General features: G+C 67.3%; 45 protein-coding genes (1 of these 45 cut by a window edge). 31 read left to right on the forward strand and 14 right to left on the reverse strand.

The window, feature by feature from the left end; translation table 11 throughout:
• From JZ791_RS04870 to JZ791_RS04880, 3 genes are all read right to left on the reverse strand, one after another.
• Positions 1 to 803: the 5' portion of an FAD-dependent oxidoreductase gene (locus JZ791_RS04870; protein WP_216892932.1), read on the reverse strand. It extends 571 nt beyond the left edge of the window; only the first 803 of its 1374 coding nucleotides appear in the window; its start codon is at positions 801 to 803; the stop codon falls past the left edge of the window.
• 33 nt (positions 804 to 836) lie between these two features.
• The gene (locus tag JZ791_RS04875) at positions 837 to 1724 is read right to left on the reverse strand and encodes an AurF N-oxygenase family protein (RefSeq protein WP_216892933.1); all 888 of its coding nucleotides are present in this window, start codon (positions 1722 to 1724) and stop codon (positions 837 to 839) included.
• 335 nt (positions 1725 to 2059) lie between these two features.
• A complete protein-coding gene (locus JZ791_RS04880) occupies positions 2060 to 2512 on the reverse strand; it encodes a hypothetical protein (protein ID WP_216892934.1) in 453 nt (150 codons plus the stop codon).
• 231 nt (positions 2513 to 2743) lie between these two features.
• On the opposite strand from JZ791_RS04880, the gene JZ791_RS04885 reads away from it, so the two are divergent.
• From JZ791_RS04885 to JZ791_RS04905, 5 genes are all read left to right on the forward strand, one after another.
• A complete protein-coding gene (locus tag JZ791_RS04885; RefSeq protein WP_216892935.1) occupies positions 2744 to 3211 on the forward strand; it encodes a (2Fe-2S)-binding protein in 468 nt (155 codons plus the stop codon).
• Complete coding sequence (locus tag JZ791_RS04890) at positions 3208 to 5286, forward strand: molybdopterin cofactor-binding domain-containing protein (RefSeq protein ID WP_216892936.1); 2079 nt, start codon at positions 3208 to 3210, stop codon at positions 5284 to 5286. Before JZ791_RS04885 ends, JZ791_RS04890 begins: the two co-directional genes overlap by 4 nt.
• Positions 5287 to 5499: 213 nt before the next feature.
• A complete protein-coding gene (locus tag JZ791_RS04895) occupies positions 5500 to 6750 on the forward strand; it encodes a fatty acid desaturase family protein (RefSeq protein ID WP_216892937.1) in 1251 nt (416 codons plus the stop codon).
• Between the two features lie 125 nt (positions 6751 to 6875).
• Positions 6876 to 7193 (forward strand): hypothetical protein, encoded by a 318-nt coding sequence (locus JZ791_RS04900; protein WP_216892938.1) that lies wholly within the window; start codon positions 6876 to 6878, stop codon positions 7191 to 7193.
• Positions 7194 to 7299: 106 nt separating this feature from the next.
• The gene (locus JZ791_RS04905; protein WP_254205226.1) at positions 7300 to 7926 is read left to right on the forward strand and encodes a class I SAM-dependent methyltransferase; all 627 of its coding nucleotides are present in this window, start codon (positions 7300 to 7302) and stop codon (positions 7924 to 7926) included.
• Positions 7927 to 8245: 319 nt separating this feature from the next.
• Here the strand turns inward: JZ791_RS04905 and JZ791_RS04910 are convergent, their stop codons facing one another.
• Positions 8246 to 8719, reverse strand: a complete 474-nt coding sequence (locus tag JZ791_RS04910) for a nitroreductase family deazaflavin-dependent oxidoreductase (RefSeq protein WP_216892939.1) — start codon at positions 8717 to 8719, stop codon at positions 8246 to 8248.
• Between the two features lie 302 nt (positions 8720 to 9021).
• Here JZ791_RS04910 and JZ791_RS04915 point away from each other — a divergent pair, with 302 nt between their 5' ends.
• From JZ791_RS04915 to JZ791_RS04935, 5 genes are all read left to right on the forward strand, one after another.
• Positions 9022 to 9510 (forward strand): MarR family winged helix-turn-helix transcriptional regulator, encoded by a 489-nt coding sequence (locus JZ791_RS04915; RefSeq protein WP_216892940.1) that lies wholly within the window; start codon positions 9022 to 9024, stop codon positions 9508 to 9510.
• Between the two features lie 327 nt (positions 9511 to 9837).
• A complete protein-coding gene (locus JZ791_RS04920; RefSeq protein ID WP_254205227.1) occupies positions 9838 to 10839 on the forward strand; it encodes a cytochrome c oxidase assembly protein in 1002 nt (333 codons plus the stop codon).
• Positions 10839 to 11501, forward strand: a complete 663-nt coding sequence (locus tag JZ791_RS04925) for a DUF8175 domain-containg protein (RefSeq protein ID WP_216892941.1) — start codon at positions 10839 to 10841, stop codon at positions 11499 to 11501. Before JZ791_RS04920 ends, JZ791_RS04925 begins: the two co-directional genes overlap by 1 nt.
• Before the next feature lie 151 nt (positions 11502 to 11652).
• Positions 11653 to 12213 (forward strand): DUF5134 domain-containing protein, encoded by a 561-nt coding sequence (locus tag JZ791_RS04930; protein ID WP_216892942.1) that lies wholly within the window; start codon positions 11653 to 11655, stop codon positions 12211 to 12213.
• Positions 12214 to 12216: 3 nt separating this feature from the next.
• Positions 12217 to 14241: a cytochrome c oxidase assembly protein gene (locus tag JZ791_RS04935; protein WP_216892943.1), complete on the forward strand. Its 2025-nt coding sequence runs from the start codon at positions 12217 to 12219 to the stop codon at positions 14239 to 14241.
• Positions 14242 to 14245: 4 nt separating this feature from the next.
• On the opposite strand, the gene JZ791_RS04940 is transcribed toward JZ791_RS04935, so the two are convergent.
• Positions 14246 to 16495 carry a heavy metal translocating P-type ATPase gene (locus JZ791_RS04940; protein ID WP_254205228.1) on the reverse strand — a complete coding sequence of 750 codons (2250 nt, stop codon included), beginning with the start codon at positions 16493 to 16495 and terminating at the stop codon, positions 14246 to 14248.
• A gap of 70 nt (positions 16496 to 16565) precedes the next feature.
• Entirely contained in the window at positions 16566 to 17153 is a 588-nt protein-coding gene (locus JZ791_RS04945; RefSeq protein ID WP_308162777.1) for a sigma-70 family RNA polymerase sigma factor, read from the reverse strand.
• A 63-nt stretch (positions 17154 to 17216) separates the two neighbouring features.
• Between JZ791_RS04945 and JZ791_RS04950 the strand changes: the two genes are divergently transcribed.
• Entirely contained in the window at positions 17217 to 17930 is a 714-nt protein-coding gene (locus tag JZ791_RS04950) for a zf-HC2 domain-containing protein (protein ID WP_216892945.1), read from the forward strand.
• 6 nt (positions 17931 to 17936) lie between these two features.
• Here the strand turns inward: JZ791_RS04950 and JZ791_RS04955 are convergent, their stop codons facing one another.
• Positions 17937 to 19751: a chloride channel protein gene (locus JZ791_RS04955; protein ID WP_254205229.1), complete on the reverse strand. Its 1815-nt coding sequence runs from the start codon at positions 19749 to 19751 to the stop codon at positions 17937 to 17939.
• Between the two features lie 393 nt (positions 19752 to 20144).
• On the opposite strand from JZ791_RS04955, the gene JZ791_RS04960 reads away from it, so the two are divergent.
• Positions 20145 to 20675, forward strand: coding sequence for an MTB12 C-terminal domain-containing protein (locus JZ791_RS04960; RefSeq protein WP_216892946.1), 531 nt, complete (start codon positions 20145 to 20147; stop codon positions 20673 to 20675).
• Between the two features lie 80 nt (positions 20676 to 20755).
• Here the strand turns inward: JZ791_RS04960 and JZ791_RS04965 are convergent, their stop codons facing one another.
• Complete coding sequence (locus JZ791_RS04965) at positions 20756 to 21604, reverse strand: SDR family oxidoreductase (protein WP_216892947.1); 849 nt, start codon at positions 21602 to 21604, stop codon at positions 20756 to 20758.
• Positions 21605 to 21748: 144 nt separating this feature from the next.
• Here JZ791_RS04965 and JZ791_RS04970 point away from each other — a divergent pair, with 144 nt between their 5' ends.
• Entirely contained in the window at positions 21749 to 21907 is a 159-nt protein-coding gene (locus JZ791_RS04970; protein ID WP_216892948.1) for a hypothetical protein, read from the forward strand.
• 20 nt (positions 21908 to 21927) lie between these two features.
• Here the strand turns inward: JZ791_RS04970 and JZ791_RS04975 are convergent, their stop codons facing one another.
• Positions 21928 to 25248, reverse strand: coding sequence for a tetratricopeptide repeat protein (locus JZ791_RS04975; protein ID WP_216892949.1), 3321 nt, complete (start codon positions 25246 to 25248; stop codon positions 21928 to 21930).
• 368 nt (positions 25249 to 25616) lie between these two features.
• Here JZ791_RS04975 and JZ791_RS04980 point away from each other — a divergent pair, with 368 nt between their 5' ends.
• From JZ791_RS04980 to JZ791_RS04995, 4 genes are all read left to right on the forward strand, one after another.
• The gene (locus JZ791_RS04980) at positions 25617 to 27851 is read left to right on the forward strand and encodes an XRE family transcriptional regulator (RefSeq protein WP_216892950.1); all 2235 of its coding nucleotides are present in this window, start codon (positions 25617 to 25619) and stop codon (positions 27849 to 27851) included.
• Positions 27852 to 28133: 282 nt separating this feature from the next.
• Positions 28134 to 28352, forward strand: a complete 219-nt coding sequence (locus tag JZ791_RS04985; protein WP_216892951.1) for a DUF397 domain-containing protein — start codon at positions 28134 to 28136, stop codon at positions 28350 to 28352.
• Between the two features lie 368 nt (positions 28353 to 28720).
• Complete coding sequence (locus JZ791_RS04990) at positions 28721 to 30952, forward strand: ATP-binding protein (RefSeq protein WP_216892952.1); 2232 nt, start codon at positions 28721 to 28723, stop codon at positions 30950 to 30952.
• 448 nt (positions 30953 to 31400) lie between these two features.
• The gene (locus JZ791_RS04995) at positions 31401 to 32978 is read left to right on the forward strand and encodes an AMP-binding protein (protein ID WP_216892953.1); all 1578 of its coding nucleotides are present in this window, start codon (positions 31401 to 31403) and stop codon (positions 32976 to 32978) included.
• Here JZ791_RS04995 and JZ791_RS05000 read toward each other — a convergent pair.
• The 3 genes from JZ791_RS05000 to JZ791_RS05010 form a co-directional block, all read right to left on the reverse strand.
• Positions 32971 to 33444 (reverse strand): DUF3237 family protein, encoded by a 474-nt coding sequence (locus JZ791_RS05000; protein ID WP_216892954.1) that lies wholly within the window; start codon positions 33442 to 33444, stop codon positions 32971 to 32973. The genes JZ791_RS04995 and JZ791_RS05000 overlap by 8 nt on opposite strands.
• Positions 33445 to 33634: 190 nt before the next feature.
• Positions 33635 to 34462: a mycofactocin-coupled SDR family oxidoreductase gene (locus tag JZ791_RS05005; protein WP_216892955.1), complete on the reverse strand. Its 828-nt coding sequence runs from the start codon at positions 34460 to 34462 to the stop codon at positions 33635 to 33637.
• A gap of 107 nt (positions 34463 to 34569) precedes the next feature.
• On the reverse strand, positions 34570 to 35256 hold the full coding sequence (locus JZ791_RS05010; RefSeq protein ID WP_308162778.1) for a TetR/AcrR family transcriptional regulator: 687 nt from the start codon (positions 35254 to 35256) through the stop codon (positions 34570 to 34572).
• A gap of 149 nt (positions 35257 to 35405) precedes the next feature.
• Between JZ791_RS05010 and JZ791_RS05015 the strand changes: the two genes are divergently transcribed.
• The 9 genes from JZ791_RS05015 to JZ791_RS05055 all read left to right on the forward strand — a co-directional run bounded on the left by JZ791_RS05015 (position 35406) and on the right by JZ791_RS05055 (position 46339).
• Positions 35406 to 37232 (forward strand): multicopper oxidase family protein, encoded by a 1827-nt coding sequence (locus JZ791_RS05015; RefSeq protein WP_216892957.1) that lies wholly within the window; start codon positions 35406 to 35408, stop codon positions 37230 to 37232.
• A 148-nt stretch (positions 37233 to 37380) separates the two neighbouring features.
• Positions 37381 to 38127, forward strand: coding sequence for an MlaE family ABC transporter permease (locus JZ791_RS05020; protein ID WP_254205248.1), 747 nt, complete (start codon positions 37381 to 37383; stop codon positions 38125 to 38127).
• Complete coding sequence (locus JZ791_RS05025; RefSeq protein WP_216892959.1) at positions 38124 to 38939, forward strand: ABC transporter permease; 816 nt, start codon at positions 38124 to 38126, stop codon at positions 38937 to 38939. Before JZ791_RS05020 ends, JZ791_RS05025 begins: the two co-directional genes overlap by 4 nt.
• Positions 38940 to 38945: 6 nt before the next feature.
• Positions 38946 to 40121, forward strand: a complete 1176-nt coding sequence (locus JZ791_RS05030) for an MCE family protein (protein WP_216892960.1) — start codon at positions 38946 to 38948, stop codon at positions 40119 to 40121.
• The gene (locus JZ791_RS05035; RefSeq protein WP_216892961.1) at positions 40118 to 41140 is read left to right on the forward strand and encodes an MCE family protein; all 1023 of its coding nucleotides are present in this window, start codon (positions 40118 to 40120) and stop codon (positions 41138 to 41140) included. Before JZ791_RS05030 ends, JZ791_RS05035 begins: the two co-directional genes overlap by 4 nt.
• Complete coding sequence (locus JZ791_RS05040) at positions 41137 to 42174, forward strand: MCE family protein (protein WP_254205230.1); 1038 nt, start codon at positions 41137 to 41139, stop codon at positions 42172 to 42174. The genes JZ791_RS05035 and JZ791_RS05040 overlap by 4 nt, the downstream gene beginning before the upstream one ends.
• Positions 42171 to 43388: an MCE family protein gene (locus JZ791_RS05045; protein WP_216892963.1), complete on the forward strand. Its 1218-nt coding sequence runs from the start codon at positions 42171 to 42173 to the stop codon at positions 43386 to 43388. The genes JZ791_RS05040 and JZ791_RS05045 overlap by 4 nt, the downstream gene beginning before the upstream one ends.
• Before the next feature lie 134 nt (positions 43389 to 43522).
• Positions 43523 to 44623, forward strand: coding sequence for an MCE family protein (locus tag JZ791_RS05050; RefSeq protein ID WP_216892964.1), 1101 nt, complete (start codon positions 43523 to 43525; stop codon positions 44621 to 44623).
• Between the two features lie 351 nt (positions 44624 to 44974).
• Complete coding sequence (locus tag JZ791_RS05055; RefSeq protein WP_216892965.1) at positions 44975 to 46339, forward strand: MCE family protein; 1365 nt, start codon at positions 44975 to 44977, stop codon at positions 46337 to 46339.
• 284 nt (positions 46340 to 46623) lie between these two features.
• On the opposite strand, the gene JZ791_RS05060 is transcribed toward JZ791_RS05055, so the two are convergent.
• Both JZ791_RS05060 and JZ791_RS05065 read right to left on the reverse strand, forming a co-directional pair.
• Positions 46624 to 47289, reverse strand: a complete 666-nt coding sequence (locus JZ791_RS05060) for a hypothetical protein (protein ID WP_216892966.1) — start codon at positions 47287 to 47289, stop codon at positions 46624 to 46626.
• Entirely contained in the window at positions 47286 to 47876 is a 591-nt protein-coding gene (locus JZ791_RS05065; protein ID WP_216892967.1) for an Rv1363c family protein, read from the reverse strand. Before JZ791_RS05065 ends, JZ791_RS05060 begins: the two co-directional genes overlap by 4 nt.
• A 115-nt stretch (positions 47877 to 47991) precedes the next feature.
• Between JZ791_RS05065 and JZ791_RS05070 the strand changes: the two genes are divergently transcribed.
• The 5 genes from JZ791_RS05070 to JZ791_RS05090 form a co-directional block, all read left to right on the forward strand.
• On the forward strand, positions 47992 to 49149 hold the full coding sequence (locus JZ791_RS05070; RefSeq protein ID WP_216892968.1) for an alpha/beta hydrolase family protein: 1158 nt from the start codon (positions 47992 to 47994) through the stop codon (positions 49147 to 49149).
• Positions 49146 to 50423: an oxygenase MpaB family protein gene (locus JZ791_RS05075; protein WP_216892969.1), complete on the forward strand. Its 1278-nt coding sequence runs from the start codon at positions 49146 to 49148 to the stop codon at positions 50421 to 50423. Before JZ791_RS05070 ends, JZ791_RS05075 begins: the two co-directional genes overlap by 4 nt.
• A 28-nt stretch (positions 50424 to 50451) precedes the next feature.
• Complete coding sequence (locus JZ791_RS05080) at positions 50452 to 51510, forward strand: lipocalin-like domain-containing protein (protein ID WP_216892970.1); 1059 nt, start codon at positions 50452 to 50454, stop codon at positions 51508 to 51510.
• Positions 51507 to 52811, forward strand: a complete 1305-nt coding sequence (gene hmgA, locus JZ791_RS05085) for a homogentisate 1,2-dioxygenase (protein WP_216892971.1) — start codon at positions 51507 to 51509, stop codon at positions 52809 to 52811. The genes JZ791_RS05080 and hmgA overlap by 4 nt, the downstream gene beginning before the upstream one ends.
• A gap of 43 nt (positions 52812 to 52854) precedes the next feature.
• Positions 52855 to 54195, forward strand: a 1341-nt coding sequence (locus JZ791_RS05090; protein ID WP_308162780.1) for an aldehyde dehydrogenase family protein, incomplete at its 3' end; no start/stop codon positions are given.

Raw genomic sequence — 54195 nt, forward strand, 5'->3', positions numbered from 1 at the left:
AGACTCCGCTGGGCTAGGCGGCGCACGACGTCGAGGGCGACGTTGCCGGCGCCGACGATGACGCACCGTGGACCGGATACCGTCGGTGCATTCGCGTCGGCAGGGCTGCCGGTGAGGATGTCGAGGGCTTGGTGGACTCCGCCGGTCCGCATCATGTCGCCGGTGAGGCCGATGGCGCGGGGCTGGGAGGCGCCGCACGCCAGGACGACGGCGTCGTATCGCATACGGAGTTCGGCGATCGATACGTCGACGCCGATCTCCGTTCCGCAGACGATCTCGACCCGATCGTCGCCGAACGGCAACTCGAACAGCCGGATCATTTCCCGGACACCCTGCTGGTCGGCGGCCACGCCGCGCCGCAGCAGACCGCCGATCCGATCGTCCTTCTCGAAGACCGTGACACGGACCGAGCTCGAGCGTTGCAGCAGTTCCCTGACCGTGTAGAGGGCCGCGGGGCCGGAGCCGACGACCGCGATCCGGAATCGGCTGTGCGAGGTGCCCAGGGGGTTGCCGAAGCGGGCCGGGTGGGTCACCGGGGGCGCGACCGCGGTGCGCTGGTAGTAATCCCGGTTGCGTTGCCGGGACGGGGTTTCGGTGAGGGTGAGCAGGTGTTCGGGTTTGATCGCCGACGCCGGGCACGCATCCACGCACGCGGTGCAGTCGATACACGAGCGGGGGTCGATGTGCAGGGTCTCGGCGGCCTCGAAGCCTGGTTCGCCGGGGGTGGGATGGATACAGTTCTGCGGGCACACGCGGACGCAGGACGCGTCTTTACAGCAGTGCCCCAGGATTACGTGGGTCACGATCGCTCACATCATCGGGTGCGGTACACGGCGTCACAGCAGGTTGGATTGGCGGTATATCCAGCGTGCGCCGCGGTTGAGCAGGCCCTCGCGGTTGAGGAATTCGATGAAGTTCGCGGCGGCGGTGCGGAACATCATGCGGTGGTGTTCATTGCCGTCGATCTCGATTCTCACTATCTCCCAGTCCAAGCCGAGTCCGGTGTAGACGTCGCGGTTGATCAGGCTTTTGGCGATGATGTGGGTGCCCAGCGCGATGACCATCGTGCTGATGTATCGGCGAACCCGCGAGACTCGGGTGAGGCGATCGCGGATTTTGCTGCGTGCGAACACCATATGCCGCGACTCCTCCACGACGTGGATGTAGGCGGTGCGGCGGATGGGTGCGGCGACCGAATCGGTGGCCATCCAGTCGCGTTGCATGACGTCGAAGATCTCCTCGCCGGCGAGGATGATTCCGTGCGCGACCTCGTCCCAGGCAAAGGACCGAAACAACCAGCCGAGCAGGATCTGCAGCCGGCCGCGGCGGTGGAAATTCGAGCCGATGCTGTCGATGGCGTTGACGAACATCAGTGAGTGCAGGTTCTCGTCCGCGCACTCGTTGAGCAGGAATCGGACGTCCGGCCGTGCCGGGTCGGCGCTGTGGTTGCGGCGTAGCAGTGCCACCTGCAGCCCCAGTTCCAGCCAGATGCCGACACCCAGGAATTGGGCCACCTCGGTGCGGGTCAGCCGCACTCGTTCGGATTCCGTCATCCTGTTCCAGGTGGGTGTGCCGTACAGCGGCGACCATTCCGGCGTCATTCCGTGAAATCTGTCCTCGTCCGATCCGGTCTCGTAAACCAGGCTATTTCTCGGATCGAAGGAAAGCCGGTTGGCCGAATCGAGCAGCGACGTGAATAAATCACTGTCTCCGGAAGCCGTCATGCCCACTCCTCCTCATCTCGGGCCCGTACCCAAATCCGCAGAGATAGCGATCTAATAACTGCGGGGGCTTCGTCGGGAGGCCCGCCGGGCGCTCCAGCCCTGCATTTCATATGATAACAGTACGGCACTCCCGTGCACTCTCACAGACGTTTGTGACTTCGTCCATGTACATTGCGAATACACCCCGCCGCACTCACAATCGCCGTCACCGAAATTTGTGATCACAGCCTGGACACGAGATCTTCTCGTGATCCGCGCGAACTTTTTCTTCCCTGCGGGCTGTCGGAGCACATGGATCACCGCCATCACCTCGAAGGTTTCGACGCCCCCGGGCTTCAGCCGTACAGCTCGCCCAGCCCGATCAGGGCGACATCGCTTCTGTCGTCGGCGCCGAGTTCCTCGGTGAATCCCGTGCCCGAATAGCAGGCCAACGTGGTGTCGCGTGTATCGAACCCCTTGGCCGTGAGCAACTCCCGGGCTCGTCCCAGCCGGTGGACGTGACCGTGCCCAGCCACAGGATCTTGCGGGGAGCCCCCGGATACCTGCGCGGTCATCACCACGATCGTGGATGTCGGATTCCTCCGCAGCAAATATCGCGCCTCGCGGAACAGCGGCGACTGTCTGTTCAGGACGGTCCGCACCACCCAGTCGTCGAAATCCCCGAAATCGGCGGAGGTGTCGCCGCGAATGAACTCTTCCCGGTACGCCGGAGTGCCGCCGAGGATCATGTGCACCCACAAAGCCAGCCGCGGATCCGCGATGCCGGGCAATGCGGAAGTATATTTCACTGAAGTGTACTTCCGCATTGCCCGGGGCGGCGAACGGCACGTTGGATTCGGCGAGGATCACCACCGCGACGGTCGAGCGCGCCCTCGACGGCGGGCACCGCCGGGGCGAACCCACCGAACAGGCCGAACGCCTGGGCCGACCTTCCGGCCGCCGCGGGTGCTCGGAGGTCGCGCTAGCGTGGGAACAGTCGATGCAGCGATTGTTGATGCACTCATGGTGAGGAGTTCGCGGTGACCGTCTTCCGGCTTCGGGTGAACGGCGAACCGGCCGAAGTGGACACCGAACCGGACGCGCCGTTGCTGACGGTGTTGCGTAACCATCTCGGGTTGAAGGCGGCGAAGTTCGGCTGCGGAATGTCGTTGTGCGGGGCGTGCACGGTGTGGGTCGAGGGGCGGCCGACATACTCGTGCGACGTGCCGGTGGAAACCCTGGGCGATCACGAGATCCGCACTCTGGAATCCCTGGGCACAGCCACGGAACCGCATCCGTTGCAGCAGGCATTCCTGGACGAGCAAGCGGGGCAGTGCGGCTACTGCCTGCCCGGGATCATCATGCGCGCGGCCGCGTTCCTGCGCGACCACCCGGCCCCGAGCCGCGCCGAGGTCGCGCGGGCCTTGGAGCCGAACCTGTGCCGGTGCGGTAGTCATCAGCGCATCATCGACGCGGTACTGCGGGCGGGGCAGGAGGCGCGGCGATGATCAGATCTCCGAGCCTCGTCGCGAACCCGCTGATCTCCACCTGGCTGAGGTTCGCCGAGGACGGCACGGTCGTCCTGCGGGTCGGGAAAGTCGAACTGGGCCAGGGCATCCACACCGCACTCACGCAGATCGCGGTCGAGGAACTGGGCGTGGCGCCGGGCAGGCTCGTGCTGGCAGCACCGTCGACCGAGTCCTCGCCGGACGAGGGTTTCACCGCGGGCAGCCAATCGACCCAGATCTCCGGCGCCGCCGTCCAGTCGGTCTGCGCGGCCGCTCGTGGTCTGTTCACCGCGGCCGCGGCACGGCGGTCCGGCGTTCCGGCCGCCTCGCTGACCGTCGTCGACGGGGAGTTCCGCACGCCCGGCGGTGAGATCGTGGGTTCCTACGGCTCGCTCGCCGGCGAGGTGGAGTTGGGTGTCGAGGCCCCGGAGCTGCCGCCACGGGATGGACCCGCGCAACCCGACCTGCGGCGGATTGATCTGCCCGACAAGGTCTTCGGGCGGCCCCGGTTCATCCAGGACCTCGACCTGCCGGGCATGCTGCACGCCCGCGTGATCCGCCCGCCGCTGCTGCGCGCGTCCCTGCACAGCCTCCCGGACGGCCTGCCTGCGTCGATCACGCTGATCCAGGACGGCGACTTCCTGGCGATTCTGGCCGAACGCGAGGAACTCGCCGCCGCGGCGGCGGAGCGTCTGTCGCGATCGGTGCGCTGGGAACCTCGGGACGACATGCCCGATGAGTCCAAGCACGATGCCTGGCTGCGCATGCAGCCCTGCGAGACCTCGGTCCTGTTGCGCCGGGAGGGTGCGCGGGGGACCGGCATACAGATCCGGGCCGACTACTCCCGCGCGATGATCGCGCACGCCAGCATCGCGACCAGCTGTGCGCTGGCCCGGTTCGACGGGCGGCGCCTGGAGGTGTGGAGTCACAGCCAGGGTATCTTCCCGCTGCGCGCCGCGATCGCGGACGCACTCGGTATGGCGCAGTCCGACGTCGTGGTCCACCACGTCGAAGGCGCCGGTTGCTACGGCCACAATCCCGCCGACGACGTGGCCTTCGACGCCGCGCTCCTCGCGCTGCGCACAGATGGACGCCCGGTGCGGGTGCTGTGGGATCGCGCGGCGGAGCTGGGCTCGGCGCCGCTCGCCTCGGCGATGTCCGCGGACCTGTCCGCGGAACTCGGTTCCGATGGCAGCGTGCGGAATTGGACGTACGACGTGTGGAGCAACGGCTACAACGGACGCCCCGGCTACGCCGGAAACCCGGGTCTGCTCGCCAACGGCTACCGCGCGGGCGGGCAGGATCTGCCGCCGTCGGTGGATCCGCCTGCCGAGGCGGGGCTGGGCAGCGGTCGTAACGCCGTGCCGCCCTATTCTTTCGAATCGGCTCGCGTGACAACGCATCGGGTGCTGTCGATGCCCATCCGCACCTCGGCGATCCGTTCGCTGGGCGCTCATTTCAACGTCTTCGCCGTCGAGTCCTTCATGGACGAGCTGGCGGCGCGAGCGGGCGCCGACCCGCTGGAGTTCCGGCGCTCGAAGCTCGAGGACGAGCGTGCCCGCGCGGTACTGTCCGCCGCGGCGCGCGAAGCGGGCTGGGACCGGCGTGCGGAGACCGCCGAGGACGCCGGGCTCGGGCTCGGTTACGCGAGATACAAGAACCGGGGCGCGTATTGCGCGGTGGTCGCGGAGGTGGAGGCTGCCGAGGAGGTTCGGGTGCGCCGGATCGTCGTGGCGGTCGATGTGGGCCGGGTGGTGAACCTCGACGGCGTGCGCAACCAGATCGAGGGCGGTGCCATCCAAGCGGTCAGCTGGACGCTGAAGGAACAGGTGCGGTTCGGCCACGATGGGATCACCAGCGTGGACTGGGAAAGCTACCCCGTGCTGCGGTTCCCCGAGGTCCCCCGGGTCGATGTCCTCGTGCTGGACCGCCCGGATCAACCCAGCCTCGGCGCCGGCGAGTGCGTTGCCGGACCGGCCGCGGGAGCGATCGCGAACGGTGTCTTCGCCGCGATCGGGCTGCGGGTGCGCACTCTGCCTCTGACACCGCAGAACGTGGTTCGGGCCATCGGCTGAACCGGTTCTCGCCGTGGCTCCGCCGCGACGAAGTCGTCGAAACGGCCGTGGTCGATGTTCGGATGACGCCAACCTGATGGCCGTGTTCGCCGAGTGTTGTTCAGTGGCAAGGTGTCACCGCCATCGAGGCTGGGCTAACCTGCACAGTAACAGTGTTTCAGTGTACAGTTGTGCACGGAAAGATGAATGCACTCTCGATATCCAGGAGGCCGGGTGGCCATCACCGACATCGACATCTACTCGCATCTGACCGCAGCAGACATCGAGGCTCTCGGGGCCGAACTCGATGCCATTCGCCGCGATATCGAGGAGTCGCGCGGCGAGCGGGACGCCCGGTACATCCGGCGCGCCATCGCCCTGCATCGCGCACTGGCCGTCGGCGGCAGAGTCGCGCTGACGTTCAGCAACCGCAGGGGCGCGTGGCTCGCGGGCACCGCGTTGCTCTCGCTGGCCAAGATCATCGAAAATATGGAGCTCGGCCACAATGTGATGCACGGGCAGTGGGACTGGATGAACGATCCGGAGATCCATTCGTCCTCGTGGGAGTGGGACACCACCTGCCCCAGTGTGGGGTGGAAGCACTCGCACAACTTCGTGCATCACAAATACACCAATATCGTCGGGATGGACGACGATGTCGGCTACGGCATCCTGCGCGTCACGCGTGACCAGCCGTGGCAGTGGTGGAATATCGGCAACCCCGTGTTCAACCTGATTCTCGGGACCTTTTTCGAATGGGGCGTGGCACTGCACCACCTCGAGGTGGAGAAGCTGCGCAGCGGCGAGAAGGCATGGCGGCAGGCGTTCGGAGATCTGCGCGTCATCGGAACCAAGGTCGGCAAGCAGGCGGCCAAGGATTACCTGATCTTCCCGGCGCTGGCCGGACGGAATTGGAAGACGACGCTGACGGCCGACGCCACCGCCAACATCGTGCGCAACTACTGGGCGTACATGGTGATCTTCTGCGGTCACTTTCCCGACGGCGCGGAGAAATTCACCGTCGCCGAGTTCGAGTCCGAGGATCAGCCGCGCTGGTATCTGCGCCAGATGCTCGGATCCGCCAACTTCCGGGCCGGACCGCTGATGCGTTTCATGAGCGGCAACCTCAGCCACCAGATCGAGCACCATCTGTTCCCCGACCTGCCGAGCAACCGCTACGAGGAGATCGGCGTGCGGGTCCGGGAACTGTGCGACAAATACGATCTGCCCTACACGACCGGTTCTATCGGCGGCCAGTATCTCCAGTCGTTCCGGACGATCGCCAAGCTCGCACTGCCGAACGCGTTACTGCGTGCGACCTCCGACGACGCACCGGAAACGTCATCGGAACTGCGATTCGCCATCCGGGAGGGCATGCAGGCGCACTTCGGCATCGATCCCGCAACCGGCAAGCGCCGTGGATTGCGAACCGCCTTGCGCGAGTTGAAGAATGCTCGGGTGCGATCCGCCTCGGTAGTGGCTTGAATCCTGCTATCGTTCCGGATTGGTGAGGGTTCCGTGGCATCGTTCGACATGCCCTCGGCGGCCCCGGGGGTCGGGAAGGTCAGGTGGGGAACTTGATTCGAAATACTCTATTCACCCCGAGGCGTGTGGCGGCGGTTGCGGCGCTGCCGTTGGTCGCGGCGGCCGCGTTCGCCGGAGTCGCCTCCGCGGACACCGGTCGGCCCGCTACGCCCGTCGCCGGTATTCCGCTGGAGAAGGACACCGCTACGAACCCCAAGGCACGGTTCCCGGACCCGGTGTTGAACGGCGCGTCGCTGGGCGGCTCCGTCGGTTCGGCGGTCGGTTCCGCCGTCGGTTTGGCGACGGGCTCGGTGACCGGTTCCGCCGGGTCCATCATCGGCACCGTGATCGGCGCTATCGTGGGTGCCACGAACCCGAAAGTGGTTCCGCAGGTTCTACCCTGACCTTGCGACCCCGCGGTATCGCTGCCGTTCACCGGCTCGATACCGCGATCGGTCCACGTCGCTTCGAGCGCGGCACCCTGTGCCCCGAGAAGGAGAAGGACTGATAATGCGGAGCCCGGTTTTCGCGGTCTGGTACAGCGTGCTCATGAGTGGCGCCGAACCACTGCTGGTACGGCCGGTGCGCAAGGAGTTGCTGGCCGCCGCGCGCGGAAGCCTGCTGATCGTCGGTCTCGGCCCCGGCCACGACCTGTCCTACCTGCCGCCGTCGGTCACCTCGGTCACCGCGATCGAGCCCAATCCGGTGATGCGCAGGGTCGCCGGCCGCCGCGCACGCAAACTCGGCATCCGGTTCGACCTGATCGACGGCATCGCCGAGGCACTGCCCTTCGAGAGCGATTCCTTCGACACACTGCTGTCACCGTTCTTGCTGTGCAGCGTCGGTGACGTCCCGGCCGCACTCACCGAATTCCGCAGGGTACTCAGGCCGGACGGCGAACTGCTAGTCCTCGAGCACATTCGCGCCGAGGGCCCGATGCTCGGCAGGCTCCAGGATCTGGTGGACACACCCTGGCACGCCCTGAGCGACGGTTGCCACCCCAACCGGAGAACGAAAAGCGCTCTCGCAGCAGCCGGTTTCGCCGTCGCCGACCTTGTCACCGCAACATTTCCCCTCCCCACCCCGGTCTCGCCGTACCTGGTAGGCCGAGCCTCGGTCGACCCGCACCCCGCCTGACTTCTTCGGCGAGAGCGACGACGCTGTTGGCTACGGAGACATCCACGGCGGCGTCGCGGGCTTCGGTGATGTGCTCGGCGCGACGTCGGCTTCGGTGCAGTAGGTGGCGATGCGGATCGAGCGCATGCGGAGTCGGTAGGTGTGTTCGAGGTCGGTGACCGGTCGGTCGTGCGGGACTTCGGAGAGATCGTCGACCAGATCCCGATCCTGCTGCTCACAGGGTCGTAACGCGGTGGCATCCGCCCGCTGAGTGCGCGTCGTGGGGATCGGGCGATCGCGGGGGCGAACGGCGGTGGGGCAGTCTCGGCCGGGGCGTGGCTCAGCGGGGGGTGTCGATGTGCAGGGCGACCATGGGCAGCGTGTCGACAGGTTTGCCGGTGGCCTGTTCGATGGTGCCGCGCAGTTTGTCCCAGGCTTGGGGGTGCTGCTGGACGTAATGGTTCAGGGCGGTGGCGGACTCGGGGTCGCTCATCGGGGTGGCGGTGGCGGGGACGCCGCGCCGGAATCCGGTCCACAGGCGTACTCGCGGGTCGGCCTGGATGTTGCGGTACCACTGGGCGGTGACGCCGAATCCGGAGACGATCACGTATTCGCCGGGGGCGGGGTTGTCGACGATCTCGAGGACCACGAATCGTGGTGCGCCGCTGCGGCGTCCGGTGTGTTGCAGCATCAGCAAGCGGGAGCCGAAGACGAATCCGAGGCCGGCGCGGTAGAGCAGGATGGGGGCGCGCACGATCCACCGGGTTCGCAGGACTCGTGCGCCGAGGCGGGAGGTGAGACTGGCGTCGGTCATCTTCGTCCTTGTCGGGTTGCGTTGGGTTGCAGTGTCATTGGGTGTGTTCGCGGACGATGTCGGTGCGTTCGAGCTGGCGGGCGGGCGGTGGTTGTGAGAGCGCGGCGGTGGCTGGGGCGTGTGCCCGAATCGATGAAGATAATGGCACTATGCAACAGTTGCTATACGCATTATCGCTGATTTCGGGTAACGATTGTTCGCCACGCGCAGGGATGCTGGAACTGCTTCGGACAGTACGTAAGGTGGATATCCCCGGCTTCGGGCCGGGGTGACCGGTTACTGGCAGCGACAGAGGTGTTCCTATGCGACAAAGCGCAGGGGTGGTCGACGAGTCCGCCGACGAGATCACCGAAGCCCTGCTCATGGCGTCACGGTTGCTGGTCGGGTTGTCGGCGCGCTCGATCGCCCACGTCGACGAGACCATTACGATCACCCAGTTCCGCACCCTGGTCATCCTGTCCAGCCGGGGACCCTCGAAGATCGCCGATCTGGCCACCGCGCTGGACGTGCAGCCCTCGACCGCGACCAGGATGGTCGATCGGCTCGTCACCGCCGGCCTGATCGATAGGCATCCGAACCCGCATTCGCGTCGCGAGCTGGTCATCGAATTGACCGTGCGCGGCCACGAGATCGTCGATGCGGTCACCGCCCGACGCCGTACCGAGATCGCCGCGGTCGTGGCGAAGATGCCCGAGCCGGACCGGCGCGGGCTGGTCCGGGCGTTGAGCGCGTTCACCGAGGCCGGCGGCGAAACGCATCCGGCGGCGGACGGCGTCGGCTACCAGCTGTAACCGGGGGCGGTTCCACAACCGGGGGCGGTTCCGCGACTGGGGGCGGTTCCGCGACTGGGGGCGGTTCCGCGACTGGCGGCTGGGTTACGACGGGCGGCTGGGTTACGACGGGCGGCTGCGCTACGACGGGCGGCTGGGTTACGACGGGCGGCTGCGCTACGACGGGCAGCTGCGCCACGACCGGCAGCTGCGCCACGACTGGCGGCTGGGCTACGACTGGCGGCTGCGCCACGACCGGCGGTCGTGCCGCGATCGGGGCGGGGCCGGTAGCCGACGGCACCCCCCAGTCGATGCAGTACGCAACTGTTGCATACTGCCATTGTGGGCATGACGATGGAGACGCCGCCGCCGACACTGTCGGGCGTGCTGACCACGTGGACGGTGTCGCCGGTCGTGGACGGGCTTGTGCTGGCCGGGCTGGTGGCTTACCTGCTGCTGGTCTGGCGGATCCGCCGCCGGGGCGGCCGGTGGCCGGCGCATCGGGTGGTGTGCTGGTTCGCGGGCCTGGCCTGCCTGACGATCGCGATCGACAGTGCCCTCGCGGTCTACGCGCGCAGCCTGTTCACCGTGCACATGCTGGTGCATCTGTTGATGATCATGGTGGTGCCCGCGCTCGTCGTATGCGCCCAGCCGCTGCGGCTGCTCTACGACACATCGGGTCCGCGGGTCCGTTCGGCCGCCGACCGGCTTCGCCGCGGACCGCTTAGGTTCCTGGTCTCGGCGTGGTTCACCGTCCCGCTGTACAGCGCGGTGATCCTGTTGACGCACCTGACCGGATTCCAGCAGGCGATGTCGACCCACATGTGGATTCACGACTCCGAACTGCTGCTCTACTTCGTCAGCGGTTATCTACTGCTGCTCCCGCTCGCCGGCGATGAGCTGACCGTGGAACCGCCCTGGCCGCACGCGCTGCGGCTGGTGGTGCTGGCGGTCTGTATGGGGCCCGACACCCTCGTCGGGGTCACGCTGATGATGTCCTCGACCGTGCTGGCCCCCGCCTACGCCGCCCATCGCGCCTGGGGACCGGGCGCGCTGTCCGATCAGAGCACGGCCGGGGTGATCATGTGGGTCGGTGGCGACGGCCTGATGATGCTGCTCATGATCGTCGTCGCGGGGCAATGGGTTCGCTCCGGTGATCGCGCGGCCAGTCTGGGGCCCTGGCTCGACGGTATCCGACGCCGCGCCACGCTGGGCGACTCCGATCTCACCGGGGACGACATCGATGCCGAGCAGGCCGCCCTGGACGCGTACAACGCTCGCCTGGCCCGGCTGCACGGGCGCACCCCACACGCCGAACCCGCTGGTACACAACAGGTTAAGAGAGTGTGATGCGATATCGACGGCGTACCGCGCGAATAACCGTGCAGGCGATCGCGCTGTGCCTGGGAATCATCGCGGCGCTGACCGCATGCGCATCGAATTCCGGCGTGTCACAGGCATCCTCGGCGAGCACGTTGGACACCGGCAGCCCCGGCGATACCCTGCCGCTGGCGCTGGTGATGTCGCAGTGGCTCACCTGGCGATCGTGGCACGGCACCCGGCTGCCGTACGCGGACCGGTGGGGTCCGCTGCGGGTACGATCCGGCGTCGCAACGGGATTCGCGCACACCCCCGAGGGCGCCCTGCTGGCGATGATGCAGCAGCAGGCCCGGCTCGCGGCGGCCGACGACGCGGCCTGGCCTTCGCTGGCACGCGCGATGGCGGTCGTGGCACCCGCGGATCAGGTTCCGGCGCAGCGCGTGCCGACCGGTTTCGATACCCGGGGCGCTCTGCCGTTCTTCGCGGGCTTCCACTGGCTGTCCTATACCGCCGACCGCGCCGCCGGGGATCTGGCTCTGCAATTTCCCGATGGAACATTGAAATCGCTGCGGGCCCAGGAGGTCTGGCGCGGCTCGGACTGGAGGGCCGAGTTGCCCGCCGCCGGCGGCACGACGGTCCCGCTCGCGGGTCTGGACGGGTATCAGCCGTGGCCCTCGCTGCCTAGGCCGTGAGACCTGTGTGCGCGCACTCGCGGTGAATCGTCAGCGGTAGGAACTCGGCGGTACCGCGAGCCGACTACTGAAGGTGATCCCCAGAGTAAGCGAAACACGAATGCCGGATATGGGACCGATGGGTCCCGGTGCGGGACCCATGCCGCACCACATGGGTTCGATGACGACGATGCTGCCGGAGTGGGTGCGGCTGGTGTGGGCCCTGGTGCTGGTAGTCGTGGCCCTGCTGCACATTTGGCATGCGCGGTCGCTGTTGGGGCAGCCGCGGTGGTGGCATGCGGCGCACACCGCGATGGCGGTGGGCATGGTCGCGATGTACGCCGCAGACCCCATGGGGCAGATCGGGCTCGACCGCGTACTTCTCGCGATCTTCGGGGCGCTGGCGGTCGTTCTCGCCGTGGTGACGATCGCGGTGGGACGCCGAGAGGGTGTGGTGAACCCGCTCTGGGTGATCACCGGGCTCGATACCGCGGCGATGGCCTACATGTCGGCGGTGATGCTGTGGCCCGGCACGATCGTGCACGCCGGGACTTGGATCGTGATCGGGTATCTGTGCGTGGATGCCCTCGCCTGGATATTCGGTGTGTGGGAACGCATCCCGGTACTGGAACGTCCCCCGGTCGGGTTGCGGGGGCACGACTCGCTCGATATCCGGATCAGCCTCGCGGTCATGGCAGCGGGGATGACGTACATGCTGCTGGCGATGGTGTAACCGATGAGTACGAATTCGGTTCGGACAGAACGTATCGGCAGCCCCCGGGACCAGACAGTGAGTGCGCGCCGCCGCGGGCCGGGCTCGATCCCGACGCTGGCGATCGGTTCGGTGCTCGGCGTCGCGATAGTGCTGACGGTGACCGTGCTGGTGCGGGACGCGCCGTACGCCGGGCAAGGCATCGGTTATCCCGGACTGCCCAGCGCGGCGCTCTACGCGGTGTTGCGATGGGTGGCCGCGGTGGCCGGCGGTTTCACGGTGGGCGCGTTGGTGTTCGCGCTGTTCTGTGCCGCGGCTACCGCCCAGGGGGGTATCCAGGCGCCGGGGTATCGGGGTGTGCGGGTGGCCGAACTCGCCTCGGTGGTGTGGGTGCTGGCCGCGGTCGCGCTCGTCCCGGTGTCGGCGGCGGATTCGGCGGGCATGTCGACGTGGCGGATGCTGCGGATCGGCGGTGTGCCCGCGCTGATCGCGGCGGCGGAAAGGCCCAAGGCGTGGGTCGTGGCGGCGCTGTGCGCGATCGTGGTCGCGGTGCTTGTCCGGTTCGCGCTGTCGTGGAACAGCGTGTTCGGTCTCGCGGCGGTCGCCGTGGTCGCGGTGATCGCACCGGCGGTGGTCGGCAACGCCGGCGAGGGGCCGAATCACGATTACGCGACCGGCGCGGTCATCCTGTTCACCGCCGCGCTGTCGGTGTTGATCGGGCTGAGTTGGTGTGCGCTCGCCGGACACCGGCATCGCGCCGACCCGGCGGCGGTCGCGTTGATGCTGCGTCGTTATCGGATCATGGTGGTCCTGTGTGTGGCGGTCATGGCGCCCACCGCCGCGATTCTGGTGATCATCCTGGCGCCGCCGTCGCGGTTCGGCGGGTGGTACGGCCGGCTCGGCGTGGCCGCGGTCGTGCTACTGGCCGCGCATGCGGGCCTGGCGTGGTCGGTCGGGCGGATCCGGGCGGATTCGCGGTGGCTCGCTCGCCTGCTGCGGATCGCGGTCGTGGCCGAGTTCGGCTGGCTGGCGGTGTCGGTGGTGATGGCGATACAGCCCGCGCCCGCGTTCGCGCGTCAGTCGTTCACCGCGCAGGAGGTATTCCTCGGGTTCGATCTGCCGCGTCCGCCCGATGTGTGGCGGCTGCTGACGGTGTGGCGGTTCGATGTGGTGCTGGGTTCCGCGTCGATCGTGCTCGCGGTGGCGTATGTGGCAGGGGTGGTGCGGTTGCGGCGGCGCGGTGACGCGTGGTCGTGGCGGAGGCTGGTGTCCTGGCTGTGCGGCTGTGCCGGACTGCTGCTGGTCACCTCGTCGGGGATCGGCGCGTACGGCTACGCGATGTTCAGCATGCACATGGCCGTGCACATGGCGCTGAACATGTTCCTGCCCGAACTGCTGGTGCTCGGTGCGCCGGTGACGCTGCTGTTGCGAGCTGTCGAGCCGGCGGGCCGGGACGCACCGCAGGGTCCCCGCGAATGGGTGCTGTGGCTGATGCATTCGCGATTCATCCGGATCCTGTGTCATCCGCTGGTCGCGCTGGCGGTATTCGTGGTGTCGCTGTACGGGTTGTATTTCACCTCGCTGTTCGACCAGCTGATCCGGTTCCACTGGGGCCATCTGCTGATGAACATCCACTTCCTGCTCACCGGCTACCTGTTCTACTCGGCGATCATCGGCATCGATCCCGGCCCGCGGCGGCTGCCGCATCTGGCGCGACTGGGAATGTTGTTCGCGGTCATGCCGTTCCACGCGTTCTTCGGTGTGGCGACGATGTCGATGGACTCGTTGATCGGGCCCGTCTTCTATCCCGAGCTGCGGTTGCCCTGGATGACGGACCTGATGCACGACCAATGGCTCGGCGGCACCGTCGCCTGGATCTCCGGTGAGATTCCGGTGCTGCTGGTGGTGGGCACGCTGCTGGCGCAGTGGTCGCGGCAGGATCGTCGCGAGGCCGCGCGCGCCGATCGCCACCAGGACCGGTACCCCGAGGACGACGAACTCGCCGCCTACAACGCGATGCTCGCCCAGCTCGACCACGCCCGGCGTTGACCGGTCAGGGCCGGAACTCGCGCAGCCGCAAGCTGTTCCACACCACGAAGAAAGAGGAGAACGCCATCGCCGCCCCGGCCAGCAGCGGATTGAGCAGTCCGGCAACGGCAATGGGCAGGGCGGCGACGTTGTAGCCGAACGCCCACACCATATTGCCGCGGATGGTGCGAAGAGTGGCGTGCGCCAAGCCGATCGCGTCGGGCACGGCGGCCAGATCGTCGCGGACCAGGATGATGTCGGCCGCGCCGATCGCGACGTCGGCGCCGCGGCCGATCGCCAGTCCGAGGTCGGCCGTGGCCAGTGCGGGACCGTCGTTGATACCGTCCCCGACCATCGCCACGCGCCGCCCCCGGGCTTGCAACTCGCGGATCACCTCGACCTTGCCGGCGGGCAGCACCTCGGCGACGACGTCGTCGATGCCGACCTCGGCGGCGACCGCCCGGGCCGCGGCGGTGTTGTCCCCGGTGAGCAGCAAGGTCCGCAGCCCGAGCCGGTGCAGTCGTGTGATCGCGTCCGCGGCGGTCGGATGCACGGTGTCCGAGACTGCCAGCACCGCGACCGCACGGTCGTCGAGACAGAGGTAGACGGCGGTATGGCCGAGTCGCTGTTCGGACTCCAGCGCCGCGCGCAAGCCGGGCGGCGCCGCGATCCGCCGGGCGTCGAGCAGTGCGGGACTGCCGATGAGCACCTCGCGGTCCTCGACCCGGCCGCGGGCGCCGAGCCCGGGCAGCGCGGCGAAATCGGTGACCGGCGGTAGCTCACGATGCCGGGCGCGGGCGTGCGCGGTGACCGCGGCGGCGACGGCGTGCTCGGAGGCGGACTCCAATCCGCCTGCCAGACGGACGATCTCGTCGCGGTCGAGATCGGTGTGCACGGCGCTGACGGTCATCTCGCCCAGGGTCACGGTGCCGGTCTTGTCGAACACCACGGTATCGATGGTGCGGCTGGTCTCCAGCGCCTGCTGCCCCTTGACGAAGATGCCCAGCTGCGCGCCGCGGCCGGAGGCGACCATCAGCGCGGTGGGCGTGGCCAGCCCGAGCGCGCACGGGCAGGCGATCACGAGTACCGCCAGCGCGGCCCCGAACGCTCGGTCGGTTCCGCCGCCGGCGAGCAGCCAGCCGCCCGCGGTGAGCACCGCCAGCGCCAGCACCGCGGGCACGAACACCCCGGCGATCCGGTCGGCGAGCCGCTGCAGCCCCGCCTTGCCCTCCTGCGCCTGTTCGACCAGGCGGATCATCCCGGCCAGGCGGGTGTCGGCGCCGACCGCGGTCGCGGTGACGACCAGCCGTCCGGTGAGCGAGACGGTGCCGCCGCAGACCGGTGCGCCGGGCCCGGCCTCGACGGGTGTCGCCTCACCGGTCATCGCGGCGGTATCGATGCTGGAGAATCCCTGCGCCACAACACCATCGGTGGCTATCCGCGCACCGGGTCGCACCACGAAGCGTCGCCCCACCGTGAGTTCATCTGCGGGAATGGCGATTTCGCGGCCGTCGCCGGTGAGCACGGTGACGTCCCGGACGCCCAGGGCGGCCAGCGCGCGCAGCGCACCACCGGCCCGCCGCTTGGCCTTCGCCTCGAAATACCTTCCCGCCAGGACGAATACGGTGACGCCCCCGGCCACCTCCAGATAGATGGAGTCCGCGGACATGATCGCCGCCCACACGCCGTGACCGCGCACGGGCGCCGGGCGCGCGAACAACGTCACGATCGACCAGGCGGTCGCGGCCGTGATGCCGATCGAGACGAGGGTCTCCATGCTCATCGCCCCGGTGCGCAGGCCGGTCAGGGCGCGGCGGTGCAGAGGCGCGGCCGACCACACCACGATCGGCAGCGCCAGCGCGAGCAGAATCGCCTGCCAGCCGGGAATTCTCGTCGCGGGGACGGTCGCGAACATGACCGACAGGTCGGCCAGCGGGAAGAACAGGACCAGGGCCACCACCAGCCGCCGGAACAACGCGGCCGCGGCGCGATCCTCCGGACCGGTATCGAGGGCCGCCGTACCGGATTGGACGGCAGCCTCGTAACCGGCATCCTCGACAACGCCGCACAGCCGCTCCGGCCCGACCGCGCGGGGCGCGTCGACCGTGGCGATGCCGGTGGCGAAGTTGACCGTCGCGGTGACCCCGTCGACCCTGTTCAGCGCGCGCTCCACGCGCGCGGAACAACTGCCACACGTCATCCCGGTGACGACCAGCCGGACCCGCTCGTCCGCTTGCCGGTCGACCACTGCCGCCGCGGTTTCCGCCATATCCATCCCATCTCGCCCGTGCGTTTCGCTGTCGGTGATGGGTCGGATGGCGAGCGGGCAAAGTTCCCGGCGGGGATCAGACGCCGTGCCGGCGGCGATCGTCCTCGTCGTCGCGGCGCGCGGTGGCCGCGAGCAGATCCTCGCGGGCGCGGGCGATCCGGGAACGCATCGTCCCGACCGGGCAGCCGCAGACCTGCGCGGCCTCCTGATACGACAGGCCCAACATCTGGGTCAGCACCAGCGCGTCGCGGCGCTCGGGGTCCAGACCGTCGAGCAGCATCCGCACTTCCACCAGGTCTTCGAACGTGCGGCCGGTCCGCGGCCGGGCCGCACCCTGCTCGGCCGCGGACTCCCAGTCGTCGGTGTTCTGGATGCGCGGTCGCGCCATCGCGGAACGGACCGAGTCGACCACCACGCGTCGCGCGATCGACAGCAGCCATGCTCGCGAAGTGGACCGTGCGGCGAAACGGGGCAGGCTGCTGTAGGCGCGGACGAACGTCTCCTGGGTCAGATCGTCGGCGGCGCCCGCTCCGGCGCGATACGCGTGGAATCGCCACACGTCGGCCTGTAATGCCCGCACCCACTGCTCGAATGCCCGCCGATCACCGCGGCCCGCGGCCAGGGCGAGCGCGGTCAGCTCGTCGTCCCGGTCAGCTCCACGCACCCGGAAAACACTACTACACGCCGTCGTGGGAACTCCTCCCACGCGCTGCGCGACCATAGTTGTATGAAGTGCGAAACGGTCCGCGAAGCACTGTCCGCGCGCCTGGACGGCGAACCGGGGCCCGTGTCGGCCGAACTGGTCGATCAGCACCTGGCCACCTGCCCGGCGTGCCGGGACTGGTCGGTGCGTGCCGAACGCCTGCGGCGGATGCTGATCGTGCACACCGCGCCGCCGGTGCCCGACCTGACCGCCGCGATCCTGGACGAGATCCGGCCCCGGCACTCCGTGTCGCGGGTCGCCCTCGCCCTGGTGGCGATCGTCCAGACCGGCCTGGCGCTGGCGCAGTTGCTCGGCGCCGATATCGGCATGGGGCACAGCGATATCGGGGCGTTCATGATGGGGCATATGAGCCATGAGAGCGCGGCCTGGAACTTGGCCGTCGGCATCGGACTGGCCTGGGCCGCGCTGCACACCCGCGCCGCGGCCGCCCAGTTGCCGATGCTGAGCGTCTTCGTCGGCGTGCTCACCGCCGCGTCGCTGCTCGACCTCGCCGATGGCGAGGTCACCGCGGGCCGGCTGCTGTCGCATATTCCGGTGCTGGTCGGCGTCGGGCTGCTGTACCTGGTGTATCGGCGGGACCGCGACGATCACCGCCCGCCGAATCGCGAGACGCTCACCGCGCCCGGCGATTCGGCGGGCGATCGGCCGCGATCGCCGTTCGCCCGGCGCGATGCCGCACCGGATCACCGGCGACCGGCGAGCCGGCGCGTCGCGTAACCGAATTCACGCGGCCTGCCGGTCGGCCGGGCGCGGCGGCGAGTCCTGGAGCGCGGTCAGCACGGCGCGGTGCGTCAGCCAGCCGACGACCGTCTGACCGCCCGGGTCGAGGACCGGGATACCGGTGCTCTCCGCGCCCGTGAGCGCGTCGAGGCCCTCGGCGAGAGTGGAATCCTGGGTAATTCTCGGTGGGATGACCGCGAGGTCGGCGACGGTGGTGTGGGTGGGTTGCGCGCCGGTCATCGCCTCGGCCACCGCGCGGGCGGTGACGCAGCCGTGGTACCGCTGGTCGTGGCCGATCACCGGGAGCACCCCGTTGGCCGACAACCACACCGCCCGGCCCGCGGCGGCGACGGAGGTGTCGGCGGCGATCGGTTCGGGCATCAGTTCCATGACTGCCGAGATCGGCCGCCGATCCAGGCGACGGTCCGAGCGGGCGTGCGCGGCATCGAGATTCACGCCGCGCCGGGTGAGTTTGAGGGTGTAGATCGTCTCCTTCGACAACGCGCGGGAGATTCCGGTGGCCGCGACGATGGCCAGCATCAGCGGCAGGATGATCGTGTACTCGCCGGTCAGCTCGAACAGGATGATGACCGCGGTGATCGCCGCGCGCGTCGCACCCGCGAACGCCGCGCCCATCCCGATGAGCCCGTACATGCCCGGCGCGGCGCTCGCGCCGGGAAACAGGTGATTCACCACGACACCGAACGCGGTCCCGCCCATCGCGCCGATGAACAGCGACGGTGCGAACACCCCGCCGGAGCCGCCGATGCCGATGGTCAGGCTCGTCGCGATCATCTTGCCGACCATCAGCACGAGCAGCATCCACAGCACATACTTGCCGTCGATCGCGTGGGCCAGCACCGGGTATCCGACCCCGTACATCTGCGGCAGTACCAGCAGCAACCCGCCCAGGAGCAACCCGCCCACGGCCGGGCGCAGCCATTCCGGGCCCCGCCAGGCCCAGTCGCAGGCGTCCTCGATCCAGTACAGCACGTGCGTGAAGGCGACCCCGATCGCACCGATCACCAGGCCCAGCAGGGCGAAGGCCAGATATTCCCACCCCGATTTCAGGGAGAACGCCGGCAGGTCCAGGAACGGATGGTTACCGAAGGCCGCGCGGCCGATCACGCTGGCGGTCACACTCGACAGCACGACGGCGCCGAAGGATTCGGCGGCGAAATCGCGCAGAATCAGTTCCATCGCGAAGAACGGCCCGGCGATCGGCGCGTTGAAGGTGGCCGCGATGCCGCCGGCGGCGCCGCAGGCGACCAGGATCCGCAGCCGGTTCTCCGGGACCCGTGTCCATCGCCCCAGGCTCGATCCCCAGGCCGAACCGATCTGCACGATCGGTCCCTCGCGACCGACCGACCCGCCGCCGCCGATGCACAACGCCGAGGCCAGCGCCTTGACGATGGTGACCTGCGGGGGGATCCGGCCGCCGCGCTCGGCCACGGCGTACATCACCTCGGGCACCCCGTGCCCGCGCGCCTCGGGCGCGAACTTGGTGACCAGCGGGCCGTAGATCAGACCCGCCACGACCGGGGCCAGCAGCACGAACCACGATCCGAGCCACGGCACGTGCGGATTGGCGATGTGGCCGAGCGCGGAGTAGTCCGGAAAGCCGGACAGCAGCTTTGTGAAAGTGGTTATCAGCCAACGAAATACGATCGCGCCACCGCCGGCGCCCGCGCCGATGATCAGGGCGAGCAGTACCAGCCCGCCGCGGCTCTCGCGCACCCACTCCCACATCGGAACCCGCGCCGGAACCTGTAACGACCAGCGCCGCGCGGCAGCGGATCGATGTTCGGTTGTCGCCATCTCGCACCCTCATCACATTTCAAACAGTTGCACAGAGCAACAATTGTAGAGGGTAGGTGTTGACGGGGTGCGTGGCGGTCTCGCCAAGGGCGGCGCAGGGGCATCGAAACGGCGTGTGAGCGGGGTGAGATCCGGCGGGAGGGGATCCGCCGGGCTCGCTCGGGGCGTGCTGTGATGGCCGGTGCGTGAGTGATGGCGCCGATCACATCGGGGTGCTCACTGGCTTGTGCATTCACACAACCCCGGAGCCCTTCCGTCTCGTTCCGCTCCGAATCGCCGACTCTGCTCCTACGATGCCGAAATGTGACTCTCTTGTTAAGAGAGTCACATTCTCATAGGGTTTGCGCATCCGGGCGGCCGGCGATCCGCCGCCCTCGATCGAAAGGAACGACCATGCGCCATTTCGTTGTCCGTCCTGCCGTGGCGATCTGCGGGGTGACGGCGGTGCTCGCGGCCGTCGTGGGCTGTAGCAGTTCCAGCCATTCCAGCGCCGGTGCGTCCACGACCTCGGTGGCGGCGTCATCGTCCGCACCGGCCGCGGCCGCGACGGCGGCGCCCTCCAGCGATCCGACGGTGCAGGCCGTCACCAACACGTTCGTCACGTTCTTCAACGGTAAGACGCCCGTGAACCAGAAGGTCGCACTCGTCGAGAACGGCTCGGCGTTCGCGCCGGCCCTCCAGGCGCAAGCGAACAGCCCCACATCGGCGCAGACCACGGCGACGGTATCGAATGTGAAGCTCACCGATCCCACCCACGCCGCGGTGACCTACTCCATCCTGATCGGCGGCAGTCCGGCGCTGCCGAACCAGGACGGACAGGCCGTGAACGACGGAGGCCAGTGGAAGGTCGCGGTGTCCACCTTCTGCGCGCTGATGGCCATGCAAAGCGGTGGCGGAGCAGCCCCTGGTTGCCCTGCTCACTAGCCGCCACGAGAGGACCCCTGTCGGGCCGATCGGTCGTCGGTGCCGGTCGCCGAGGGCGACTGCGCACCGCCGGGTTCGCCTCAGCGGAAGGCGTCGGCGTGGTGTTCGCACCAGGCGCGGAAGGTCGCCGGGGCTGTTCCGGTGATGTTCTCGACGTCGTCGGTGGTGAATCCCGAGCGGTTGGCGCGGAACCACTCGTACAGGGCCTCCATCATGTGCGCCTGCTCGGGCGGGGTTCCGCGCTGGATGGCGGCTTGGGCGAACTCGTGCGGGGTGATGTCCTCGAAGTCGATCGAGTGCCCGGTCACCTCGGCGATGGTCTCGACCTGCTCGCGTGAGGTCAGGGTCTGCGGTCCGGTCAGGATGTACCCCTTGCCCGTATGAGCGTCGTCGGTCAGGGCGGCCACGGCGACGCGCGCGATGTCTTCCGGGGCGATCACGCTGTGGAGGCGGCCACTGGTCGGGTCGGCGACCCTGCCCGCCCGGATGGCGTCGCGCCACCAGAAGGCATTGGAGGCCAGGGAACTGGGCCGCAGATAGGTCACGCCGAGGCCGGACTCGCGCAGGACTTGTTCGCGCGCCGCGAGAGCGGCTCCCATCGGATTCTCGGCCAGCGGTTGCAGGCGCGCACCGATCGAGGAAAGCAGGACGATCCTGGGTACCGCCGCGTCCCGCGCGGCGGCGATCATCGTCATGGTCTGCTCGATTCCGGCTCCTGTCTGCATCAGGAAGATGGCCTCGACGCCCCGGACCGCTTTCGACACGCTCTCGGGTGAGTTGAGGTCGCCGATCGCGAGCTCGATCCCGGCGGGGAGACCGACGGCACGGGAGGGGTCGCGCACCAGGGCCCGAACGGGGTAGCCCTCGTCGTGCAACTGCCGCGCGAGCGGGCCGCCGACGTTGCCCGTTGCTCCGGTAATGAGATACATCGTCAGTTCCTTCGGGTTGCGGGTCCAGCTGTCATACCGCCAGTGTGCGAGGACTACGGCATCGACAAACAGGCCCGCTCGATCCAAGGATGAAGCGACCCTGGTACGGCGCGAGGACGGCTGACCGGCAGCGGGTTTCGCCGAGTGGTGACTGCGGACGGTCTCACCGAAGCCGGTATCGCGAGCGTGCGGCTGACCGATTCGGCAGCGATCATGGAACTCACTGGGCCGCCGCATCATCCGGTGAACAACGGCCCGCGGATCTGGATCGACTACCTGGTTCGCGTTCACCCGGCCGACTGAGCCGGGCGTTCCGTCTCCGGTCATGCCGACATGGGACCGCTGTCGTCTTCGTCGCGGTCGAGTAGCCGAGATCGGCGGAGGGCGACCAGGTTCGCGCGTATTCCGGTGGTGAGGGGGTGTGCGGGGCTGAGCACTCGTTCGCAGTCGGCGAGTAGCGCTGTGTACGACTGGATCGCTTCGTAGCGCCGATGGGCCGATTCGTAGGCGTGGGCCAGGTTGTTCCGGCAGGCGAGGGTGTCGGGGTGGTCGGGGCCGAGCACTCTGAGGCTGTCGTTGATGATTGCGTTGTGCAGGCGGATCGTCTGCTCGGGGCGTCGGGGGGTCTCGTCGGTTGCGATGGCCTGGTAGAGCTGGACGGCGTCGTCGAGTAGGTCCGCGGCCTGGTAGGCGTTGGCGAGATCGCGGCGGGAGGCCAGAGTACCGGGGTGGTCCGGGCCGAGCACCCGGGTCCGATCCGCGAGGACGTGCTGGTAGAGCTGGATCGCTTCAGATGTATGTCCGGCGGCGTGGTGAGCACAGGCATGGTGGTGGCGGGCGCTGAGGGTGTCGGGGTGGTCGGGCCCGAGCACTCGGGTGCGGTCGGCGATGACATGCCGGTAGAGATCGATGGCCTCGTCCGGTTGTCCGGCGGATTCGAGAGTGCGGGCGAGACCGTAGCGGGCGCTGAGTGCGTCGGGGTGATCGGCGCTCAGCACCCGGGTGTAGTCGGCGGTCACCCGCTGGTAGAGCTTGATCGCGCGGTCGATCTCGTGTGCCGCGCTGAAGGTGCGGGCGATTTTGTCGCGAGTGATGAGGGTGCTGGGGTGGTCCGCGCCCAAGACCCGTATTCGGTCGGTCAAGACCGCCCGGTACAGCTCGATCGCTTTGTCCAGGCGCCCGGCCGAGCGATAGGAACCGGCGAGGTTGTGGCGGGATCGAAGTGTCCAGGGGTGGTCGGGTCCGAGTACTCGTGCGCGGTCTTCCAGGACGTCTCGGTACAGCTCGATCGCTTCGGTCAGGCGTCCGGCCCAGCGGTAGGAGCCGGCGAGGTTGTGGCGGGTGGTGAGTGTGTCCGGGTGGTCCAGGCCCAGGATCCGTTGTCGCTCGGCGAGGACTTTCTGGTACAGCTCAATGGCTTTGGTGAGTTGTCCCGCAGAGGCGGAGGCGTAGGCGAGGCCGTTGCAACTGGTGAGTGTGTCGGGGTGGTCGACACCCAATACCTGGATACGGGCCAGCAGGACGGTGTTGAACAGCGGGATCGCCTCGGTGAGGTTTCCAGCCAGATGACAGGTGTAAGCCAGCCCGTTGAGGGATGCCAGTGTTCTGGGATGCGAGGCTCCCAGAACCTGGCGGCGGTCGGCGAGCACTTCCCGGTACAGGGCGCCGGCCTCTTGGAGGCGTCCGGCGGCGCGGTAGGCATAGGCGATGTTGTGGCGGGCGGCGAGAGTTCCGGGGTGGTCGGGTCCCAGGATGTGGAAGCAGTCGTCGACGGCGGCGGCCGCGAGGACGACCGATCGGGTGGTATCGGCGGATTCGACCAGTTGCTGTACGGCCCAGTCGCGTGCGGCAAGTACCTTCTCGACGACGGGGGTGCTGGTGGCGGCGGGAAGTCCGGTGCGCCAGAGTGCGTCGATCTGAGCGACGATGTGCGCCCCCAATTCCCTGCGGGACCATGCTTCGATGCGGTCGAACAGCAATGGCTGGATCACCGTCATCGTGTCGGTGACGAGTTCGTCGACCAGGCCGGCGGCCTGCGCGCGTTCACGCAGGATTCTGGCGACGAGTTTGTGCATGATGACGGCCTCGCCGCCGGTCGACCAGGACAGCAGGGACGCCGACGCGCATCGGTCGAGGGCTTCCTCCATGGCCCAGTCGTGCTCGGGCACCAGAATCCGCTGTACCCCTGTGGGGGGCAACAAGATTCGTTGCACACCCGCGGGGGAGAGCATGGCCATGACCCGCAAGAGAAATGACACCTTGGTGTCGACGTCGGGGTTGTCGCCGGCGGTTTCCACGGTTTGGATGGACAGCAGGATCGCCTGTACGAGTGGTAGGGGATAGTCGTGGCCGGTTTGGCGTCTCAGGACGTGGGCGAGGGGTTGTTCGGTGAGTAGTTGCCGATAGTGGGAATAGTCCAGGTGCCGGTTGATGATCGTTGCAGCGGCCACCGACAGCGCCAGTGGCAGGTCTCCGAGGAGTTCGGTGAGGTCGTCCGCTTCGGTCTCGTTGCTCAAGCCGGTTGCCATGGACAGGTAGGTGACGGATTCGGCGCGGGTGTAGACGCCTAGACCCACGGCCTCGCCCAGGGAGGTGAAGCGGTGGATGGTGGTGGTGATGATGATCCTGGTTCGCCCGGTGACGGGAAGCAATCGCCGGATCTCGTCAGGGCCGGTGGCGTTGTCGAACACCAGAAGTCCCGGCGCTTTGCGGCTGGACAGGTAGTCCCGCAGGTGTCGAGCCGATTTCGCGGAGTCGCCGGCGGGGTCGGAAACTCCCACTCGTGCGGCGATTTCGGCCATCCCCGTGTGCGTGGTGTCGAGGGTTCCGGCGTTGATCCAGCCGACCAACCCGTTTCCCGCATCGATTTCCTCGCGGGCGATCGCGGCGGCCAGGTGCGTTTTGCCGACTCCGCGCATCCCGGTCACGATCACCACGACTCGTGACTTGCCGAGCATCGCCCGGACCCGTCGCAACTCCGCGCGTTCGACGAAATGTGGTGGCTCCTGCGGGATCTCGCCCGCGATCACCTGCGTGATGTGGTGGTCGGGCGGGGCGTCGGCCACCGGCGGTGAGCCTCTGGATGGTTCGGCGAAAGGGGAGCCGACGAACCGGCCTCGGCGGGGCATCGGGTGCTCGGGTTCGCCGGTGATGGCGACCAGGAGATCGGCGATGTCGGTCATGGTGAAATCGCTGATGACATATCGGGTGGTGGAGTAGGAGGCCAAGAAGGACGGGATGTCCTCGATCGAGCGGCCCGGCAGTACCACGGGCAGTACTCGGCGTACCTGTTCGCGAAGGTTGCGGGTGAGGTTGTCACGGATGAGCGCGGCCTCGAACTGCGCGCCGCGGCCTTCTTCGGGCCGGGCGGTGCCATCGGCTCGGCGCTTGTAGTCGGGCGAGGCGACGATGACGACGAAGTCGGCGTGGGTGAGCTGCTCGATTGCCCACAGCGACCAGTCTCGTCGCTGGTCGTCGTACCAACGGTCCAGGTGGACGTCGATTCCCGCTTCGACGCGCAGAAATGTCGCGAATCGAAGCACCAGGTCTTTGTGTTCCGGTGTGTCGTGCGAGTAGCTGACAAACACCCGCGGTGACGGTTTATGGTCCGGGACGATCTCGGCTCGCCGCTCGTCAGCGCACATGATGTATCCCCATTTGTGTCATTTGTTCATCCCCCAGGAGACATAGCTCGAGACCGTGCCGATACAGCGAGCACGGTCTCGAAACCTCAATCCGAACGAATCGGCCTGAAGATTCCGTTCGTCAGGTACCCGTGCGCGTGCACCTGCAAAACTCACAAAGTGGTAACGGAAAGGGAATATGCGGTCGCGCACCCATGTTGATCTCGAAAATCGCACGACGGTATCGCGGTGAACGAACAGATGAACAATACCGATGCAATTGCGCGACAATACGTCGTCGATCCGGCCGCTGCCTCTGGGCAATAGCGGTTTCATGGTTTCCGAAACTGTATGGTGTGCTGTCCGCGCCCGGGGGGAACGTTGGTCATATGAACGGGGATTCCCCGGCGTTCGGGACGGAACTCCGTCGCCTGCGTCGTGAGGCGGAGATGTCGGTGGCCGCGTTGGCTGCCCGGATCCATTACAGCAAGGGGTATTTGAGCAGGGTCGAAAACGGCCGGGTGGTGGTCAACAAGCGATTCGCGGAGATATGCGACCAGGCCCTGGGGGCGGGCGGAGCGCTGGTAGTGCTGGCTGCCGCGAGCGGGCGCCGCGATTCTGTTGTGCCGGTGCAGTTTTCAGGCTTGCCGACGGTCACTCGGTGGTTCTTCGGCCGCGATGAGGAGCTGGATCTCATCCGTCGTGCGCTGTCGGCGGGGGAGCCGTCCGCCGGTGTGTGCGTATTGAGCGGGATGGCCGGCGTGGGTAAGACCATGCTGGCGCTGCGGGCCGCCTGGAGTGTCGAGGATCAATTTCCCGACGGTTGTGTCTTTTTCGACTGCCGCAGCTGTTCGCCGCCCTCGGCACGGTTGTCGACCGCGGAGATCTTGGACGCGGTGCTGCGGACTCTGGGTGTTCCGGGCGAACTCATTCCCGGTGACCTGGACGGCCGGGCCAATCTGTATCGCCATCGGCTGCGGGGTAAGCGGGTGCTGTTCGTGTACGACAACATCGGCAGCGCCGCGCAGGCGATGCCCCTGCTGCCCGCCGGTTCCGGGTGCCGGGTGTTGATCACCTCCCGGAACCGGTTGACGGCGTTGGACGACGCGGTGCATATCGCCGTCGGCGTGTTGCCGACCGATGCGGGGATTCGCCTGTTCCAGTCGATCGCCGGCGAGCAGGTTCCCGCGGCCGACGAACCGGTGCGGCGAGTCGTCGAGCAGTGCGGAAATCTTCCGTTGGCGATACGGATCGCGGCCGCGCTGGTGCGCGATGCTCCGGCGGGAACTTTCGAGGAGGTCGGCGAGGGGCTTGCCGACGAGGCCACGCGGCTCGATGCGCTCGACGACGGTGAACGCAGCGTCTTGGCCGCGTTCGATCTGTCGTACAGAGGGTTGCCCAGCGAACTTCGGTTGCTGCTCGGTCTGCTGGCGCTGTACCCCGGGTACGAGATCGAGGCGGGCGCCGCCGCGGCGCTTGCCGGACAACCGCTCCGACGGGCCGAACGTCTGCTCCGCGGTCTGTCGGATGCGTGTTTGCTGTTTCGGACAGGCGGCGGCTATCACAAATTTCACGATCTGGTCCGTATTTTCGCCGCCGAGCACGTTCTCACGGACATTTCGGATGCGGACCAGGCTGCCGGGCTGACCAGGCTGCTCGACTACAGCCTGGTCCGGATGGAGGCGAGCGCCGTATTCATCGCTCCCCATCGTCACCGGCGAAAGGTGGCCTATGACCATCTTCCGGGATTTTCTGATCGCAATAGCGCGCTCGAGTGGATAGAAAGGGAATGGCTCAATGTGGTCGCCTTGTGCACCCTGGCCGAAGCGTCGGGCATGCACGAGCGGTGTTATCGGCTTGCCCTTCTCCTCCGGGATTATTTTTTTCTTGCCAAGTTGTGGGATCCATGGATCGAGACCCATCGGATCGCGGCAGCCGCCGCGCGTGCCGTCCATGATCTCGGTGCACTGGGAACTGTGCTGAACAATCTCGGTATTGCGCATGCCGAGCGGGGCGACCTATCCCTGGCTTCGGCGTACTACCAGGACGCGATATCGTTTCTGCGGCGAGCCGAGGATGTATACGGTGCGACGAACGCCGCGTGCAATCTCGCCTGGGTGGATCTGTACCTCGGCAACCATACCGGCGCGTTGCAGAGCCTGCGGAGTGCCCGGGAGTTCTACCGCCGCATCGGGGCGGTGCGTAATGCCGCGATCACACTGCGCGGAATCGCGCTGGCCGAGACGGAATTGGAGTTGTTCGAGGACGCGCTCTTACATGCCGAGCAAGCATTCACCGAAGCCGACGGCCTCGGTTTGCAGCTCGACGCCGTCATGTCGGTCAACGGTATCGCTTGGGCGCACTATCGGAGCGGGCGGCATCCGCGAGCAGCGTTGTTCTACGAGAAGGCCGTGGCGATGGGTAAGGCTGGCGATAGTCGCTACGAGGTCGCGCGCGCCATGACCGGGCTGGGAAACATTTACGCCGCGGCGGGCAGATTCGAACTCGCCGAGGCAGTCTGGGCGCAAGCGTCGGATTTCCATGCGGGCCTCGATCCGCGGATCATCGGCGAGGCTCGCGTTCGGCAGGGGCTGATCGATTCTCCGCGGCGAACGGACGGGTAGTGATTACTTCATTATCGTCGCAGGGCAGCTTCTCGGGTGATCGGGCCGCGCGTGGCCGCGCGGTGGTGGATTCCGGGGCGTCAACCGGCGCCGGCGGAGTTGCGGTTCGGCGGTTTTCAGGTTTACGCAACTGATCGGAAACGCGAAACCCCTTCCGTGCGGAACTGCCGTGCGGTCATGATTTTCTCAGGCCGATGAACCGGCCGTTGGTGAACAGAGAAATATGCGAAAGGCTGGGTGAGGACTATGTTTTCGAGAGAAAAAGGCCGTGGCTCGGTATCTATGGAAGCCTCGACGGTGCACAGTCGGCGGGACTGGTTCAAGAGTAACTTCAGCCGTACCGATCGTGACTGTGTGCTGGTGCGGTTCGTGGCCGGGGAAGCGCACGTGCGAGACGGCAAGAATCTGGACGGACCCGTGCTGGTGTTCACCAGGTCCGAGTGGGATGCGTTCGAGCTGGGCGTCTTTCACGGCGAGTTCGCCTTTCCACTAGGGGATTAGTATTCCTTTGGGAATAGTTCGCGTGAGTGCGGGGACAGTTCTCACTTCGAGTATCGCGCATCGGTTCTTGTGCTCGCCACTATGTCCACACGTAGGAGCATGTGGCCGGTGCGCCGGTACCGTCCATTTTTATCCTTCCAAATTCATAGGGTACTTCTTCCGGAGTCGAGCTCTGCGCGCGTCGTGTAAATCGGGTACCGTGAGATATGCAATCGTGGGGGCCTGACGAAGAAAATGATCTCGGCGAGTCGGGGGCAACTCGATCGCTCTTATCGGGCAACATCGGCGATGTTGTGCAGGCGCGGGATGTTCGTGGCGGGATCCATTTCCATTCTGTATCCGGACGGTCGCAGCCGACGCCGCAGCAGTTGCCCGGGAATGTGCGCGGGTTCGTCAATCGCCTCGGTGAGATCGGGCAGTTGGACGCGGTGCTGGAGCCGGGCAGCGGGGTGTCGGTGGTGGTGATCGCGGGCACCGCCGGGGTGGGCAAGACCGCGTTGACGCTGTATTGGGCGCACCGGCATCGCAGCCGGTTTCCCGGCGGCCAGTTATACGTCAACCTGCGCGGTTACGACCCGGGCGATCCGGTGGATCCGATGGCCGTGCTGGAGCGGTTCCTGGTCGCGCTGGGGGTTCCGCCGGCAGCCATGCCGGCGGAATTGGAGGCGCGCGCCGATCTGTATCGTTCGCTGCTGGCCGAGCGCCGGGTGCTGGTCGTGCTCGACAACGCGGCAACGGTCGGTCAGGTGCGCCCGCTGCTGCCGGGCTCGGGGGATTGCCTGGTGCTGGTCACCTCTCGCAGTCGTCTGTCCGGGTTGGTCGCCCGCGACGGGGCACAGCGGGTCGCGCTCGCGCTGTTGCCCGAGCCCGAGGCTGTCGCCTTGCTGCGTGCTACCACCGCTGGTTATCGCGATCCCGACCTGGAGGTACAGGTCGCGGAGCTGGCGCGGTTGTGCGGGCGGCTCCCGCTGGCGTTGCGTATCGCGGCCGAACGCGCCGCATCCCGCCCCTATATGCCGTTGACCGATCTGATCGAGGATTTACGGGACGAGTCCTCGCTGTGGGAGGCATTGTCGTCGGAGGCCGAGGAGGAGGCCGACGGGGTCCGTACGGTGTTCGCTTGGTCCTACCGGGCGCTGCCGGCGGATGCGGGTCGCCTGTTCCGTTTGCTGGGCGTGCATCCCGGGCCCGAGTTCGGTGCTCATGCCGCCGCCGCGCTGGCCGACCGGCCGGTGAGCGAGACCCGCCGGTTGCTCGACGTACTGGTCGGTACATACCTACTCGAGCAGACCGGTCACGACCGGTACCAGTTCCATGATCTGTTGCGCGCCTACGCGATCGATCAGGCGGCCGAGCACGGGGGTGAGCGCCGGGCGGCGCTGGAGCGGATCTGTACCTGGTATCTGCACACCCTGTATGCCGCGGCCGGCGCGGCGAACCTGGTGAGCTGGGGCGAGGTGGTGGTGCTCGTCGGCCCCGGGCCGAGTCCACCGCAGGAGTTCACCGACCCCGAAGCCGCCCTTGCGTGGACCGATACGGAGACCGACAATCTGGTCGGGTCCGCCCAGGCTGCCAGCGAGGCGGGTTTGGCGGCGCTGGCTTGGCGGACGCTGGTGCTGCTGCACCGTCCGTACATGGCGCGTCACTCGGTCGATGGCTGGCTGCCGCTGGGTGAGCTGGCTGTGGCCGCCGCCGAGCAGGCAGGTGATCCGGTCGGGCAGATCGCCGCCTTGGTCGATTTGGGGACCAACTACCGACTCGCGCAGCGACTGGACGAGTCGGAGGGGCACCACCGTCGGGCACTGGCGATCGAAATCGACGACCCGGCGATGGACATCTTCCGCCGCAACGCTCTGGGCCTCACGCTCATCGCCGCCCGCCGGCTCGATGAGGCACGGGGGGTTTTCGAGCGGATACTCGCGACAGCCCGCGAGGTAGCGGATCGAAAAAGGGTGGTCATCGCGCTGGGGAACCTGGCCGAAACCCTGTACGAGCTGGGGGATCCGGAGCAAGCCCATACGCGCATCACCGAAACGTTCGCCGCCATGCCACTGGACTACCCTGCGGGGGATCGGGCGGGATGGCTCGGCCACCTGGCGATGATCCAGCGTGCCCGCGGGCACACGGCCGAGGCATACGAGGCGATCACCGAGGCACTTGCCATCAACGCGGGCAGGGATCTGCTGTTGGAAGGATCTCTCGACTACGACCTGGGCCTTATCCATCTGGCCATGAACCAGCCCGGCCAGGCCCTGGCGCCTCTCGCGCACGCCGCGTTGTCCAATCGCCGCACCGGTACCCGTATCCGGGAGGCACTCGCCCTCGACGCCACCGGCCGGGCCTATCAGGCACTCCACCGGCCCGACGAAGCGGCCGAGTTCCACCGCCGGGCCGCGGCCATCCACCACGAACTGCGCGACAACTGGAACCACGCCCTCGCACTGACCCACCTCGCCGACGCACTCGACAGTCTCGGCGACACCGACCAGGCCCGCCGAACCCGCACCGAGGCCCTGAATCTGACCCTCGCATACCAGGACCCGCGCGCTACACAGCTACGACATCGATTGAGTAAGGCGCTGCACGACCCCGATGCGTAGCCGCCGCCATCGGTGGGGCTCACCGTGGTCGCTCAATCCCAGATCCAGCCTCCCGCTGCATTTTTGAAGCTCCAAGCTCTGGTTTCCGACGAATCGATCGACAGAATGCAGCGGGAGGCCGGTCCTCCGGATATGCGTGAGGTATTCCAGGTCGGACGCACACCTTGGACCAGGGCGAGTAGGTGGTGGGTCCGGCCGGGCCGGCAAGCAGGCGCTGTGGATGTGACGCTCATGTAGGTGTTGGAATCGCCTGTACGGCAGATGATTACCGGACCATGAGTGGGGGCGACCCGGCTTGGCAGCGGGTGCATGGCAGCGTCGCTGCGTCTGGCGGAGCCGATTGCGGTGTGCGGGGCCAGTCGATCTGATCGGGGGTGATGTCCGGTCGGCGGGGCTTTCGTGGTAGCGAGGTAGCGATACAGTACCCGCCGCGCACAGGAGGAACATGATGACGGCCGAGCCGCGAGCGCTGACCCTGCACGGCCTACTCGCACGCGGCGCCGCGCGTTTTCCCGGCCGCCCGGCCGTGGTCGCGCCGGGGCGCCCGCCGATTTCCTTTGCCGAGCTCGAGGAGCAAAGTCGTTCCATCGCTGGATGGTTGGACGGATGCAGTGATGTCGGCGACCGTGTCGCGATCGTCGGGGACAATAGTCCCGCGTATGTCCAAGCGTATTACGGCGTGCCTCGTGGTCGTCGTGTGCTCGGGCTCGTGAATCAGCGGTTGAATCCGGACGAGCAGTTGACGGTGATCTCGAGGATCCGGCCGCGGGTGCTGCTGGGTGACGCGCGGTATGTCGAAGCGCTGGCCGGAGTACGTGATCGCATACCGTCGCTGGAGACCGTCGTCGTCTTCGAGTCGGCGCGGTGGCTCGATGTGACGAGCGGACATGGCGAGCCCGGTCAGGTTGCGCGAGAAGATGATCCGGCGTGGTTGTTGTTCACCAGCGGATCGACCGGCGTGCCGAAAGGTGTGGTGCATACCCATCGTTCGCTGAGCGTCGCCGTGTGGGGAACCGTCGAGGGTCGCCGCGTGACGGATTCCGGGGCCTATCTCTTCCCGTTTCCGATGTGCCATGTCGCTGGGTACAACGTTCTCGTACGTCATGCGGTCGGCTCGACGGTGGTGCCGACTTCTCGGTTCCGGGCCGACGAATTCGTGGATCTGGTTCAGCGCTACGGGGTTACCGCATGCTCGCTCGCGCCCACCATGCTGCACGCCCTGTTGGGACACCTGGAAGAAACCGGGCAGGAGATGCCCACCTTGCGGGAGATCGGCTACGGGTCGGCGGCGATATCCACCGACCTGATCAATCGCGCGAGCGCGCGGCTCGCGGTGGGGTTCCATCAGGGCTACGGAATGACCGAGACCGGGGGAAACGTCACTTTTCTCGGCCCGGACGACCACCGCGCCGGGGCGGCGGGCCGTCCCGAGATCCTGCGCACTGCCGGAATGCCCCACAGCGCGGTGGAAATCGGCGTCGCCGACTCCGAAGGCGCACTGCTCGACCCGGGCGCCACCGGGGAAATCGTGGTGCGAGGCGAACAGGTGATGACGGGATACTGGGAGGACGACGCCGCCACCACGCGCACGATCGCCGACGGCTGGTTGCGCACCGGCGATATCGGGTTCGTCGACGAGTCCGGCCGCCTGCACGTCGTCGACCGCTCCAAGGACATCATCATCACCGGGGGCGAGAACGTATCCTCGCGCGAGGTGGAGGATGCGATCTCGACTCATCCCGACGTCGACATGGTCGCGGTCGTCGGTGTGCCCGACGACTATTGGGGCGAGGCGATCTGCGCGGTAGTCGTACCCCGCGCAGGCAGCCACCCGAGCCCCGAGGCCATCACAGCCCATGCCCGGCAACAGATTTCGTCGTTCAAACGACCGAGGCATGTGCTGTTCGTCGAGGACCTGCCCATGACGAGCAACGGAAAGGTCGCCAAGGACCAGGTGCGGATCCTCGCGGCCGAGGTTGCGGATTCCTCCGGCGAGCGGCGTCGATCGGAGCGGCCGGTCAGGTGACGCGGTAGGCGACGTAGCGGACGCGGTTCGCCTCGCGCACGTACGAGGCGAGGAACAGTGATCGTTCGAACTCGGGGTGGGCGGACGATTCGATCGTGACCACGGCGCGGAAGTAATAGTCGGCGGGGTCGACCGGGTCGCCGCGTAGCAGCGCCTCGAGCACCTCCGGGGGACCACTGCGGACGCCGACGGCGTGCAGGTAGATCAGCGCGCCGTCGGCCGTTCGCGCGCTGTACCGGCCATCGATATCGATGGTGCCGTCGGGCCGGACGAGTTGCCAGTCCGCGCCGCCGGGGAGGATTCGGCCCTCGACAGCGCCGCGGATCGTTCCTCCGATGATCGGGATGACGCGGCGATGTCCGGCCCGGGTCGTGCCGTGGTCCTGGAGGACCCCGAGTTCGGCGTCGACCTCGAACGCGCGCTCGAGTGCGGGAACCGGCGGCATGGCCGGATTCGTCTCAGCCATACGACATCAGTCCGCGGGTTGGGTTCCAGCTCGACCGCGGCCGCGACCTGTTTGCGATCCGACAGAGACTTTCCCGCTGGACGTCGAACCGCATGGACGATGCGGTCGGCTGCGCGGGATCCGTGGGTGTGGACAAGGGCGACTGCTCCGATCTCGGAGTAAAAGGTCTCGACGGAGACGATCACGGGGCTCAGAGGCGGCCGCCCGCGTCGATGATGTGCTGGGTGCCGGTGACGTAGCGCCCGCTGTCGGCCACGAGGTAGAGGACCGCCTCGGTGATGTCCTCGGGCTCTGTCATCGTCATCGGTAGTGCGTTGACGGCGCTCGCGGCCTTCTCGAAGTCGGCTCGCGTGGGCGCCTCGAGATCCGGCCGGAACAGTCGGTAGGTGACGTCGTTGAGGACCATATCGGTGGCGACCGTCGTCGGGTGCACGGTGTTCACCCGGATGTTGTGGGGGGCCAGCTCTTTGGCCAGGACTCGCATCAGGCCGACGAGTCCGCTCTTGGCCGCGCTGTAGTGGGCGAGGTTGGCGTTGGCCATTTGCACGGCGAGGGAACTGATGATCACGACCGAGCCGCCGCGTCCGCCCGCGATGATATGGGGGACAGCGGCTTTGAGGGTGCGCCACTGGCCGGTGAGGTTGACATCGATCATGGTCGTCCACATCTCGTCGCTCATCTCGAGCGTGGGCGCCGTGGTCGAGATGCCGGCGTTGGCCACGACGATGTCGAGGCGGCCGAACTCGGCGAGCCCCGCGTCGACGGCCTGTTTCAGTGCGTCGTAGTCGCGGACGTCGGCCTCGGCGGCCAGGATGCGACGGCCCGTGGCCCGCACTCGGCGGACGGTCTCGTCGAGGTCATCGGTTGTCGCGGTGGGGTAGTCGACTGTCTTGACCTGAGCGCACACGTCGATGGCGATGATGTCCGCGCCTTCCGCGGCGAACCGGATCGCGTGGCTGCGACCCTGCCCTCGCGCCGCGCCGGTGATGAATGCGACCTTGCCGTCCAGTGCGCCCATGACGATGCCTTCCCCTGTGACGGCCGGGTATTCCCGTTGCGATGGGCCGGACGCCGTTGGTATGAAACTGATCTCGATCGTAGGCGATAGCGCTGTGCCGGATGCTGTTACGGGGATCGTGTGTGCTCGCTGGCCGATGGTGTGGTGAGCAGGTCGATGACCGCCTTGGCTTCCTCGGCGGTGGGGGTCGGGAGGCTGTCGCGACCGTGGATGAGGCCGATGCCGAGGTAGACCATGGCGCCGGCACGCAGGCGGGCCTGGGCCTCGTCGAAGCCGATTTCGAGCATGGTTTCGCGGACGATGTCGAATACCTTGCGCTCCAGGGCCTGTACGGCTCCCGCGACTTTGGGGTCGCTGCGGGCCCATTCGCGCACGGTGGCCTCGACGATCCAGGTGCTCTGGTCGACCAGCAGGGAGGTCATCTGCTCGAGACGTTGCTCGACGGGGATCGAATTGATCGTGCCGAGAGCGCGAACGGCGTCGCTCTGTACGGCGCTCCATCGGTCGGCCATGGCCTCCATGAGTTGCTCGATGTCATCGAAGTGCCAGTAGAAGCTGCCCTTCGTGACGCCGAGCTCGGCGCACAACCGGGGTATTCTGATCGCCGCCACGCCTTCGCGTGCGAGCAGTCCGAGGGCTCCGTCGACCCAGTCGTCATAGGACAATCGCGGAGATCGGCTCCGACCGCGTCGCTGCGCCTCGGCCTTCTTCGACCGGCGCGGGCGCGCATCGGATTCCGCTGTCCGGGGCGGATCGCCGGTGATCGGTTCCGCGGGATCGTCTGCAGTTGCCACGTCTTCGATGCTAGTCAGGGCCCGACGCGCCATCGCGGGCCGCGGTTGTCGTCTGTCGATTCCTCTTGTGCGGTGATCAGGACTGTGTACCATCCGTCATAGTACCGTGGACTATACCGAAAGGTACGATCAGTGCAAAAGGATGCGCAATGACGCCATCTGACCGGGGCGCCAGGACGTATGGGCCGATCGGCCGCCGGGGCTTCCTGCGCGGTGCGAGCGTCGGTGTGGCCGCGGCGGCGATGCACTGTGGAGTGAGCGATCACGCGGTCGCCGACCCGCCTGCCGGTGTGCCGAGCCCCCTGCTGTTCCACTCGCCCCCGATGCGGCCCTTCGTCGACCGCATGCCGCTGCTGCCGGTGGTGCGGGGCGATCACCTGAATCTGGTCGCCGCCTCGACGACGCACCGGTTCCATCGGGACCTGGGCAGGTCGTCGGCGCTCGGGTACGGCGGAATGGAGTATCTGGGCCCCACGATCGAGCATCGCGTCGACGAGCCGCTGCGCATCCACTTCACCAACCAGCTCGGAGCCCATCCCTTCGCGCGGGATATGGACACCACCCTGCACGGCGTCGGGGAGAGTTATCGGACCTCGCCGCCGTGCTCCCTGCATCTGCACGGCGGGGTCACCCCGCCGGACAGCGACGGCCATCCGGAGCGGCTGGTTTTCCCCGGACAGAGCCTCCTGCACCACTATCCGCTGCGCCAATACGCGGCTGGTCTCTGGTACCACGACCACGCGATGGGCATCACCCGTGCCAACGTGTATGCCGGACTGGCGGGGATGGTGCTGCTGCGCGACGAGTTCGATACCGGCGAGCCCGGCAATCCGCTCGGGTTGCCCGCCGGGCAGTTCGAGGTCCCGATGGTGTTGCAGGAGAAGGTGTTCACCGCAGACGGACAGCAGAGCATGCGCACGACCGATATCGTGCCGCAGGGATCCTGGGAGGGCGGCGGGGCCGGCGACGTCGGTCTCGTCAACGGCGCGGTGTGGCCCGAACTCGAAGTCGCCCAGGGGCTCTACCGGTTCCGCGTACTCAACGGGGCCTCGTTCAGTCTCTGGAATCTGTTCTTCGGCAATCGAATGCGCTTCTGGGTGATCGGCAACGACCACGGCCTGCTGGACCGGCCCGTCGCGGTCCGCGAACTGCTGCTCGAACCGGGCGAGCGGGTGGATCTGCTGGTCGACTTCTCCGGGCTCGCGGCGGGCGAGACCGTCGAGTTGCGCAACGACGAGCCGCCGGTGTTCCAGGCCGCGATCCTCGGCGAGGTCGCGATGCCGCTGTTCTGCCGGTTCCGCGTGGGGAGCCGTCGCGGATTCACCGGCCCTGTGCCGCAACAGCTTCGGGGAGCCCCGGGGCTGCCTGCGGCGATGCCCGCGCCGGCGACGCCCGCCGTCGTGCGGAACGTGACCGTCAGCCAGCCCTACGCCGCGCGGATGCCGCCGGCGATCATGCTGCTGAACAACATCACCTTCGACAACCCCGCGATCGAGATGCCGCGGCAGGGCACGGTCGAGCAGTGGAACATCATCAACATCACCCCGGACCCGCATCCGATTCATATCCATCTGGTCAACTTCCGGATCCTGGGACGAACTCCCTTGCGCACCAGCGACTATCAACTGGCCAATCCGCAACCACCGGTCGAGGTGAAGTGGACGCCGTCGGCCGAGAACTTCCTGGCGGGACCCGAACAGCCGCCAGGGGCATGGGAATCAGGCTGGAAGGATATCGTCCGGGTGGAGGGTGGCACCGTCACGCGGATCATCGTCCGCTTCCCGACCGCCGCGGAACTCGGCTTCGATCCCGACGCGACATTTCCACGGTCACCGATGCCGGTCAGCGAAAAGGGCGGCGCGGCAGCGCATTCGATGCTCGGCGGCAATGAGCTCCAGGGCTATGTATGGCACTGTCATCTGCTCGACCACGAAGACCACGAAATGATGCTGCGATATCGGACGGTGCGCGGATGATGCCAGTGCGCAACGAATTCCTGTCCACACGCCGCGAGCGCGGGGCGCGGGTGGTCCGGGCATGATCGAATCCCCGAAGCCGGTGCGGGCGCTGCCCGTTCGAGCCCAGGCCGGGCTGGTGAAGGTCGCGAGTGGCGCTGCGGCAGCGATGGGTGCGCTGGGCGAGTTCTATCTGCTGGCCCTGGACACCGCACGAGCCTTGGGACGCAAGCGATTCCCGTGGGCCGAGTTCATCGAGCAGTGCTGGTTCCTGGCGCGGGTGTCGCTGCTGCCGACGGTGATGATGTCGATCCCGTTCACCGTATTGGTCGTGTTCACGCTGAATTCGCTGCTCGGTGAGATCGGCGCGAGCGATCTGTCCGGTGCGGGAGCGGGTTTGGGAGCGGTTACCCAGATCGGGCCCCTGGTCACGGTTCTCGTCGTCGCGGGCGCGGGCGCCACGGCAATGGCCTCGGACATCGGCTCCCGGGTCATCCGGGAGGAGATCTCCGCGATCGAGGTGCTCGGCATCGATCCGGTACAGCGACTGGTGCTGCCGCGGGTGCTGGCCTCGACGGTGGTCGCGGTGCTGCTCAACGGCGCGGTGTGCGCGATCGGGCTGGTCGGCGGCTTCTTCTTCTCGGTCTACCTGCAGAATGTCTCGCCCGGCGCGTATACCTCCAGCGTGACCCTGCTGGTCGGTCTGGGCGATCTGGCACTGTCGGAGGTGAAGGCGGCCGTGTCGGGCGGAATCGCCGGACTGGTCGCCTGTTATCGCGGACTGTCGGTCACCGGGGGCCCGAAGAGCGTGGGCAATGCGGTCAACGAGACCGTCGTGTTCGCCGCGGTCGCGCTGTTCATCGCCAATCTGGTGCTCACTTCGATCGGCCTCGCCTTCGGGACCGGTGGCCGATGATCACCGTGGGCGATGCGGGGCGTGCGATCGACGCGGTCGGCGATCAGGTGCTGTTCTATCTGAGGTCGCTGCTGTCGGTGGGGAAGGCCGCGCGGTCCTATCGCGAGGAGACCTTGCGCCTGATTTCCGAGATCAGTTTGGGCACAGGGGTTCTGGCGATGGTCGGCGGCAGCGTCGTGATCATGGGGTTCCTGACGTTCTTCGCGGGTGCGACCGTGGCGGTCCAGGGCTATCACGCACTCGGCGGGATCGGCGTGGAGGCGTTCACCGGATTCCTGTCCGCCTATGTCAACGTGCGCGTGGTCGCGCCGGTGACCGCGGGGGTCGGTCTCGCGGCCACGATCGGCGCGGGGACAACGGCGGAACTGGGCGCGATGCGGATCAGCGAGGAGATCGACGCACTCGATGCCATGGCCATCTCCTCGGTGCCCTACCTGGTAGGTACCCGGTTGCTGGCGGGTTCGATCGTTGTCGTTCCGCTGTATTCGCTCAGCGTCGTCGCGGCGTTCCTGTCGAGCCGGATCACCACCGTGGTGGTCCTGGGCCAGTCGGCCGGAGTCTACGACCACTACTTCAGCACCTTTCTCAACCCTGCCGACGTGCTCTGGTCGTTCACGCAGGCGCTGGCGATGGCCATGGTGGTGATGCTCGTGCACACCTACTACGGATTCCATACCCGCGGCGGCCCTGCCGGTGTCGGCATCGCGACGGGGCGAGCGGTTCGGTTGTCGTTGATCTGCGTGGTCATGGTGACGCTGCTGATATCGCTCGCGCTGTACGGCAGCGCCCGGCAACTGCATCTGGCGGGTTGACCTGAGATGACGCGTGATTCGCTGGCCAAGAAGGCAGCCGCCCTGTTCCTGGTGGTCGTGCTGGCGGGCGTCGTCGCACTGACGTACGCCTCGTTTCGAGGGGCGTTCCGCCCCTCGGTGGATATCACCATCGACTCGGGGCGTGCCGGGCTGGCCTTGCGTACCGGTGCGCTGGTCAAACGCCATGGGGTCGAGGTCGGCCGGGTCACCGGCGTCGATCAGGGCCCGGGCGGGGCGGCCGTCGAGGTGCGCCTGAACCGGGACGCGGCAGCCGCGATCCCCGCCGACACGGGCGCCGATATCGCCGCGACCACGATGTTCGGCGAAAAGTACATCACGCTGACCGATCCCCGCGAGAAGGGCTCACCGCCGATCCGTTCGGGCGCCACGATCCGCGCCGGATCGGTCACCGTCGAGATCGACTCGGTCTTCGAATCCCTGACCGCGATCCTGCGCGCCGTCGCGCCGGAGAAGCTGAACGTGACGCTCTCGGCGCTCGCCGCAGCGCTGCGTGGCCAGGGCGGGAATCTGGGACAGGCCATCGACGACGCGAATACCCTTCTCGCGCAGATCGATCCGCGGCTTCCGCAGATCCGGCGCGATCTGCGGTCGACCGCGGATACCGCCACGATCTACGCGGGCGCCGCCGACGATCTGTCGGCCACCCTCACCAATGCCTCGACCATCGCCGACACGCTGGTGCACACCGACGAAACCCTCGACAAGGCCCTGCTGTCGATCATCGGCATGTCCGGCGACGCCAACGGAGTTCTCACCGCGAACAGCGAGCCGCTGATCTCCGCCATCGGACTGCTGCATCCGACGACCACCCTGCTGGGCGCCTACTCGCCCGAGATCACCTGCTTCATCGAGGGCGCCGACGAGGCCCGCAAACTCGCCGAGCCCGTCGCCGGCGGTAACGGCGTCAGCATGCTGCTGCGATCGACCTTCCTGCTCGGCGTCAGCCCGTACACGTATCCGGGCAACCTCCCCGTCGTGCGCGCGAGCGGCGGACCGCGATGCGGCGCGCTGCCGAAGGTGACGATGGACGAGATCCCGACGCCGTACGTCGTCGCCGACACCGGCGCGAATCCGTTCCGGGACAACACCGGCGGGCCGCGGCTGGTGCCGGGATCGCTGCTCAACCTGCTGTACGCCACGAGCCAGGGACGGCCGCGATGAGCCATACCGCCACCACCATCAAGACCGGTCTGTTCGCCGCCGCGATGCTGCTGATCATCGCCGCGCTGGTCGTGGTCTTCGGCCAGTTCCGCTTCGACGCGCACAACCGGTACTACGCGGTGTTCACCGATGTGTCCGGGCTGAAGAAGGGGGATTTCATCCGGGTCGCCGGGGTCGAGGTCGGGCGGGTGACCGATGTGGGAGTCGAGGCCGGGTATCGCGGGCACATCACGCTGGACGTCGACAAGGACTATCAGATCACCAGCGCGACAAGGGCATTGGTGCGTTACCAGAACCTGGTCGGCGATCGTTACCTGGAATTGCAGCAGGGGCCCGGCGATCTCATGCCGGAACCGTCGGGATACACGATCGCACTGGATCATACGTCGCCGGCGTTGGATCTGGATCTGCTGATCGGCAGTTTCCAGCCGCTGTTTCGCGGCCTGGATCCCGTGCAGATCAACAATCTGTCCGGCGAACTGATCGCGGTGCTGCAAGGGCAGGGCGGAACGGTGCAATCGCTTCTCATCCATGCCGCCTCGCTCACGAGCACTCTGGCCGACCGTGATCAGCTGATCGGCCGCGTCGTCGCCAATCTCGACGCCGTTATCGGCAGCGTCGACCAGCACGACGAGCAGTTGTCCTCGGCGCTGGACAAGGCCCAGCAGATCGCCACCGGGCTCGCCCAGGACAGCGACGACTGGGGGCGCGCCCTGGACCACATCGACGCTTCGACCGCGGCATTGGCGAGTCTGCTCACCCAGGACCGGCCCGCGCTCACCGGGACAATCGGCCAACTCGACCGGACCGCAACACAACTCGACGCCGGATCCGGGACGCTGGACAGCGTTCTTGGCCGGCTTCCCGACACCTACGCCGCGTTGACCCGCCTCGGCGCGTATGGGAACTTCTTCAACTACTACCTGTGCGGTTTGCGGATCGAACTCGACGGGCCCGGCGGCAAGGCGTTCACCACTCCATTGATCGGGCAGACCACAGGGCGGTGCGCTCCGAAATGACGCGAAACAACGAGGCCCGCAATACGTTCCGGGCCGGACTGCTGGGTACCGCGGTGATCGCGCTGGTGGTACTGGCCACGCTGAACATCAATGCGCTGCCCTTCCTGAACAGTGACGACACTTACCGGGCCCTGTTCACCGACAGCGGCGGGCTCCAGCACGGCGACGTCGTGGAGGTGGCCGGCGTCGATTGCGGCAGCGTGCGCCACATCGGCATCGAGGGTACGGCGGTCGCGGTCGATTTCAGCCTCGGCTGTGGTCTGTCGCTGGGCAGCGACACCACCGCTCGGATCGCGACCGCGACCGTACTGGGCGAGCGGCATCTGCGCCTGCGACCGGCCGGGCCGGGCAGACTGCGGCCCGGCAGCACCATCGGACTGGAACGCACCACCTCTCCGTACAACCTCACCGATGCGCTGACCGACCTGAACGACACCGCCGGAAATATCGACACGGCGCAGTTGAGCCGATCCATGCGCGTACTGGCCGACACCCTGCAGCACACCCCCGACGATCTGCGCGCCGCCGTCGACGGTGTCGGACGGTTGTCCGCGACGATCGCGGACCGCGACCAGCAGCTGCGTGACCTGCTCGAACACGCCGGAAGGGTGACCGCGGTGCTGTCGCAACGCAGTGGACAGCTCAACACGCTGATCATCGACGCCGATACGGTCCTGGGCGAGTTGGAGAACCGCCGGGCCGCGGTGGCGACGCTGTTCGGCAACGTCAGTGACCTTGCGGCACAGCTGAATGCGCTGGTGCGTGACAATCAGGCACAGCTGGGTCCGACCCTGGACCGGGTGAATTCCGTCCTGGGCATCCTGCGCAAGAACAACGACAACATCAGCACGGCCATCGCCCGGCTCGGCCCGTACATGACCGAGCTGGGGGAGGCCGTGGCCAGCGGCCCGTTCTTCAATTCCTATATCCAGAACCTGATCCCGGGGCAGATCATCGCGCCGTATGTCGACGCGGCCCTGGGGCCGCCCGCCTCGGCTCCGGCCGTGCCAGGAATTCCCCAGGGGGGACGATGAATTCAGGTTTCCGCCGCTCGCCGCTCGTGTGGTTGTCGGTCGTCGCGGCCGTGGTCGTGCTGGCGGTCGTGTCCTATATCGTGGCGCCCCGGCTGTCCAGGGCCGAGTTCACCGCCGAATTCAGTTCTGTGACCGGGCTTTACGTCGGTGACCAGGTGAAGGTCATGGGTGTCACGGTCGGCGGGATCGACGCGATCGAACCCGCCGGTGATCGGGTCCGGGTACGCTTCCATGTCGACACCGATCAGCCGATTCCGGCGGCCGCCAGGGCCGTCATCATGTCGCCGAATCTGGTGTCCTCCCGGTTCATTCAGCTCGCTCCCACGTACGCGGGCGGTCCCCGGTTGGCCGACGGCGCCACGATTCCGCTGGGGCGCACGGCGGTTCCCGTCGAGTGGGATCAGATCGAGGCCCAGTTGCAGCGGCTGGCCACCGCGCTCGGGCCGACCGATGCCGACCCCCGCGGTCCGCTCGGGCAGGTCGTCGACACCGCCGCGGCCAACCTGCGGGGCGAGGGGCCGAACCTCCATCAGACATTGACCTCCCTGTCCGCGGCGATGAAAACCCTGTCGGAGGGACGTGGCGACCTGGTCTCCATCGTCGCCAATCTGCAGATCTTCGTGACCGCCCTGTCGCAGAGCGGGCAGCAGATCGTCGCGATCAACGACCGCCTCGCCACGGTCTCCACCCTGCTCGCCGACAACCGCGGCGATCTCGGCACGGCCCTGAGCGGGCTCGACGGGGCTCTCGGTGAGGTCACCCGTTTCGTCGCGGACAACCGGGACCGGCTCGGTGGCGCGGTGGACAACCTGTCCTCGGTGGCGGCGACCCTCGCCCAGCAGCGCGACGGCCTGGCCCAGGTGCTGCACGTCGCACCGAATGCCCTGGCCAATCTGGACAATATCTACCAGCCGGCGCACGACACCGTCGTCTCCGCGCTGGCGCTGAGCAACTTCGCCAATCCGGTGAACTTCGTGTGCTCCGCGCTCGCGGCGGCCGAGCAGACCGACGCGCAGCACGGCGCGGAGCTGTGTGCGCAATACCTTGGGCCACTGCTGAATCTGCTGCGGACCGACTATCCGCCGCTGATGGCCGATCCATCGCGCGGTGTTGGCGCGTTGCCGGGCCAACTCGTTTACAGCGCACCGGGTCTCGCGCCGCGGTCGACTCCTTCGACACTGTCCCAGCTGCTGGTACCCGGAGGGCACCGATGACCCCGCGACTGCGAATCAGCGCTCGAGTCAACTCGTTCACAGCGCACCGGGGGCTCCTTCGAGGCTGTCCCGGCGGGCGGTCCCCGGCGCCCTCGCGACTGCGTAATCGCGCCGCGCTGCTGCTTGTTCTCGGCATGGTGTTGACCGCAGGCGGCTGCGGCTGGCGTGGGCTGAACTCGCTACCGCTGCCCGGTACCGCCGGGCACGGGCCCGGTTCGTATTCGGTGCGTATCGAGATGCCCGATGTGTCGACGATTCAGCGCAATTCGCCGGTGCTGGTCTCCGACGTCACCGTCGGATCCGTCACCGGCATCGCTCTGCAGGGCCAGCACGCGCTGGTCACCGTTCGTCTCGGACGCGGGGTGCGATTGCCGGAGAACGCCACGGCGAAGGTCGGCCAGACCAGCCTGCTCGGCAGCACCCACATCGAACTCGGCGCGCCGACAACGGAACCCGCTCGCGGAACCCTGCACGACGGCTCCCTGATCCCGCTGGCGCACGCGGGCAGCTTCCCGACCACCGAACAGACGCTGGCGTCGATGTCCCTGGTGCTCAGCGGCGGCGGCCTGGCGCAGATCCGCGACATCAGCAGCGAACTGAATACCGCCCTGTCCGGCCGCGAGGATGCGGTGCGCGATCTGCTCGCGAAACTCGACACCCTGGTGCGCGGCCTCGACGACCAGAAGCAGGACATCGTCGACGCCATCGCCGGCCTCGACGCGCTGAGCGCGCGACTGGCCGACCACCACGACGAGATCGCCACCGCCATAACACATCTCGAACCGGCCCTCACAGTGATCGAGAACCGGCGCGCCGACCTCACCCACGCCCTGACCGGCCTCGGCGATCTCGGCCGCACCGCGACCGCCCTGATCGCCGACACCCGCGGCGACATCACTGCGGAACTACACGACCTACAGCCGGTCCTGGCGGCCCTGGCCGATTCCGGAACCTCCCTCACCGACTCCACCCGATACCTGCTCACCTACCCGTTCCCCATCGGCACCTACGCGAACGCCGTACGCGGCGACTACGCCAACGGCGAGGTCACCCTGGACCTGCGACTGAACACCCTCGACAACGCGCTCCTGCTCGGCACGCCCCTCCAGGGAATGCTCACCGGGCTGGAGGGCATCATCGGCCACACCGCCCCCGGCCCGATCCAGACCGCCCCCGTTCCCCTACCGCAACTGCTGACACCCGGACTGTCCCCGAGCGCCGGAGGTCCACGATGAGGCATGGCCAGTTGAACGCGCCCCGGCCCGATCCGGACCCCGCCCATTCCATTGCCGCAGTTGTTGACACCGGCACCGGCGTCGAGCCGGGGGTCCGCGATGAGGTGAGGATACCGGCGACCCCGGCCCCCGCCGCGCAAGCCCTGGGTGTTCGTTGTCATCGCGGTGGTGTCGATGGCGATTGCCGCGACCGTATGCGCGCAGTTGCGGACACCGGCGCCCGCCCCGAGCCCGGGGGGCCACGATGAGGCGCCGACACCAGCCGAACTCGCCCCGGGGCGATGCGAACGGCACCCACTCCATCGCCGCAGCTGTCGGCCTTGGCATCCGCGTCGAGCTCGAGGGTCTGCGATGAGGTGGGGACATCGGCGGCCTCGGCCTCTGCCGCGCAAGCTTTGGGTGTTCGCCGTTATCGCGGTGGTGTCGATGGTGGTCGCCGCGACCGAGTATGCGCAACTGCCGCAGCGTGCGGGGATCGGGCGCTACACGGTCAGCGTGCGGTTGCACGACGGCGGTGGGTTGTATTCGAATGCCGACGTCAGCTACCGGGGTGTCACCATCGGGAAGGTGACGGCCCTGGTCACTACCGAAAGCGGTGCCCGCGCGACACTTTCGTTGAAGTCGTCGGCAAAGGTACCTGCCGACCTGGATGCGGCCGTGCGCAGTATGTCGGCGGTCGGAGAGCAGTACATCGATCTGGTTCCGCGGCGCGCCGGAGGGCCCTACCTGTCCGACGGCGCGGTGATATCCGCCGACCGGACCTCGACCCCGGCCGATATCGGCCGGATCCTCGATCGGATCGAGGCATCGTTGCAGTCGATCGGTCCCGGCAACCTACGTACCGCGCTCGACGAATCCTTCACCGCGGTCAACGGTCTCGGCCCGCAGTTGCGTGAGCTCGTCGAAGCGCTGCATCAGTTGGCGCACGCCGCGGCGCAAGTCGGCGGTCCGGCCTCGACCCTGATCGATCAGCTCGGGCCCTTGCTGGACACCCAGACCGTCACCGGGGACGCGATCCGGCAGTGGGCTTCGTCGCTGGCGTCGCTGACCGGACAGCTCCGCAGCAGCGACAGCGATCTGCGCGGCGTTATCGGCCAGGCCGGGCCCGCCGCCGATCAGGTGACCGCACTGTTCGACCGGGTGCGTCCCACCCTGCCGTTGCTGCTGACGAACCTCGTCACCGTCGAACAGGTTGCCGCCGTGTACAACCCATCGCTCGAACAGATTCTGGTGCTCTATCCGCCCCTGATCGCCGCCACACAATCGGCCGGCCTGCCCAACGTCGACGATCCCGGCCAGAACACCTTCTTCGCCAACGAGCTCAACGACCCGCCCCCGTGCATCCAGGGATTCCTGCCCCCCGACCAGCGACGCTCACCGACCGCCACCGACGTGCCGGCGACCCCGCCGAATCTGTATTGCAAAGTGGCGTCCAATGATCCGAGAGCGGTCCGGGGCGCACGAAACCTCCCGTGCATGGAATACCCCGGCCGCCGCGCGGCCACCGTGCAACTGTGCCGCGACCCGTCCGGCAACTCTCAGGAACCGGACCAGCCAGCGACACCGCCGAATCCACCGGTAGGCACCGCCTCTTATACGCCGACCGACGGCAGCTACGTCGGCGGCGACGGCAAGTTGTACGCCGACGCCGGGCTGCGCCGCGGCGCTCAGGGACGACCACTACCGCTCGCCACACTGCTCGCCCCACCGCCGTGAACCCTGTGGCAGGTCGAGCCCGGCCATCGCGGGCAAGTCCGCAGTGACCACCATCGACACACGCCTGGACCGACTCGATTGTCGAATCCTTTGCATGCCAGGCTGACTCACCGATAGTGCCGAGTTCCGGTCGACCGGGTGGCCGGCGGCGATCGAAGACGATGTTGCGGCACAACAGCGGCTCCGGTCGCTGCCGTCCTGCGTGACGCTGGGTTGGGCTCGGGGGCGTGCGCGGTTCCGGCTGGGGTTGCCGTGTGCGGGGGCGATTCGGGGTGGTAGCGAGGTCAGACCGTATCGAGCTTGGTGACCAGCCAGTGGCCGTCGATCTTGTGTAATTCCAGGCGCAGACTGCTGGATATGGTCGTTGGCTGTTTCAGGTCGTCGGCGGTTGTCACCTGGTTGACGAATACCAGGGCGACCGCGGCGTTCGAGTTCGCGGAGACTACTGATGTCGCGGTGACGGTTGCCGTGGAACTCATGTGTCGCTGGGTGGCGGCGGGTAGCACCACGTCGGTTCCGAGTTTGTCGAAATAGGTTGCGAAGTCGCCGCTGAGGTGGGAGCGGGCTCGCGCGAGATCCGCTGTGACGGTTGCGGGTTTGTAGGACAGGATCGCAGTGGCGGCGTCGGCTGCTGCTGGTCCGGCCTCGCGGTTGGCTGTGGCGAGTGCGGCGTCGTCGCGATATTGGACGATCGACCACAGCATCGTGATCGCGAGTGCCACCGTGATCACGGCGATCAGCGTGATCGGCCATCGGCGCCCGATCGTCCGCCACCGGCCGGGTGTGGCCGTCGGCTTCACCGGATCGCCGGGTTCGGATCCTCTTGGAGTGGTTGAGTTCGCCGAATTGTCCGGTGCGGATTCGGCTGCAGCGGTGGGTGGTTCGGATGCATCCGCGGCCGGGACGGTGGCGAGCTGCCCGACTTCCTCGGCAGCGACGTGGCCGCTCACGGTACGAAGTCCACGTTCGAGACCAGGATGTGTCCCTGGGTGCGCTCCAGCGCCACACGCAACCGCCATACCCGCGGTTCGTCCTGCGCGCCTGCGGCATTGGTGACCTTGGATGTCGCCGCGACGAGCACCTTGGCATGATCTCCCGACATCGATTCGATACCGGCGGCGGTGACGGTTCCCGTGGTCGAGACGTGCGCCTGCTGGACCACCGAGGTGAAGGCCGCTGCGCGGGAATCGAAGTCGTCGTGGAATGTCCCCGTCGACGCCGCGAGGATCCGTGCGACATCGGCGTCGGAGCTGCCGGCCGAGATCGTGGTCAGATCGATCACCGCCTGCCGTGCCGCCTGGAGGAACGCCGAGCGATCCGATTGTTCCCGGGCCACGGTGTGGTGATGGACCGTCAGGGTCGCCGTCGCCGCGGCGAGCGCCACGATCAGCGTCGCGGCGGCAGCCGAACCCAGTACTCGCCGGCTGAACAACTGCCGCAGTACGGTCGGAGCCTGATCGGTGGACGCGGGGTCGTCCGTGCCGACCGGATGTGCCGTGAGCTCCGGTTCGTCGGCGTCGTTCTCGTTGTCCGCCATGCGTGAAACCATCCAATGCATACTCTGGTGTACCGTCGCTAAGTACTATAAAGTACGGTCTGCGATCGCGACGTGGATCTCATCATCGGTGGGAAAACAGATCAGGAGGCCGGCCTTGGCCGACACTGTCGAAGAGCGCTTCCAGCGCATTCCTTATCGCCCGGCACAGGACGGAAAGGTGGAGATCCACTCCGGGCTCAGCCGCCACTATCCGACCCTGCACGGCAATCTGGTTACGCCGCCGCGGTTCTCCCGCGATCTCGTGGTGCTGATGGCGCATCCGGCGTCGAACTTCTTGTCCCACTTCCTACTCGACGCGTTCGCCGCCGCCGGAGTCCCGGTCATGGGGATGAACACCAGGTACTCGTCCAACGAGCCCGCACTGCTGATGGAACGGGCGGCCGAGGACCTCGGAACGGGCGTGCGCTGGCTGAAGGACGAACTCGGCTTTGCTCGCGTGGTGTTGCTCGGCTTCAGCGGCGGCGGCCCCCTGGTGTCCTTCTATCAAGGGCAGGCCGAGAATCCGACGATCACGCAGACCCCGACAGGGGAGGCCGTTGCGCTGCGCGGTTCGGTTCCGGCCGATGGCGTGATGCTGGTCGGGGCCCATGCCGGGCGGGCGCGGGTATTGCTGAACTGGATCGATCCGGCCGTGGTCGAGGAGACCGATCCGTACCTCAGCGACCCGGCGCTGGATCTGTACGATCCGGCGCGAATGGTGCCGCTGGATCCGGCGTGGGTCGAGGAATACCGCCAGGCACAGCATCGCCGCATCGCGCGCATCGATGACTGGGCCACCGAGCAACTGCGGCGGTCCAAGGACCTGCCGGGAGCCGACCCGGGGCGGGTCGTGCACCGCACGGTCGCCGATCCGCGATTCGTCGATCCGACCCTCGATCCGAGTGACCGCAAGTCCGGAAGCATGTACGGCGATCCTTCGATCGCCAATCAAGGGGCCGGTGGTCTGGCCCGGTTCGTGACCGCGCGCAGCTGGCTGAGCACGTGGAGCGTGAATCATTCACGGGCCGACGCGCTTACCGATCTCACCTCGGTCAAGGCGCCGACGGTGGTGATGTGCCTGCGAGCCGATCAGGCCGCGTTCGTCAGCGACTCGCACGGGATGTACGCCGCCAGCGCCGATCCGGGCGTGAAGCTGATCGAAATGCCTCACCTCAACCACTATCTGGTCGATCAGCCGCAGGGTGTTCCGCAGATCGTGGAGCGGCTGAAGTCCTGGCTGCACGAACGTGTTCTCGGGGAAGGATCGCTATGACGGCCGAGGTTCAGCCGATCAGCGCCGATGACTCGGTGCGATGCCCGAGCGCCTTCCGCTACTGGGCGGCGCGGGAGACCCCGCTGTTCCAGCGACTGGAGCGAATCGTGAAGGCGCTCACAGGCAGTCGCCTCTTCCCGACCGACGCCCAGGCGAGCGCGCTGTGCGAGGATCTGTTCACCGGCGATCCGGTCGCCGAACGATTCGTCGCCGAGGTCATGCACGGCGAGACCGGACAGCAGCGCGCCCGTGCGATGCTCGACACCGCGCTGGCCACGGGAATCGGTTCGGTGCCGGACGCTCCCGAGGCGATGCGCGCGCTGTTCGAGGAGTTCGAGACGGTGCCCGACTGGGTGGACCCGGAACAGGTCGAGCGCGGAGCGGCCATCTGGCGTCGCTGGGGCACAATGCTTTTCAGCTTCGCCGGTGCCGAGACGCTCGAGATGTACACCGAGGCGGCGGTCGCGACACCGCTGTCGCTGGCGGGCGGGTACGCCGGTGACAGCGCGTTGCGCAGGTTCCTCGAGACCTGCCGGTTCTGGATGGACGTCTCCGAGCCCGGCGCCCTGCTCACGATGGGGTCGGCGGGCCGGGCCACGGCGTTGAAGGTGCGTGTCATGCACGTATCGATACGTGCCCGGGTCGCCGAACACCCGGAATGGGATATCGACAAGTGGGGTCTGCCGATCAGTCAGACCTATCAGATGCTGACCCTGCTCGGCGGCAGCGTCACCCCCGGCCTGGGCCTGTGGGCGTTGGGATATCAGACCACGCCATCGGAAATCCGTGCGCTGCTGCACTTTCAGAAATATATGGGCTATCTGCTCGGCGTCCGGCTGCGCTGGTATCCCGAGACCGTCGCCGACTCGCTGCGGGTGCTGGCGATGACCATCGCCTCGCGCTCCTACGATGCCGGGCAGCACGGCGCGGAACTCATCGAGTCCTATCCGTCCGCGTTCGCCCCTCGCGACGGCCACCGCGGCCTGACCCGCCTGCGCGAGCAATACAACTTCCGGATCAACTCGGTGTATTCGGCGATGTACATGGCGCCTGGAACCCGCCGCAAATACCGTATGCCGCCCGCGTTTCCGTGGATCGCCATCCCGATCGCACGATTCCCCGTCATCACCGCCATGGAATTGGCACGCCGATGCTGCCCGCCGTTCGCGCGGCGGCACGAGAAGTTCATGCTGTGGCATCGCGAGAACTGGTATCGAGCCCAGATGCGCGGCCGCGAGGCGCAATTCGACGCCAGCGGGGCGCTACGGCGATGAATCGGCCACTCTCCCAACGAAAGTAGTCATGACCAGCATTGTCGAAGCATGGAACGGCCCGGGGCGCGGGGATGCCACGCCGACCACTGTCGAGCCGCGCCACAACGCATTACATCCCGCCACGAGCAAACTGGCCTTCGAGCACTGGTATTTCGATGCCACCCTCGATAGCGGGCACGTGGTGGTCGGATTCCTGACCAAGCGCCGCCCGGAGGACCTGCCCAACGCCAAACCGTGGGTCGAGCTGATCGTCTACGCGCCGGACGGGACCCGGCGTCAGGTGTCGAAGAGATATCCGCGCGCCGCGGCCACCTTCGGCCTCGAATCCTTCGACGTGCGGATCGGAGACAACCACGCGCACACCGAATTCCGCGAGGGCGCGCTACCGGTCCATCACGTCCGGCTGGCCGAGGACGGCCTGGTGTTCGATCTGCGATTCCACAACGAGATGCCCAGCTGGATGCCCGGGCAGGGGGAGACCCGGTTCGACGCGCGGAACAGTTTCGGCTGGGTGGTCGGCGCACCTCGCGCCCGCGTCACCGGCACCGTCGAGATCGATGGCGTCGTGCTCCCGGGCACCGGGCGCGGATACGCCGACCACAACTGGGGCGTCGGCGATATGAAGAAGATCATCGACCGCTGGCATTGGGGGCGGCTGTACGACGGGGAGTATTCGCTGCTGTTCGCCGACGTCCTGACCCAGCCGGGGCGTGGTGCGCACGAGATCGCGCCGCTGCTGCTGGCGCGCGGTGAGGAGGTCGTGCTGTCGACCGGTGAGACCGTGCTGACCGAAGGTCCCCGGCGGTATCACCCGGTCGCCGGTCGCGAATACCCGGAATGGATCGAACTGCGCGTGCCCGACCAGCTGGATCTGCGTCTGACCGTCGATTCGGTCATCCACGCGCACGACCTGCTCGACGATGTGCCGATCGCGCGGTCGCGCCTGATCAAACCGCTGGTGCATCTGGCGATCGGTCATCCCGCCTATTTCCGGTTCCAATCCACCTTCGAGCTGACGGTGCACGATGGCGGGCGAACCGACACACGTACCGGCACAACTCTGCACGAACTGGTGGCCTTGAAATGAGCGCGCCGGACCTTGATCTGCGGTATCTCAACGGTTTCGGCAATCAGCATCAGAGCGAGGCCGTGGCGGGCGCACTGCCGCAGGGGCAGAACTCTCCGCAGCGCGCGCCCTACGGGCTCTACGCCGAACAGCTGTCGGGGACCGCGTTCACCGAGCCTCGGGCGGTGAATCGGCGAAGCTGGGTCTACCGCATCAGGCCCTCGGCCGCGCATCCGCCGTTCCGGCGCGTCGACGGCGGCACTTTCAGCAGCGCCCCGATACCCGGTGTCGCCGATCCGAACCGCTTACGGTGGGATCCTATGCCGCAGAACGGGTCCGGCCTGGATTTTCTCGACAGCGTATACACGGTCGCCGCCAACGGTGATGTGCTGCGACGCCAGGGCATCGCGATCCACCTGTACCGGGCCACGGAATCGATGCGGTCGCGGTACTTCTGCGACGCGGACGGCGAACTGCTGATCGTTCCGCAGGACGGGAATATCCTGGTACACACCGAATTCGGCAAGCTACTCGTCGAACCGGGGCAGTTCGCCGTGATCGGCCGGGCGATTCGCTTCCGGGTCGACATCCTCGGCGCGGTGGCGGCCGGTTATATCTGCGAAAACTACGGCAGCCCGTTCGCTTTGCCGGAATTGGGTCCGCTCGGGGCCAATGGCTTGGCGCACGCCCGGCATTTCCGGTACCCCGTCGCGGCCTACGAGAACATCGACGAAACGGTCGAGGTGGTGCAGAAATTCGGCGGCAATCTGTGGACCGCCGAATACGACCACTCGCCGCTGGACGTCGTGGCCTGGCACGGATCGCATGCGCCGTACCTGTACGACCTCGAGGATTTCAACGCGTTCGGCACCGTCGGCTTCGATCATCCCGATCCGTCGATCTTCACGGTGCTGACCTCGGCATCGGACACACCGGGCCAGGCCAACGTCGATTTCGCCGCCTTTCCACCGCGCTGGACCGTCCCCGAGCACACCTTCCGGCCCCCGCATTTCCACCGCAACGTGATGACCGAATTCATGGGCCTCGTGCGCGGCGTGCACGACTCCAAGGCCGAGGGATTCGTGCCCGGCGGGGCGAGCCTGCACAACATGTGGGCCGCGCACGGGCCCGACCGCGAGACCTTCGAGTTGGCCGGCGCGGCCGAGCTGGTGCCCGTGAAACTCGAAGGCTCGCTGCCGTTCATGTTCGAGACCCGCTGGCCGCTGGTGGTCACCGAACAGGCATACAACGCGCCGCACCGGCAGCGGGACTACGACGACTCCTGGGCCGGGCTGGGCGGACAATTCCAGCCGCCGAATTGAAACCTTCACCACCGCAACATTTCTGAGATATCCGGAGATCGATGTGACCGCGACTCGTCCGCACTACGACCTGCCCGAACCGACGCTGCGGATCGGCGGTCACCACGCCGACGCCCGCGACGGGCGTACCTACGACTCGTACAACCCCGCCACCGAGGAACTGGTCACCTCGGTGGCGGCAGCACAGCCCGCCGATGTGGACGACGCCGTTGCCGCGGCCCGCCGACAGTTCGAGGAGGGGGAGTGGTCGCGGATCAGCGGCGCCGAGCGAGGCAAAATCCTCTCCCGCGCAGCGGATCTGATCGAACAGGACGCGCAGAATCTGGCGGCCCTCGAGGCGATCGAGATGGGTAAGCTGTTCCACGACTCGGTCGTCGGCGACATCCCGGCTGCCGCACAGGCTTTCCGCCACTTCGCCGGCTGGGCCGACAAGGTCACCGGAAGTACCGCTCTACTACCGGATTTCGGCCCGCAGCGCCGTTTCGGCTACACCCTGCGCCAGCCCCTCGGTGTGCTCGGCGCGATCACCCCGTGGAACAACCCGGTGCTCATCGCCGCCTGGAAGCTCGCCCCGGCCCTGGCCGCCGGGTGCACCGCCGTGGTGAAACCCGCCGAGGACGCGTCGCTGTCGACCCTGCGGCTGGCCGAATTGCTCACCGCCGCGGGGATTCCGGACGGTGTCGTCAATATCGTCCCCGGCCTCGGCGAGGTCGCAGGGGCGGCGCTGGCCACCCATCCGGGGATCGACAAGATCTCCTTCACCGGCAGCCCGCGCGTCGGCAGACAGATACAGAGCCTGGCGGGGGACACCTTCCGCAAGGTGACCCTCGAACTCGGCGGCAAAGCGCCACAACTGATCTTCGCCGACGCCGACCTCGAACAGTCGATGTCCTGGATAGCGATGGGCAGCTTCTACCACCAGGGCCAGGTCTGCGCCGCCGGAACCCGTGTCCTGGCACACGAATCCATCGTCGAGGACGTCATCCAGGGCCTCGTGGACGCCGCCGCCCGAGCCCGTATCGGTGACCCGTTCGACCCCGACAGCACCATGGGCACGATCGTCAACGCGAAACAACTGGACCAGATCCTGCGCTACATCGACATCGGCCACACCGAAGGCGCCGACCTGCTCACCGGCGGCCACCGCCTGGACCGCGCAGGCTATTTCGTCGAGCCCACGGTCTTCCGCGGCACCAACGACCTGACCATAGCCCGCGAGGAAATCTTCGGCCCCGTGGCCACGGTAATCAGCTTCACCACCACAGAGGAAGCCGTCCGCCTGGCCAACACCACCAAATACGGCCTCAACGCCATGATCCACACCCGAGACCTCTCCCGAGCCCTCACAGTCACCGAACAACTCCGAGTAGGCACAGTCTGGGTC

Origin of the sequence: Nocardia alni (genome assembly GCF_019038435.1) — a bacterium.
GTDB classification, from domain to species: Bacteria; Actinomycetota; Actinomycetes; order Mycobacteriales; family Mycobacteriaceae; genus Nocardia; species Nocardia alni.

What these genes read in the sequence shown, in the direction of transcription:
- JZ791_RS04875 (WP_216892933.1), bottom strand. Translation starts at nt 1,724, where the DNA reads ATGACGGCTTCCGGAGACAGTGATTTATTCACGTCGCTGCTCGATTCG.
- JZ791_RS04890 (WP_216892936.1), top strand. Translation starts at nt 3,208, where the DNA reads ATGATCAGATCTCCGAGCCTCGTCGCGAACCCGCTGATCTCCACCTGG.
- JZ791_RS04905 (WP_254205226.1), top strand. Translation starts at nt 7,300, where the DNA reads ATGCGGAGCCCGGTTTTCGCGGTCTGGTACAGCGTGCTCATGAGTGGC.
- JZ791_RS04910 (WP_216892939.1), bottom strand. Translation starts at nt 8,719, where the DNA reads ATGACCGACGCCAGTCTCACCTCCCGCCTCGGCGCACGAGTCCTGCGA.
- JZ791_RS04915 (WP_216892940.1), top strand. Translation starts at nt 9,022, where the DNA reads ATGCGACAAAGCGCAGGGGTGGTCGACGAGTCCGCCGACGAGATCACC.
- JZ791_RS04920 (WP_254205227.1), top strand. Translation starts at nt 9,838, where the DNA reads ATGACGATGGAGACGCCGCCGCCGACACTGTCGGGCGTGCTGACCACG.
- JZ791_RS04925 (WP_216892941.1), top strand. Translation starts at nt 10,839, where the DNA reads ATGCGATATCGACGGCGTACCGCGCGAATAACCGTGCAGGCGATCGCG.
- JZ791_RS04930 (WP_216892942.1), top strand. Translation starts at nt 11,653, where the DNA reads ATGGGTTCGATGACGACGATGCTGCCGGAGTGGGTGCGGCTGGTGTGG.
- JZ791_RS04935 (WP_216892943.1), top strand. Translation starts at nt 12,217, where the DNA reads ATGAGTACGAATTCGGTTCGGACAGAACGTATCGGCAGCCCCCGGGAC.
- JZ791_RS04940 (WP_254205228.1), bottom strand. Translation starts at nt 16,495, where the DNA reads ATGGATATGGCGGAAACCGCGGCGGCAGTGGTCGACCGGCAAGCGGAC.
- JZ791_RS04950 (WP_216892945.1), top strand. Translation starts at nt 17,217, where the DNA reads ATGAAGTGCGAAACGGTCCGCGAAGCACTGTCCGCGCGCCTGGACGGC.
- JZ791_RS04955 (WP_254205229.1), bottom strand. Translation starts at nt 19,751, where the DNA reads ATGGCGACAACCGAACATCGATCCGCTGCCGCGCGGCGCTGGTCGTTA.
- JZ791_RS04960 (WP_216892946.1), top strand. Translation starts at nt 20,145, where the DNA reads ATGCGCCATTTCGTTGTCCGTCCTGCCGTGGCGATCTGCGGGGTGACG.
- JZ791_RS04965 (WP_216892947.1), bottom strand. Translation starts at nt 21,604, where the DNA reads ATGTATCTCATTACCGGAGCAACGGGCAACGTCGGCGGCCCGCTCGCG.
- JZ791_RS04975 (WP_216892949.1), bottom strand. Translation starts at nt 25,248, where the DNA reads ATGTGCGCTGACGAGCGGCGAGCCGAGATCGTCCCGGACCATAAACCG.
- JZ791_RS04980 (WP_216892950.1), top strand. Translation starts at nt 25,617, where the DNA reads ATGAACGGGGATTCCCCGGCGTTCGGGACGGAACTCCGTCGCCTGCGT.
- JZ791_RS04985 (WP_216892951.1), top strand. Translation starts at nt 28,134, where the DNA reads ATGGAAGCCTCGACGGTGCACAGTCGGCGGGACTGGTTCAAGAGTAAC.
- JZ791_RS04995 (WP_216892953.1), top strand. Translation starts at nt 31,401, where the DNA reads ATGACGGCCGAGCCGCGAGCGCTGACCCTGCACGGCCTACTCGCACGC.
- JZ791_RS05000 (WP_216892954.1), bottom strand. Translation starts at nt 33,444, where the DNA reads ATGGCTGAGACGAATCCGGCCATGCCGCCGGTTCCCGCACTCGAGCGC.
- JZ791_RS05005 (WP_216892955.1), bottom strand. Translation starts at nt 34,462, where the DNA reads ATGGGCGCACTGGACGGCAAGGTCGCATTCATCACCGGCGCGGCGCGA.
- JZ791_RS05015 (WP_216892957.1), top strand. Translation starts at nt 35,406, where the DNA reads ATGACGCCATCTGACCGGGGCGCCAGGACGTATGGGCCGATCGGCCGC.
- JZ791_RS05020 (WP_254205248.1), top strand. Translation starts at nt 37,381, where the DNA reads ATGGGTGCGCTGGGCGAGTTCTATCTGCTGGCCCTGGACACCGCACGA.
- JZ791_RS05025 (WP_216892959.1), top strand. Translation starts at nt 38,124, where the DNA reads ATGATCACCGTGGGCGATGCGGGGCGTGCGATCGACGCGGTCGGCGAT.
- JZ791_RS05030 (WP_216892960.1), top strand. Translation starts at nt 38,946, where the DNA reads ATGACGCGTGATTCGCTGGCCAAGAAGGCAGCCGCCCTGTTCCTGGTG.
- JZ791_RS05035 (WP_216892961.1), top strand. Translation starts at nt 40,118, where the DNA reads ATGAGCCATACCGCCACCACCATCAAGACCGGTCTGTTCGCCGCCGCG.
- JZ791_RS05040 (WP_254205230.1), top strand. Translation starts at nt 41,137, where the DNA reads ATGACGCGAAACAACGAGGCCCGCAATACGTTCCGGGCCGGACTGCTG.
- JZ791_RS05045 (WP_216892963.1), top strand. Translation starts at nt 42,171, where the DNA reads ATGAATTCAGGTTTCCGCCGCTCGCCGCTCGTGTGGTTGTCGGTCGTC.
- JZ791_RS05050 (WP_216892964.1), top strand. Translation starts at nt 43,523, where the DNA reads ATGGTGTTGACCGCAGGCGGCTGCGGCTGGCGTGGGCTGAACTCGCTA.
- JZ791_RS05055 (WP_216892965.1), top strand. Translation starts at nt 44,975, where the DNA reads ATGAGGTGGGGACATCGGCGGCCTCGGCCTCTGCCGCGCAAGCTTTGG.
- JZ791_RS05065 (WP_216892967.1), bottom strand. Translation starts at nt 47,876, where the DNA reads ATGGCGGACAACGAGAACGACGCCGACGAACCGGAGCTCACGGCACAT.
- JZ791_RS05075 (WP_216892969.1), top strand. Translation starts at nt 49,146, where the DNA reads ATGACGGCCGAGGTTCAGCCGATCAGCGCCGATGACTCGGTGCGATGC.
- JZ791_RS05080 (WP_216892970.1), top strand. Translation starts at nt 50,452, where the DNA reads ATGACCAGCATTGTCGAAGCATGGAACGGCCCGGGGCGCGGGGATGCC.
- hmgA (WP_216892971.1), top strand. Translation starts at nt 51,507, where the DNA reads ATGAGCGCGCCGGACCTTGATCTGCGGTATCTCAACGGTTTCGGCAAT.